Consider the following 57671-nt stretch of genomic DNA (forward strand, 5'->3'; position numbering starts at 1 on the left):
TCCGACCACATCGTCGCCTCCACCGGCGAACTGCAGAACCCGGGCGAGGTCCTTACCAATGCCCAGCGCGAGCGCCTGCGCCAGGCCCGCACCGCGAAAAAGCCGGTGATCATCGTCACGCAAGCCGAAGCCGAAGCCGCCGAAAAATCGCGCGCCACCACCTCCAAGACCTGGCATTTCAAGGCGAAGAACGTGCGCGACTTCGCTTTTGCGTCGAGCCGCAAGTTCATCTGGGATGCGCAAGGGATCAAGTCGGGCAACACCGACGTGATGGCGATGTCCTACTACCCGAAGGAAGGCAACCCGCTGTGGGAGCGCTACTCGACCCAGGCGATCATCCATACCATCGAGCAGTACAACAAGTATTCCTTCGACTACCCCTACCCGACCTCGATCTCGGTGAACGGCCCGGTGGGCGGCATGGAATACCCGATGATCACGTTTAACGGCCCGCGTCCGGTGAAGGACAAGAAGACCGGCGAGCTGACCTATTCGAAGCGCACCAAGTACGGCCTGATCGGCGTGATCATCCACGAGGTGGGCCACAACTACTTCCCGATGATCGTCAACTCGGACGAGCGCCAGTGGACCTGGATGGACGAAGGCCTGAATTCCTTCGTGCAGTCGCTGGCCCAGGAAGCCTGGGAAGAGAACTGGCCGGAAATGCGGGGCGAGCCGCGCACCATCACCGAATACATGCGCAGCCAGAACCAGGTCCCGATCATGACGAACTCGGAGTCGCTGCTCCAGTTCGGCAACAACGCCTATGCCAAGCCGGCCACGGCGCTCAACATCCTGCGCGAGACCATCCTCGGGCGCGAGCTGTTCGACTTCGCCTTCAAGGAATACGCCGAGCGCTGGAAGTTCAAGCGCCCGACCCCGGCCGACTTCTTCCGCACCATGGAAGACGCCTCCGGCACCGACCTCGACTGGTTCTGGCGCGGCTGGTTCTACACTACCGACGCGGTCGACATCAGCATCGACGGCATCAGCGAATACACGGTCAGCACCAAGGACCCGGAGATCGAGAAGGCCTGGGCCCGCGCCCGCAAGCAGGCCGAACCCATCTCGATCACCGACCAGCGCAACAAGGGCATGCCGCGCCGCGTCGATGCGCATCCCGAGCTGAAGGACTTCTATAACGAGAACGACGACTTCACCGTCACCAACAAGGACCGCAACAAGTTCGCCGAGACCGTCGAGGGCCTGGAAGACTGGGAAAAGGCGCTGCTCAAGGAAGGCAAGCACCTGTACCTGGTCGACTTCTCGAACAAGGGCGGCCTGGTCATGCCGTTGATCGTGGAAATCGAAACGAAGAGCGGCAAGAAATACATCGAGCGCATCCCGGCCGAAGTGTGGCGCTTCTCGCCGGCCAAGGTGACCAAGCTGTTCATCACGGACGAGCCGATCGTGAGCCTGGTGCAGGATCCGTACTGGGAAACCGCCGACATCAACACCAGCAACAACGCCTGGCCGGCCAAGCCGACGCCGTCGCGCCTGGAACTGTTCAAGACCGAGCGCGATCCGGCCACCGGCAACCTGATGCGCGACTTCAACACCAAGCTCAAGACGCCTGGCCAGAAGGAAGAAGCGCCGAAGTCCGAGTAACAGGCTGCACGCCTCGTTCACGCCACGGCAGGGCTGCATGCCCTGCCGTTTCTTTATCGATGACTATCCGATTTGCATGAAGATCACACACCTGCAGGCGGCCATTGCGGCCCTGGTTCTCGGCCTTGCCAACGCCCACGCCGCTCCGGCTTTCGACGACAAGTTCCGCCAACTGGATGAGCTGCTGCCCACGCCCACCGACACCCGCACCGCTTCCGGCGCGCCGGGCCACCGCTACTGGCAGCAGCGCGCCGACTACCGCCTGCGCGCCACGCTCGACGAAGCCAGGCGCTCGGTCAGCGGATCGGGCACGGTCACCTATACCAACAACTCGCCGGACACCCTGGGCTACCTGTGGGTGCAGCTGGACCAGAACATGTTCCGCAGCGACTCGGACAACCGCCGCATCGCTACCCTGCCCTCGCGCGACGCCTGGCTGGCAAAGGGGAACGACGGCGTCAAGTTCGACGCCCTGCGCTCAACGCTCGAACAACGCGGCTTCGATGGCGGCATCAAGATCACCAGCGTGCTAGGAACCGACGGCCGCGCCCTGCGCCACACGATCAACAAGACCATGATGCGGATCGACCTGCCGCAGCCGCTCAAACCCGGCGCGCGCGTCTCGTTCAGCCTGGCATGGACCATGAACCTCCCCGAGGCGAACGTCGTCGGCCGCCGCACCGGCTACGAGAAGTTTGACGACGGTAACGACATCTACCTCGCCGCCCAGTGGTTCCCGCGCATGGCGGCCTACTACGACATCAAGGGCTGGCAGAACAAGCAATACATGGGCGACGGCGAGTTCACGCTGGAGTTCGGCGACTACGACGTGCAGCTGACCGTCCCGGCCGACCATATCGTCGCCTCGACCGGCGAGCTGCAGAACCCGGATGCGGTGCTCAGCGCCGCCCAGCGCGAGCGCCTGCGCCAGGCGCGCAGTGCGAACAAGCCGGTCGTCATCGTCACGCAAGCGGAAGCCCAGGCCGCCGAGAAAGGCCGCTCGAAGGCGACCAGGACCTGGCACTTCAAGGCGAACAGCGTGCGCGACTTCGCCTTTGCCTCGAGCCGCAAGTTCATCTGGGACGCCCAGGGCATCAAGAGCGGCGGCAAGGACGTGCTGGCGATGTCCTACTACCCGAAGGAAGGCAACCCGCTGTGGGAGCGCTATTCGACGGCCGCCGTGATCCACACGCTCGAGCAGTACAACAAGTATTCCTTCGACTATCCGTACCCGACCGCGATTTCCGTGAACGGCTCGATCGGCGGCATGGAATACCCGATGATCTCGTTCAACGCCGGGCGCCCGGTGAAGGACAAGAAGACCGGGGAGCTCACCTACCCGAAGAGCACCAAATATGGATTGATCAGCGTGATCATCCACGAAGTGGGCCACAACTACTTCCCGATGATCGTCAACTCGGACGAGCGCCAGTGGACCTGGATGGACGAGGGCATGAACAGCTTCCTGCAATTCCTGGCCGAGCAAGCCTGGGAAGACGATTATCCTGCGCGCCGCGGCGAAGCGCGCAACATCGTCGACTACATGCGCAGCACCAACCAGGCGCCGGTCATGACCAATGCCGAATCGACCCTCCAGCGCGGCAACAACGCCTATGCCAAGCCGGCCACGGCGCTCAACATCCTGCGCGAGACCATCCTCGGGCGCGAGCTGTTCGACTTCGCCTTCAAGGAATACGCCGAGCGCTGGAAGTTCAAGCGCCCCACCCCGGCGGACTTCTTCCGCACCATGGAAGACGCCTCCGGTACTGACCTCGACTGGTTCTGGCGCGGCTGGTTCTACACCACCGACGCAGTCGATATCAGCATCGACGGCATCAGCGAATACACGGTCAGCACCAAGGACCCGGAAATCGAGAAGGCCTGGGCCCGCGCCCGCAAGCAGGCGGAACCCATCTCGATCACCGACCAGCGCAACAAGGGCATGCCGCGCCGCGTCGATGCGCACCCGGAACTGAAGGACTTCTATAACGAAAACGACGACTTCACCGTCACCAACAAGGACCGCAACAAGTTCGCCGAGACCGTCGAAGGCCTGGAAGACTGGGAGAAGGCGCTGCTCAAGGAAGGCAAGCACCTGTACCTGGTCGACTTCTCGAACAAGGGCGGCCTGGTCATGCCCCTGATCGTGGAAATCGAAACCAGGAGCGGCAAGAAGACCATCGAGCGCATCCCGGCCGAAGTGTGGCGCTTCTCGCCGGCCAAGGTGACCAGGCTGTTCATCACGGACGAGCCGATCGTGAGCCTGGTCCAGGACCCGTACTGGGAAACCGCGGACATCAACCAGGATAACAATGCCTGGCCGCGCAAGGCGACGCCGTCGCGCCTGGAACTGTTCAAGACCGAGCGCGATCCGGCGACCGGCAACCTGATGCGCGACTTCCGCACCCCGCTCAAGAAGCCGTCCGAGAAGCCGGCCGACAAGAAGGCCCTGCCATGATGCTGCGCCGTTTCAAGTGGCTGCTGGCCGCAATGCTGCTGTGCCTCAGTGCGGTCGCGGGCGCGCACCGCTTCCACACCGGCATCACCGAAATCTCCTTCAACCCGCGCACCGGCAGCACCGAGATCGTCCACACCTACATGGCGCACGACATCGATGCCCTGCTCCTGAACGCCTATGGGCGCCAGTTCGACCTGCTCGACCCGGACGACCAGGCCGTGCTGCGCAAGTATGTCGAGGCGCAGTTCGTGCTCAAGGGCGCCGACGGGGCGCGCCTGCCGCTGCGCTGGGTCGGCGTGAGCGCCAATGCACAAAGCGTCGTCATCTACCAGGAGCTTGAGAACGCGCCGCTGGCGAAGACCGCCTCGGTGCGCCAGGGCGTCCTGATTGATTTCCTGCCGGATCAAATGAACACCGTCAATTTCAACAATTTAGGTACAATCCACTCATTGACATTTTCACAATCCTCGCTCGAACAACCGGCCCCGACAATTCCCCGATGACCCTCCGCCCGCTCGCCGCCATCCTGGCCGCCCTGTTTGTCCAGACGTCGGCCGTGGCCGACGATTTCGTCCTGCAGCGCGTGCTGGTGGAAGGGGCGCGCGCCAACCAGATCGGCCTCTCCGACGCCGCCAGCTCGGGCAGCATCGGCGCCAGGGAACTCGAGAAACTGACCGTGTACCGGCCCGGCGAACTGCTGGAAGCCACGCCCGGCCTGATCGCCAGCCAGCACAGCGGCGAAGGCAAGGCCAACCAGTTCTACCTGCGCGGCTTCAACCTGGACCATGGCACCGACCTGGCCACCTGGGTCGACGGCATGCCGGTCAACCAGCGCAGCCATGCGCATGGCCAGGGCTGGACCGACCTGAATTTCCTGATTCCCGAAGTGGTCGCCCGCCTGGACTACCGCAAGGGTCCCTACTCGTCCGCGGAAGGCGATTTTTCCTCGGCCGGCAAGGCCTCGATCGCCTATGCCAACCGGCTGGTCGCGCCGCTGGCATCGATCACGCTCGGCCAGGACAACTATGCACGCACGGTCGTTGCGGCCTCGCCGGAGGCAGCAGGCGGCAGCCTGCTGTATGCGCTGGAGCTGTTGAAGAACGACGGCCCGTGGACCCGCCCCGACGGCTACCGCAAGATCAATGCCGTGCTGCGCTACAGCCGCGGCTATGCCAACAACGGTTGGCACGTGGCTGCGATGCATTACCGCGGCCACTGGAACGCCACCGACCAGATCCCCTTGCGTGCCGTCGCGAGCGGCCAGCTGGGGCGCTTCGATGCGCTCGACCTGAGCGATGGCGGGGAAGCGCAGCGCAGCAGCATTTCAGGCGCATGGCGCCGCACCACGCAGGAATCGGCGACCAGCGTGAGCGCCTACGTCATCCGCAACCGCCTCGACCTGTATTCGAACTTCACCTATTTCCTGAACGACCCGGTCAATGGCGACCAGTTCAGCCAGCCGGACCGGCGCGTGACCACGGGCCTGGACGCCAGCCACACCTGGCACGCGTATGCCAAGGGCGCGTTCAGCTCGGACATGACGGTCGGCCTGCAGGCGCAGAACGACAATATCTTCAACGGCCTGTACGACACCCGTGCGCGCCAGAGGCTGGCGACGACGCGCGAAGACCATATCACCGAAGGCAGCCTGGCCCTGTTCGTGGAGAACGCCACCAAATGGAGCGAGGCCCTGCGCACTGTGGTCGGGGTGCGCGCGAACGCCTACCGCTTCCGCGTCGATGGCGACCGTCCGGAAAATGCCGGACGGGCCAGCGATTCGCTGGCGACGCCATCGCTGAGCGTCGCCTATGGTCCCTGGAAGTCGACCGAGCTCTACTTCAACTACGGCCACGGCTTCCACAGCAACGACGCGCGCGGCACCGTGGCCAGCGTCGATCCGAAGACCCTCGATCCGGTGGACCGAACTCCCGGACTGGTGCGCTCGCGCGGCATGGAGCTGGGCCTGCGTACCGTGGCGATCCCGAAAATGGAAACCACGCTGTCGGTGTACAAGCTCGATTTCGATTCGGAGCTCACCTATATCGGCGACGCCGGCAATACCGAAGCGGGCGACCCGAGCCGCCGCCATGGCGTCGAGCTGTCCAACATCTACCGCATCAACAAATGGGTGTCGGCGAACCTCGACGCGGCGTATGCGCATGCGCGTTCGCGCGGCGGCAACCCGGCAGGGGACAGGATTCCCGGCGCCGTGGAGGGCGTGGCCCAGCTGGGCCTGAGCGTGGAGCGCGCAGGTCCCTGGTCGGGCGCACTGCGCCTGCGTTATTTCGGCCCGCGTCCGCTCATCGAAGACAACAGCGTGCGCTCGCAGGCCAGCGTCACGCTCAATGGCCGGGTGGGCTACCGGATCGGCAAGGACATGCGCCTGGAACTGGAAGGCTTCAACCTGGGCAACCGGCGCGACTCGGCCATCGATTATTACTACGTCTCGCGCCTCGCGGGCGAAACGGAAGGCCGGGACGACATCCATTTCCATCCGATCGAGCCGCGCTCCTTCCGGCTGACCTTCATCAAGAATTGGTAGGGGTCAGGCCGGGGGCGTGGAAAAATGCTACGCTAACCGGATGACGATACGTGAACTCCCCTACACCGCCCCGGCTGACCTGGCCGATGCCGTGCGCAGCGAAGGCTATGCCCTGCTGCGCCCCCAGGACGTGGCCCGCCTGGCAGGCTGCACCCTGGACCAGCTCGACGCACTCGTCCCGAGCTGGGACCGGCTGGAACTGGACAACTACCTGAAGGACGGTGGGCGCTATCGCCGCCGGCGGCACTCCTGCTTCATCGACGACGGCAGCCAGCTGGCGCAGACGCCGCACCGCGCGCACTGGCAGCCGGTCGAGTACAACGCCCTGCACGGCGGCATGCACCGCCTGTTCGAACCGATCGAACCCGCCACCCTCGCCGTGCCGGCCTGGGAGCGCCTGCTGCGCGCACTGGGCGAAGTCTGTTCGCAGGTCGCCGGCCGCCACGCCTGGCGCGTCGAAGCGCACCAGTTCCGCATCGATACCGCCGACGGCATCGGCCGCCCGACCCCCGAAGGCGCGCACCGCGACGGCGTCGATTTCGTCGCCGTCATCCTGATCGGACGCAGCGGCATCAAGGGTGGCGAAACGCGGGTGTTCGAGGCCGAAGGCTCGATGGGCAAGCGCTTTACCATGACCGAGCCCTGGACCCTGCTGCTGCTCGACGACGCGGCCGTGATCCACGAATCCACACCGATCCAGCCGCTGGGCGAGCATGGGCACCGCGACACGCTGGTGCTGACCTGGCGTGCAGGCGCCTTCCAGGGCGAGTTTGAATAAAAAAAACGCCCGCGAAGCTTGCGCTGGCGGGCGGCAATCCAATTTCCGGAGAAAACTGGAGGAGACGGTTTCAATATAACCCAGTTTTTTGTGCACCGCAATACGTACAACTACTGGACTCGTTGCCTTAAGGAAGGGCTAAGGAAGCGTTTCCATCAGCGGACCGTCGGCAGGGTTTGCTGCGCCGCGCAATCCCATCTAATAACGCAGGAAGGATTCGCCCAGCAACACGCTTCTCAAGCCGCCGGCATCTTCCGGCCGGTTGCGGGCAGCGGCCATTGCCGCCGCAGCCGGCGTGGGGGCATTCATCAACACCGGGCCGGGCTGGGAGATGCTCCCCCGGCTCGCCGCGCCTTCCGGCATGGCCCGCAGTGGCGGCGCCGACGAAGCCTGCTCGTGCGCCTGGGGGGCGGGCGCCGCCAGCGGCAAGCGGCCGTCCAGCAGGCGCGCCACGAAATGCTCACGCTCCTTGCCGTCCATCGGCGCCGGGCGCCCGTAGACGGGTGCGCCGGCCTCGCCCAACACATCCACCAGCGGCGCGGCGTCGTGCACGGCGATGCCGCTCGCCCGCACCGCCGACACCACGAAACGCAGCGCGTCCTTGCGCTTGCTGCCAATCTCCTGCGGCGCCAGGAAGGCGGAGCTGGCAAACAGGCTGCGCAGGACGGCTGCCTGGTCGCCGCCCGTGTCCTTCCACACCCGCGCCAGCTGCCGCACCAGCGCTGCCGGCGGGGCGGAGACGAACTCCCCGGCCAGTGCGCGCACGGCCTCCTGCTCGCTGCGCCCATCGATGCGCCGGCCCTGCATGGAGGCATGCCTGGCCACGGCCGCGCGCAGTGCGGCATGCCTGCCGAAGACGTGTGGGCGCACCGCCTCGCGCGCAATGGCGTCCACCTCGGCCGCGTCCAGGCCCCTGCCTTCATGGATGCCGAAATGGGCCAGCCAGAATGCGCAGAGCACTTCCTCCAGCTGGCGCGGGCTGGCGACTGCGCGCAGCACCGCTTGCGCACCTACCCGACCCGCGTCGCTACCGGGCAGGCGCAGCTGCGCGTCGAGATAAGGGGGCAAGGGCGGCGGCGCGAGCTGGCTGTCCACATAGGCCGACAAGCCCATCGCGCGTACGCGGGCCAGCTCGCCGGGTGCGGGGCCGTAGCCCAGCCGGTTGAGCAGGTGGAGCGCGGCCTGCTCGCCGATCGCCTGCTCGGCACGGACCGGGGCGCACAGCAAGCCCAGGGCCAGCAGTGCGGGCAGGGCAAAACGCGGCAGGCGTGGATGGCATCGCATGGAGAAGTTATATCCCTTCGGCGCGCAGGCCGCGAACGGGTTTCGTAAAATATTGTAAGCCGCCCCAACCGGCAGGGCGAACTCGGCGCATTACGCGCTCAAGACATTGCATTTTTGCTACACTTCAACGCTTAACCGAAAGCCTGCCAAACATATGCCTACCCTCCGCCACCTTCCCCCGGCCGCCCTGGTTTCCGTTGCAGGCGCCGCCCTGTGCTTTGCCGCCGCGCTGGCCGTGCCGAACCGCGCCACCGCCAAGGACGAGAAGCCCGCCGCGCCGACGCCGGCCCTGACCGTCACCACCACCCAGCCGTCCAGCGCTTCGCTGCCCCTGGGCTTGAATGCCAACGGCAGCGTCGCCGCCTGGCAGGAAGCGGTCATCGGCAGCGAGTCGAACGGCCTGCGCCTGCTGGAGGTGAAAGTGAACGTGGGCGACGTCGTGAACAAGGGCGACACCCTGGCCGTGTTTGCCAGCGAGACCGTGCGCGCCGACGTCGAACAGGCGCGTGCCGCCTTGCAGGAAGCGCAGGCCAATGCCGCCGAGGCCAAGGCCAATGCCGACCGCGCCCGCGCCCTGCGCAGCTCCGGCGCACTGAGCGAGCAGCAGATCACCCAGTACTTCACCGCCGAGCGCACCGCGGCCGCGCGCGTGAGCGCAGCGAAGGCCACGCTGGAGCAGCAGAACCTGCGCCTGCGGTTTGCCACCGTCACCGCGCCCGACAGCGGCATCATCTCGGCGCGCAGCGCCACGGTGGGCGCCGTGATCGGCGCCGGCACCGAACTGTTTCGCATGATCCGCCAGGGCCGCCTCGAGTGGCGCGCCGAAATCACCTCCGCCGACCTGGGCCGCATCAAGCCGGGCATGCGCGCGGCGGTGCGCGCCGCCAGCGGCTCCGAGATCAACGGCAAGGTGCGCGCCGTGGCGCCGACCGTCGATCCGCAGACCCGCCTGGCGCTGGTGTATGTCGACCTGCCGCCTTCCTTATCAGGCAACGCGCCGCTCAAGGCCGGCATGTTCGCCAGCGGCCGCTTCGAGCTGGGCAAATCGAACGCCCTGACCGTGCCGCAGCAGGCGGTCGCCGTGCGCGACGGCTTCAGCTATGTATTCCGCCTGAACCGCGACAGCCGCGTGAGCCAGCTGAAGGTCACCACCGGACGGCGCCTGGGCGACCGGGTCGAGATCGTGGGCGGCCTGGCGGCAGGCACGCCGATCGTGGTCAGCGGCGCCGGCTTCCTGAACGACGGCGACCTGGTCAGGAATGTCCCGGCGCCTGCGGCCCCGGCGCCGCGCCAGACCGCGGCACGCTGAACAAGGCACGACCATGAATTTTTCCGCCCTGTCGATCCGGAACCCGATTCCGGCCATCATGCTGTTCACCCTGCTCACGCTGGCGGGGCTGCTGGCCTTCAAGGCCAATAAGGTCCAGGACTTCCCGGACATCGAGCTGCCCATCGTGACCGTCGCCGCCACGCTGGAAGGCGCGGCGCCGGCCCAGCTGGAAACCGAGGTCGCGCGCAAGATCGAGGATTCGGTCGCCACCTTGCAAGGTGTGAAGAACATCTATACCAAGGTGCTCGACGGCGTGGCCACCGTCACCGTCGAATTCGTGCTCGAGAAAGACCTGGCCGAGGCGGTGAACGACGTGCGCGACGCGGTCGCGCGCGTGCGCTCCGACCTGCCGCCCGAGATGCGCGACCCGAGCGTGACCAAGGCCGCCACCTCGGGCCGCGTGATCGCCACCTTCACGGCGACCCCGAGCCCGACCGCGGGCAGCGCCATGGACGACCAGGAACTGAGCTGGTTCGTCGACAACGATGTTTCCAAGCGCCTGCTGAGCGTGCCGGGCTTGGGCGCGGTCAAGCGTGTCGGCGGCGTGACGCGCGAGGTCCGCGTGGAACTCGACGACGAGCGCATGGCGGCGCTGCAGGTCTCGGCGCTGGACGTATCGCGCCAGCTGCGCAACGTGCAGAGGGAAAGCCCTGGCGGACGCGGCGACGTGAACGGCGCCGAGCAATCGGTGCGCACCATCGCCACCGTGCAGTCGGCGCAGGCGCTGGGCGAGATGGACATCCCGCTGCCGGGCGGACGCCACGTGCGCCTGGACCAGGTGGCCACCGTCACCGATACGGTGGCCGAGCCGCGCTCGATCGCCGAGCAGGATGGCCGCAAGGTGGTGGGCTTCGAGATCTTCCGCACCCGCGGCGCGGGCGAGGTGGACGTGGCCGAGGGCGCGCGCGCGGCCATGGCCCAGCTGCAGAAAGAGCATCCGAACGTCGTGCTGCGCGAAGTGGTCGACAACGCCGAACCGGTCCAGGAAAACTTCGACGCCTCGATGGAAATGCTGTACGAAGGCGCCGTGCTGGCGGTGCTGGTGGTGTGGTGGTTCCTGCGCGACTGGCGCGCCACGCTGGTCGCCGCGGCAGCCCTGCCGCTGTCGGTGATTCCCGCCTTCCTCGGGCAGTACCTGTTCGGCTACACGCTGAACATGGTGACGCTGCTGTCGCTGGCGCTCGTCATCGGGGTGCTGGTCGACGATGCGATCGTCGAGATCGAGAATATTTCGCGCCACCTGCGCATGGGGAAATCACCCATGCAGGCGGCGCTGGAAGCGGCCGACGAGATCGGGATGGCGGTGATCGCCACCACCTTCTCGCTGGTGGCCGTGTTCCTGCCCACCGCGTTCATGAGCGGCATCGCCGGCAAGTTCTTCAAGCAGTTCGGCTGGACCGCGGTGATCGCCATCCTGGCCTCGCTGGTGGTGGCGCGCCTGCTCACGCCGATGATGGCGGCCTATATCCTCAAACCGGCCAAGCACATCGGCGAGGAAAAGGACGGCCGCATCATGAGCCTGTACATGCGCACCATGCAGTGGTGCCTGCGCAACCGGCTGGTGACCGCGATCGCCTCGGCGCTGTTCTTCGCCGGTTCGATCGCCCTGGTTCCCTTGCTGCCGACCGGCTTCGTGCCGCCGGCCGACCGCTCGCAGACCCTGGTGACCCTCGAACTGCCGCCCGGCTCGACACTTGCTGAAACTCATGTTCTAGCCGAACAGGCGCGCCTGGCGGCGATGCAGGTCCCCGGCGTGAAGAGCGTGTTCAGCTCGATCGGCGGCGGCTCCAGCGGCGACGCCTTTGCACCCGGCGCGGCAGCCGAAGCGCGCCGCGCCGTGCTGACCGTGACCACCGCCCACCGCGACGACCGCGACACCGGCTTATCAAGCATCGAGCGCGCGCTGCGCGAGAAGGTCGCCCAGATCCCGGGCGCCCGCTTCAATGTCGGCGCCAACGACACCGGCACCAAGATGCAGCTGGTGCTGCGCAGCGAGGACCCGGAAGCGCTGAGCGCCGCCGCGCGCCAGGCCGAGCGCGAACTGCGCACCCTCAAGGGCATCGGCAACGTCAGTTCCAGCGCTTCGCTGGTGCGCCCCGAGATCATCGTGCGTCCGGACTTCGCGCGCGCCGCCGACCTGGGCGTGACCGCGGCCGCGATCGGCGAGACGGTGCGGGTGGCCACGGCCGGCGACTACGACATCTCGCTGGCGAAGATGAACCTGGCCGAGCGCCAGGTGCCGATCCGCGTCAAGCTGCCCGACGCGGTGCGCGCCGACCTCGATGCGCTGGGACGCTTGAGCGTGCCGGGTGCGAACGGACCGGTGCTGCTGGCGAACGTCGCGACCATCACGATGGAAAGCGGCCCGGCCCAGATCGACCGCCTCAACCGCAGCCGCAACGTCACGCTCGACGTCGAGCTGCAGGGCCGCTCGCTGGGCGACGTGAACAAGGAGGCGCGCGCGCTGCCGGCCTTCCAGAAGCTGCCGCCATCGGTGCAGATCGCGGAGCTGGGCGACGCCCAGGAAATGGAAGCCCTGTTCGCCAGCTTCGGCGTGGCGATGCTGATCGGCGTGCTGTGCATCTATGGCGTGCTGGTCCTGCTGTTCAACGACTTCATGCAGCCGGTAACCATCCTGGCGGCGCTGCCGCTGTCGATCGGCGGCGCCTTCGTGGCGCTGCTCGTCACCAGCAGCGCGCTGTCGATGCCGAGCATGATCGGCCTGATCATGCTGATGGGGATCGTGACCAAGAACTCGATCCTGCTGGTGGACTACGCGATCCTGGCGCGCAAGGCGGGCCTGAACCGCTTCGACGCCCTGGTCGACGCCTGCCACAAGCGTTCGCGCCCCATCGTGATGACCACCATCGCCATGGGCGCGGGCATGCTGCCGCTGGCGCTGGGCCTGTCCGGCGACCCGAGCTTCCGCGCGCCGATGGCGATCGCGGTGATCGGCGGCCTGATTACCTCTACCCTGCTCAGCCTCCTGGTGGTGCCGGCGGTGTTCACCTATGTGGACGACTTCGAGCACCTGATGAAGCGCGGGATGGGCAAGTTGCGGCGCAAGCAGCAGGCGCCGGCAAAGGTGGCGGTGACGGAGCCGGTCAAGTAGATCTGGCATCGTATTGCGCAGGGTGGGGGGGTTCCGCCCACGCGATGGACCTTGGCCGAACGGTCATCCGATACGAGAGCGCAGACGCTTGCGAACACGGCACGGCCGGCAAAGCCGCCCACCCTGCGTAGAACCACAAACGAAAAAACCCGGCAGGCTTGGCGCCTGCCGGGTTTTTTTATCGACGACTCGAAAGATCAGTCGCGGTAGTAGCGGTACTCTTTGCGCTCGGTGCTGCTGCCGCCGAGCAGCTTGGCCAGCAGGAAGCCGACGCCGGCCGCGACCAGCAGGGCGGTGCCTGGATTGGTCTTCACGTACTCGGTGCTCTTGACCGAATAGGTCTGGTAGGTGTCGTTCAGCTGACCCTTGCGCTGGCCCAGGCTTTCACCCGCGCCGCTCAGCAGGCCGGTCAGGCGATCGACGCCTGCGTGCGCGGTGCCGACCAGGCGATCGACCAGCGGCTGCGCACCTTGTGCGACCGCGTCGATTTTCTCGTGCAGCTTGTCCGGCGAGACCGATGCCGAGACCGACGCCATGGCGCCCTTGATGCCGCCTGCCTGCGACTTGTCGGTGCTCGACGACTGGGCGCTTGCGCCGCCCATGCTGCCGCCGGTGCTGCCGGTGCTGCTGCCGCTGGTGCCCAGGGCGCTATTGGTGCTGCTCGAGCTGCTCAGGCTGCCGCTGCTGCCGGCTGCGCTCGACGACGAGCCGCTTTGCAGGCTGTTGCCCGACGAGCTCGATGGGCTCGACGACGAGGACGAGCCGCTCAGGCTGTTGCCCGATGGGCTGGACGACGAGGACGAACCGCCCAGGCCGCTGCTGCCCATGTTGCCCGACGCTTGAGAACCGCTCTGCTGGCTGCCGGCATTGCTGGTGCCGCCGATCGAGCCCGAGCTGCTGCCGGTGGCAGGCTTGGCGCTGCTTGGCGAAGCGTTGGCGCTGCCGAGGCTGCTGCCCGACGACGAGCTGCTCTGGCTGCTGCCCGACGACGAGCTGCTCTGGTTCGAACCAGGCGTCTGGTTCTTGTTAATGCTCGAACCCTCGCGGCTAGCGTCGCTGCCTTTTCCCTCGGTAGATTTCTGATTATCCATGATGTATCCCTCGTTTAAATGTAGACCAACGCGAAGTAGACCGAAACTCGACTATCACCACATTCTTCCTCGATTCCGCCTAAAACAGAACGAAGGGACGAGACTGGCGTGCGCTATATCAAACGGCACTTTGCACTTTTGCCCAGGATCACGATTTCATCTCAATGACCCAAAGCCAGCGCAAAAGTTCCATGTCTAGCGCCGACGTATTCGTCGTCGCTCGTGGGCGGTCGCTGTGGCGGTCCAAAATTGCGCGCAGTACCAACGCTGCGACACGATACAAAAAATACAATGGATCAGGTTCACGGACCGTGCGTTGACTAACAGAGTCGGGCCATCCATCCGGAAGCGTCAAATTCCATTGGTAGCGCGATGCAGGAAATTCGCTTGCACCGCAACCCATCTGCGTTAGAATACAAATGATAATCATTCTCAATTGAGAGGGAGCGTCCCCCTGCAGGCCGGCTTCCTCACACCGTGGAAAGGAAACCCTATGTGCGATCACCATGCTGCCCTCGCAGAGCCGGACGACTCCGGTGGTTCGCGCCGGCGCCGCGTCTGGGAACTGGCGCCCAACAGCCACTGCCCCCTCGTCGGCGTAGCCATTCCGCTGGACGCCTTACGCAAACTGGTGGAACGGGTAACGGGCGGCAAACTGCTGCATGACGACTACGACATCCACGTCGGCGCGGTGAGCGAATGCGGACTGCGCAACCGGGTGTCCGACGCCATCCAGAAGGAACTGGAGCGGCGCTATGCGCTGGACATCATCCGCTTCCGCGGCGCGAAGACGACGGAGGAAGTCGGCGCCTTGTGGGCCCAGGCAGTAGCAGCCGGAAACGTACCCGGTGCATTCTGGGCCGGCCTCACGCATCCACGCTGCACTGTCGAACTCGAACAGGCAATGTGCCGCGACATCCACATGCTGCAGCACCAGGCCGGCGCCTGCGTGCGCGCCGACATGAACAAATACAAGGCGGTGGTTGTCGAGAACGCGCGGCTGGCGCGTGAACTGGCCCGGGTGCAGGGACGCTGCCAGGCACTCCAGCAGGACAAGGCCGTGCAGGCCGAACGCCACGCGCATGCGCTCATGCAGTCGCGTGCGGCGGCCATCGCCAAGGATACCGATATCCACTGCCTGCGCACCGAACTGGCGCAGCTGCAGGCGGCCGTGCCGGCGTTGGAAACGCGCACGCGCCTGGCCAACCGGCTGGCGCAGGCCGAGGCGCGCGAAGAGGTGCTGCGCGCCCAGCTGGCGGCCTTGAAGGCGGCGCGCAGTGCCGCACACGAGGCCCCTGCCCTGGCCGCGGCCGGCCAGGCGCTGCAGGGCGCTGCCGCCGCGCCCGCGCCGGTGGAGGCGCCGATCCGCCTGGTCAACCGCAGCGTACTGTGCGTGGGCGGGCGCAGCGGCAGCGTGCCGGTCTACCGCAACGTCATCGAGCGTATCGGCGCCCAGTTCGCGCACCATGACGGCGGCCTGGAGGACAGCGCCGGCCAGCTCGACGCCAGCCTGGCCGCAGCCGACCTGGTGATCTGCCAGACCGGCTGCATCAGCCACCATGCCTACTGGCGCGTGAAGGACCACTGCAAGCGCACGGGCAAGCAGTGCGTGTTCATCGAGAACCCGAGCGTGTCGAGCCTGATACGCGGGCTGCAGGATGCAGGAGAAACGACGGACTAGGGGCGCAATGTCGCCGGATCAGGCGCATTGCCGGCGCCAAAGCAAAAAGGGCAGCCCGTATGGGCTGCCCTCTCTACTTTTTTTGGTGCCGCTTGCCGGAATCGAACTGGCGACCTTTTCATTACGAATGAACTGCTCTACCGACTGAGCTAAAGCGGCGAAACCTGTTGCTGAACCTTACCGGCGATAAAAACGCTGCCCAAAACGACGGGCCTCACCGGCGAAGCACCATATTCTAGCAAACAACTCGACAACTTTGCTAGTGGGTATCGTGCAACGCGGACTCTATTTACGCTTTACGTGGCGTACACCGTCACTGCGCGTGGTAGCTGGTGACCAGTTCCACCTCGGATTTCGATCCCAGGAACACCGGCACCCGCTGGTGCAGCTTGGTCGGCGGGATATCCATGATGCGGCCACGGCCGTCGGTGGCGGCGCCGCCGGCCTGCTCGACGATCATCGCCATCGGATTGGCTTCGTACATCAGGCGCAGCTTGCCCGGCGAGCCCGGGTCGCGCATGTCGGCCGGATACATGAAGATGCCGCCGCGGTTCAGGATGCGGTGCACGTCGGCCACCATCGAGGCGATCCAGCGCATGTTGAAGTCCTTGGCGCGCGGGCCGGTGCTGCCCGCCAGCATCTCGTCCACGTAGCGCTGCACGGGCGGGTGCCAGTGGCGCTTGTTCGACATGTTGATGGCGAATTCCTTGGTGGTTTCCGGGATGATCATGTCGCTCTGGGTCAGGACCCAGGAGCCCATTTCGCGATCGAGTGTGAAGCAGTGCACGCCGTTGCCGGTGGTCAGGACCAGCATGGTCTGCGGGCCGTAGACGGCGTAGCCGGCCGCGACCTGCTGTGTGCCCGGTTGCAGGAAGTCCTGCTCGGTCGGCTCGTTCATTCCTTCCGGGGCCTTGAGCACCGAGAAGATGGTGCCGATCGAGACGTTGACGTCGATGTTCGAGGAGCCGTCGAGCGGATCGAACAGCAGCAGGAATTCGCCCTTCGGATAGCGGCTCGGGATCTGGCGGATGGTTTCCATCTCTTCCGAGGCCATGGCTGCCAGGTGGCCGCCCCACTCGTTCGCCTCCAGCAGGATCTCGTTGGAGATCACGTCGAGCTTCTTCTGCACTTCGCCCTGGATGTTCTCGGTGTCGGCGCTGCCCAGCACTTCGCCGAGCGCGCCCTTGCTGACCGAATAGCTGATGCGTTTGCAGGCACGGGCGACGACCTCGATCAGGAGGCGCAGCTCGGCGTTGATGGTCTGGTGCTGGCGCTGCTCTTCGACCAGGTATTGCGTAAGACTGACGCGTTTCATGAACTTCCTTTGGTTTGGTTTTGAATTGTTGGTTTTGTCGGCGCGGGCGATTGGCGGCCCACGCCGCATGCATCAATTTGCCAGCGCCTTCGTGACGACTTCGCGCACGTCGTTCGACAGCCGCTGCTGCCCCGCCACCTGCTGCAGCGCGGTCTTCATGTGCACCTGCAGGCTCGGGGTGAAGCGGCGCCAGCGGTCCATGGCGCGGGCCAGGCGCGCGGCGACCTGCGGGTTCAGGCAGTCGAGCAGGGTCACGTGCTCGGCCCAGAACAGGTAGCCGCTGCCGTTCGGGGCGTGGAATTGCACCGCATTGTTCATGCAATAGTTGGCGACCAGGCTGCGCGCGCGGTTCGGGTTGCGCAGGTTGAAGGCCGGGTGGCGCATCAGTTCGCGCACCTTGGCGATGTCGGTGCTCGGGGCCGAGGCCTGCATGGCGAACCACTTGTCTACCACCAGCGCCTCGCCCTGGAATTCGTCGTAGAAGCGTTCCAGCTCGCTGTCCGCCTGCGGTGCACGTGCATGGATCAGGGTGGCCAGGGCGGCGGCGCGGTCGGTCATGTTGTCCGCCTCCGCACATTGGCGCGCGGCCAGGGCGATCGTTTCCTCGTCCGGCGCGGCGTTCAGGTAGGACAGCGCCAGGTTCTTCAGGGCGCGCTTGCCGGCGGACGCGGCGTCCGGGCTGTATGGCCCCGGCGTCAGGTTGGCTTGGTACTGGGCCAGCAGCTCGGTGCGCAGGCTGGCGCCGATGTTGGCGCGCATGAACTGGCGCGCCACGTGCACGGCCAGCGGGTCGACTTCCATCAGCTGCTCGGCGATCATGGTTTCCGACGGCAGCAGCAAGGCCTGCTCGCGGAAGGCCGGATCGAGCGTTTCGTCCGTCAGCATCTTGCGCATCGCTTCGATGAAGGTCTCATCCAGGCTGAGCTTGCCGTCGGCGGCCGTCTCGCCGGTGAGCTTGAGCAGGCGGCCCATGGCCAGGCGCTGGCCGGCTTCCCAGCGGTTGACCGGGTCGCTGTCGTGGTTGAACAGGTGCAGCAGGTCGGCGTCGGTATAGCCGCCCTGCAGGATCACCGGGGCCGAGAAGTCGCGCAGCACCGAAGGCACCGGTTGCTCGGCCACGCCGGTGAAGACGAAGGTCTGCTGCTCCGCCAGGAGTTCGAGCACGGCGGTGTTGCCCATGTCCTTGCCGTCGACGGTGAGCGGCATGTCGCGTCCTGCGCGATCGAGCAGGCCGACCGCGACCGGGATGTGGAAAGGCAGCTTGGTCGGCTGGCCGGGCGTGGGCGGGCAGCTCTGGAACAGCGTGAGCTCGTAGGTCTGCGCTGCTGCGTCATATCGGGTCTCGAAGCGCAGCTGCGGGGTGCCGGCCTGGCTGTACCAGCGCTCGAACTGGGTGAAATCGCGCCCGCCGGCATCGGCCATGGCCAGGCGGAAGTCGTCGCAGGTGACGGCCTGCTCGTCGTGGCGCGCGAAATACAGGTCCATGCCCTTGCGGAAGCCATCAACGCCCAGCAGGGTCTGGTACATGCGTACCACTTCTGCGCCCTTTTCGTAGACCGTCACAGTATAAAAATTGTTGATCTCGACGAAGGAATCCGGGCGCACCGGGTGCGCCATCGGGCCGGCGTCTTCGGGGAACTGGGCCTGGCGCAGCGTGCGCACCTGGTCGATGCGGGTGACGGCGCGGCCGGTATCGGTGCCGATCATGTCGGCGGTGAATTCCTGGTCGCGGAAGACGGTCAGGCCTTCTTTCAGCGACAGCTGGAACCAGTCGCGGCAGGTCACGCGGTTGCCGGTCCAGTTGTGGAAGTATTCGTGCGCCACCACCGCCTCGATGCCCTGGAAGTCGATGTCGGTGGCCACGCGCGGGTTGGCCAGCACGAACTTGGTGTTGAAGATGTTCAGGCCCTTGTTTTCCATCGCGCCCATGTTGAAGTCGCTGGTGGCGACGATCATGAAGCGGTCGAGGTCGAGTTCCAGTCCGTAGCGCTCTTCGTCCCAGCGGATGCTGTGCTTGAGCGACTGCATCGCGTAGTCGGTTTTATCCAGGTTGCCCTCTTCCACCCACACCTGCAGCAGCGCATCGCGGCCGTCCGCCAGGCGGAAGGTCTCTTCCTGGCATACCAGCTGGGCCGCCACCAGGGCGAACAGGTAGGACGGCTTCTTGAACGGGTCTTCCCATTTCGCGAAGTGGCGGCCGTCGGGAAGAATGCCCTCTTCCAGCAAATTGCCGTTGGACAGCAGTACCGGGTAGCGCTCCTTGTCGGCACGCAACATCACCGTGTACTTCGACATCACGTCCGGACGGTCCGGGAAATAGGTGATGCGGCGGAAACCCTCGGCCTCGCACTGGGTGAAGAAATTGCCGTTCGAGGTGTACAGGCCGCTCAGCGTCGTGTTCTGCTCGGGCACGCACACGGTTTCGATTTCCAGGACGGCTTCTTCGGGAGCGTTCGGGATCGTGAGCAGCGAGCCGTTGATTGCGTAGTCGCGCTCGGCCAGCGGTCGGCCGTTCAGGCGCAGCGCCACCAGTTCGATGTCCTCGCCGTACAGCTCGATTTCGCGCTGGGCGCTGTCGGGATTGCGGCGCATGCTCAGCCGGCTGGCCACGACGGTGCGCGTGGGATCGAGGTCGAATCCGAGTTCCACGGTATCCACGAGGTAGCTCGGCGGGGTGTAGTCACTCCGGTAGATCGTCTGGGGCGTATCGGTGCGCATAGGGGAGTCCGCAATAGACAGTGAGGTGAAGTGCTTATTTTACCAACAAGATTTTGCGGCGCCCGCACCATTTGGCGTATGTATCGGAATGTACGCTCAGTAACCGGGAGTAAATTATTCTGCGAGAATGCGGAACACATCCTAAGCTAGACGCTCGCAAAAGTCCGTATTGACCAGGGAGAGAGACATGAAACGCCTGATGACCGCCGCCGTGGCGGCCTGCGCGCTGCTGCTGGCCGGCTGCGCCACCACGATCCGCAGCGATGTGACCACTTTCCACCAGTGGCCCGCGCAGATCGAGGACAAGACCTACGTCTTCGAAGTGCCGCCCGTGCACGACGACACGCTGGAATGGCGCGCCTACCAGGACCTGGTGCGCGGCCAGCTCGCACGCCTGGGGTTCCGCGACGCCGACGGCGCCAGGCCGGCGCTGACCGTGTCGATGCGCTTTGCCACCACCGAGGTGCCGGTGCGCGTGATCGAGCCGATGATGTCGCCCTTCTACCAGCCGATGGTGCACCCGCTGCGCTATTCCTACCGCGGCCGCTACCGGGGCTTCCACAATCCGTACTGGGGCGGTATCTACAGCCCCTTCTACGATCCGTTCTGGACTCCGGCCTACCAGGTCTCGGTCGAGCACCAGTACCGCCGCGAACTGCGCGTCGGCATCAAGGCAGCAAGCGACGGCAAGCGCCTGTTCGACGTTACCGTGCACAACACCAGCCGCCAGATGTCGACGCCGGCGCTGATGCCGGCCCTGGTGCAGAGCGCCTTCGAAGGCTTTCCGGGGCCGTCGGGCGTGGCCAGGCGCGTGGAGTTGAAGCAGCAGAACGGCTGATTCCTGGTCCGTTTCAGAAGAATGGGGCCTTGCGGCCCCATTTTTTATTTGACAAACGCTTTGCCGTGTTTCGTAGGGTGGGCAAGTTCCTTGCCCACGCGGCCAGCTGGCATCACGTAAAGTAGGCCTCCGACGCAAGGGTGATCACCCCCACCAGCAGCACCGCCAGCACCAGCACGATCAGCAGCCGCCCGAACTTCGGCGCGCCATCCCCTTCCGGCTGCGGGCGTGGACGGTCTTCCCCGGTATCCCTCATGGCAGCAGCACCGTGGAGCCGGTCGTGCGGCGGCCCGCCAGGGCGTGGTGCGCGTCTGCGGCATCGGCCAGTGCGAAGCGCTGGTGCACGTCGATCTTCACCTTGCCGCTTTCCACCATGCCAAACAGCTCGAGCGCCATCGCTTCGAGCTCTTCGCGCCGGGACGCATAGGCGAACAGCGTCGGCCGCGTGATGTAGAGCGAGCCGCGCGACGCCAGCTCGGTCAGGGCAAACGGCGGCACCGGGCCGGAGGCATTGCCGAAGCTGACCATCAGGCCGCGCGGCTGCAGGCAGTCGAGCGAACGGATGAAGGTGTCCTTGCCGACCGAGTCGTACACCACCGGCACCTTGGCGCCATCGGTGATCTCGAGCACGCGCTGCACGATATCCTCCGTGTTGTAGTTGATGACGTGGGCCGCGCCATGGGCCCTGGCCAGCGCCGCTTTTTCTTCCGAGCCCACGGTGCCGATCAGGTTCACGCCGAGCGCGCGCGCCCATTGGCAGGCAATCAAGCCGACGCCGCCCGCGGCCGCATGGAACAGGATGGTCTGGCCCGGCTGCAATTTAAAAGTCGAGGTGAACAGGTACTGGACCGTCAGCCCCTGCAGCATCATGGCCGCGCCGGTCTCGAAGGAAATCGCATCGGGCAGGCGCACCAGCACATGGGCCGGCATGACGCGCGCCTGGCTGTAGGCCCCAAGCGGGCCGCCCGCATAGGCCACCCGGTCGCCCGGCGCCACGTGGGTGACGCCCTCGCCCACCGCCTCGACCACGCCGGCCGCTTCCTGGCCCAGGCCCGAGGGCAGCGCCTGCGGATACAGGCCGCTGCGGTAATAGGTGTCGATGAAATTCAGGCCGATCGCGTGGTGGCGCACCCGCGCCTCGCCCGGACCCGGCTCGCCGACGTCGACGTCGACATACTCCAGCACCTCGGGCCCGCCGGTGGCGGCCATGCGGATTGCTTTGACCAGCATGTGCATTCCTTTCAGGTTCAGCTGGTAGCGGCGCTCAGCTGCGACAGCACCAGGCGCGCGGTGGAGACATTGGTCGCGCACGGGATGTTGTGCACGTCGCAGGCGCGCACCAGGGCATTGATATCGGGTTCGTGGGGCTGCGGGGTCATCGGGTCGCGCAGGAAGATCACGCAGTCGATCCCGCCTTCGACCAGCATGGCGCCGATCTGCAGGTCGCCGCCCACCGGCCCCGAATGCTTGCGGTCGACCGCCAGTCCCAGCTCATTGGCCAGGCGCCCGCCGGTGGTGCCGGTGGCCGACAGCGTGCAGCCCTGCAAAAAGCCGAGGTATTCGCGCGCGAGCACGATCATGTCGTCCTTCTTCTTGTCGTGCGCGATCAGCGCCAGGCGTGGTTTCACCAATGGGTTCTCCGAAGGTTGGTTGCGAGGGTCATTTTTTGAGCGACAGCAGGTAGATCCCCACGAGCACGAGGCCGGTGCCCGCAAGCTGCACGCTGGTCACCGGCTCGCCCAGGATCAGCGCGCCGAGGAAGAGCGTGGAGACCGGGCCGATCATCCCGGCCTGCGAGGCGGTGGCGGCGCCGATGCGCTGCACCGCGGCCATGGTCATGAACACGGGAAAGATCGTACAGAATACCCCATTCACCAGCGACAGCCAGTATACCTCCGCCGGCTGCACCAGCAGGCTGGCCGGGCGCAGCAGGAAGAACTGGCCGATGCAGGCCACGCTCGAGACGCACATCGCGTACGCCACCAGGCGCAGCGAGCCGATGCGGCGCACCATCTCGCCGGTGCCGAGCAAATACAGGGCGTAGGCGACGGCCGAGCCCAGCACCAGGAGCGAGCCGAGGATGGTGCTGCCCGAGCCGCCGGCCAGGTCGTGCACGAACACCAGCACGATGCCGCAATAGGCCAGCCCCAGCGCCGCCCATTCCATGGCCCCAATGCGGCGCTTGAATACCACCACGTTGGCGAGCAGGACGAAGGTCGGCGTCAGGAACAGGATCAGCCGCTCGAGCCCGACCGAGATGTGCTGCAGTCCCAAAAAGTCGAGATAGCTCGACAGGTAATAGCCGAGCAGGCCCAGCCCGGCGATGCGCCAGCGGTCGCGGCTGCTCAGTGGCGGCTGGGTCCGCATTTTCCAGAGCGCGACGACAGCGAACACCGGAAACGAGAACAGCATCCTGAACGCGATCAAAGTCACCGCGTCGATGTGGTAGCGATACAGCAGTTTGGCGACCACGGCCTTCGTAGAAAACAGGATGGCGCCGCCGATGGCGATCGACAGGCCGGCAAGAAGGGCCGCACGTGGTAAAGGAGCAGCAGCATCGGCGGTGGTGCTTGGTTTCATCCGACGATTGTACGGTCGAACAGCCCTGCCTGCTGGAGGCAGGCTGGAGGGGACCGGAGAACGGCGCGGCCGGCAGGCTGTCGAACCTCGCACAGCAATCACAACGAGGAGAGATCGCATGCACACCCTGATGGCGAACCGGGGCACGCCCCGGAGCACCTGCCGCACCGAAGCTGCCTGCCGCGAAGCGGCGGCCGCTACCTGGCCGCCGCGCCGGCGCAAACGCGGCGGAGGTGCATGATGAGTCTCTTCGTCATCGACGAGCGCCAGGGCCCGCGGACCTGGCTGGTACTGGCCTGGCTGGTGCTGCTGGTAGGCGCCTGCTGGTCGTGGTTTACATTCCAGGGCATGCATCCGCCGCCGGGCGGCGCCCTGCGCGATTTCGCCGGCTCCGCCCCGGCGCCCCTGCAGGCCGGGCAGCTGGCGATGGTGTTCGTGATGTGGACCGGCCTGTGCGTGGGGCTGATGCTGCCTGCCGGCGCCGGCGCCGTGTTCGTGTATGCGCGCCTGGCCGAGGAATGCGAGGCGGTGCGCTGGCCGCGCCTGGCCGCCGCGCTGTATGCGGGCGGCTGCCTGCTGGCCTGGTGCGGCTTCGCGGCCCTGGTCACGCTCATCCACTGGACCTTGCACGACGCCGGCATGCTCGACGCCTCGCTGGCGGTGCGCCATCCGGCCGGCGCGGGCCTGGCCATGGTCGCCGCCGGCGTCTACCAGTGGACCCCGGCCAAGCACGATTGCCTCGACTATTGCCGCACGCCCCTGCCCGGCGTGCTGGCCGAGTGGCGCGGCGGCATGGCGGGGGCGCTGTGGCAGGGCGCCGAGCATGGCCGCATCTGCCTGGGCTGCTGCTGGCTGCTGCTCCTGCTGCCCCTGGGCGGCGGGCCGGGCGACCCGGGCGTGGTGGCGGCGGTGGGCCTGCTGCTGCTGTGCGAGCTGCGTCTGAAGGAAGGCACGCTGGCCGGCTGGGTGTCGGGCCTGGTGTTGGTGGCCTGGGGAACCTGGCGAATGTTCCCTTAAGAAATCCTTGGTGCGGCCGGCGGCGAATGCGTTTTCTTGCTGTTGTGCTGACGCCGCCAGACGATTTTGCAGAAGGGGCCTATGTTAGAATGTCGGCCACTCTTGCATACCGTCTAAGGATTTTTCGACATGGCTGGACACAGCAAATGGGCCAACATCAAGCATAAGAAAGCCGCTACCGACGCCAAGCGCGGCAAGATCTGGACGCGCCTGATCAAGGAGATCACCGTGGCCGCACGCATGGGCGGCAGCGACATTGCTTCCAACCCGCGCCTGCGCCTGGCGGTCGAGAAGGCCGCTGACGCCAACATGCCGAAGGATAACGTCAGCCGCGCCATCCAGCGCGGCTCGGGCGAGCTCGAAGGCGTGAACTACGAAGAAGTCCGCTACGAAGGCTACGGCATCGGCGGCGCGGCCATCATCGTCGACTGCATGACCGACAACCGCGTGCGCACCGTGGCCGAAGTGCGCCACGCCTTCAGCAAATTCGGCGGCAACATGGGCACCGAAGGCTCGGTCGCCTTCATGTTCCAGCACACCGGCCAGTTCCTGTTCGCGCCCGGCGTGGACGAGGACAAGCTGATGGAATCGGCCCTCGAGGCCGGCGCCGACGACGTGGTGCAGGATGACGAAGGCGGCTTCGAAGTGCTGTGCGACCCGTTCGCGTTCTCGAGCGTGAAGGAAGCGCTGGAAGCAGCCGGGTTCAAGGCCGAGGTGGCGGAAGTCATCATGAAGCCTGCCACCGAAACCGTCTTCACCGGCGACGACGCCATCAAGATGCAGAAACTCCTCGACGCGCTGGAAAACCTGGACGACGTCCAGGAAGTCTTCACCAACGCCGTCATCGAAGAATAAGCTGGAAACCAAGCTGGAAAAGCCCGTATGAAAATCCTCGTAGTCGGCTCTGGCGGCCGTGAACACGCCCTGTCCTGGAAACTGGCCCAATCGGAACGCGTCCAGACCGTCTTCGTCGCACCGGGCAATGGCGGCACTGCGCTCGACGCGCGCCTGGTGAACATCGACATCACCGACCCTGCGCTGCTCGCCGACTTCGTGGTGGCCGAAGGCATCGCCCTGACCCTGGTGGGGCCGGAAGCGCCGCTGGCCGCCGGCATCGTGAACCTGTTCCGCGCGCGCGGCCTGAAGATCTTCGGCCCGACCCGCGAGGCGGCGCAACTGGAAAGCTCGAAGGATTTCGCCAAGTCCTTCATGCAGCGCCACGGCATCCCGACCGCGACCTACCAGAGTTTTTCCGATGCGGCGGCAGCCCACGCCCATATCGCCGCCAATGGCGCCCCGATCGTGATCAAGGCCGATGGCCTGGCCGCCGGCAAGGGCGTGGTGGTGGCGATGTCGCTCGATGAAGCGCACGCTGCGGTCGACAACATGCTGTCCGATAACGCCTTCGGCGACGCCGGCGCGCGCATCGTGATCGAAGAATTCCTGGCCGGCGAAGAAGCCAGCTTCATCGTCATGTGCGACGGCAAGAACGTGCTGGCGCTGGCCACCAGCCAGGACCACAAGCGCCTGCTGGACGGCGACGGCGGCCCGAACACCGGCGGCATGGGCGCGTACTCCCCTGCCCCGATCGTCACGCCGTCGATGCATGCGCGCGTGATGCGCGAGATCATCAACCCGACCATCCAGGGCATGGCCAAGGACGGCATCGTCTTCACAGGCTTCCTGTACGCCGGCCTGATGATCGATGCCGATGGCAACCCGCGCACGCTGGAATTCAACTGCCGCATGGGCGACCCGGAGACCCAGCCGATCATGGCGCGCCTGAAGAGCGACCTGGTGCCGGTCCTGGAGCACGCCTGCAACGGCACCCTGGACGCGGTCGAACTGGAATGGGACCGCCGCACCGCGGTGGGCGTCGTACTGGCCGCTGCCGGCTACCCGGACAGCCCGCGCAAGGGCGACACCATCGTCGGCATCCCGGCCGAGACGCCGGAATGCGTGACTTTCCACGCCGGCACTACCCTGGTGGGCGGCAACCTGCAGTCGAATGGCGGCCGCGTGCTGTGCGTCGTCGGCCTGGGCGACAGCGTCAAGATGGCGCAGAAGCAGGCGTATGAGACGGTGGAGAAGATCCACTTCAATGGCGCGCAATTCCGCCGCGATATCGGCTGGCGCGGGGTGAAGTAAGGCGGTGCTGGTAGTTGTGCGAGGCGTTGGCAGCAGGCGCGCAACATTGGGTCCCCGCCTGCGCCGGGACGACGGTGTTAAGGCTGACAATGAACGCATCGCCAACACGATATGGGTCGATTCCCAAAACAAGGTCGCTCCGGCAAAGGCCGGAGCCCAAGCCAGCTCGCAGTCGGACACGGGCCCCCAGCCCCATAATCATAAGAACACCCCGCGCAGGTGTACAATCTGCCCCTTCCTTTTCCCCGACACCACTCCCAGCGCATGTCCACCCCCGATCCAATCGCCGTCAAAGCCTGGCTGCTCGGTCTCCAGTCCCGCATCGTGCAGGCCCTCGAAGACATCGACGGCAAGCCCTTCCTGCGCGATACCTGGGAACGCCCGGAAGGCGGCGGCGGGATCTCGCGCCTGGTCGAAGAAGGCAATGTGTTCGAGCGTGGCGGGGTGAACTTCTCGCACGTGACCGGCGCCAGCCTGCCGCCGTCGGCCGCGGCCGCGCGTCCGGAACTGGCGGGCCGCGCCTGGGAAGCGATGGGCGTGTCGCTGGTGCTGCACCCGCGTAATCCCCATGCGCCGACCGTGCACATGAACGTGCGCTTTTTCGAAGCGACTGCGCCCGGCAAGGAGCCGGTCTGGTGGTTCGGCGGGGGCATGGACCTGACGCCCTATTACGGCAATGCCGAGGACGCGCGCCACTTCCACCAGGTTTGCCACGATGCGCTGGCGCCGTATGGCGAAGGCCTGCATCCGCGCTTCAAGAAGTGGTGCGACGAGTATTTTTATCTGAAGCACCGGAAGGAGCCGCGCGGCGTGGGCGGCATCTTCTTCGACGACTTCAACGAAGCCGGTTTCGACGCGGCGTTCGGGATGGTGCAAAGCGTCGGCAACGGTTTCCTCGATGCCTACCTGCCGATCCTGCAGCGCCGCAAGGACCTGCCTTTCGGCGAGCGCGAACGCGACTTCCAGGCCTACCGTCGCGGGCGCTATGTCGAGTTCAACCTGGTGTGGGACCGCGGCACCCTGTTCGGCCTGCAGTCGGGCGGGCGCACCGAGGCGATCCTGATGTCGATGCCGCCGATCGTGAAATGGCGCTACGACTGGCACCCGGAACCGGGCAGCCCGGAAGCGCTGCTCTACAGCGACTTCCTCGTGCACCGGGACTGGCTGGCGCCGTGACGCATTGCGTCGCCCTGCTGGGCGGGAGTTTCGACCCGGTGCACGTCGGGCACGTGGCCCTGGGGGCACTGTTTGCCGAGCTGCTGCAACCGGACGAGCTGCGCATCCTGCCGGCCCGGCCGTGGCAAAAAGGCGCGCTGCAGGCCAGCGACGCCCAGCGCATTGCCATGCTCGAACTGGCCTTCGGCGGGCAAGTCTTTGCGGGATCGACAACCAGCGTGACGATCGACCTGCAGGAGATCGAACGCGGCAGCCCGACCTATACGGTCGACACCCTGCGCGGCCTGCGTACCGAATTGAACGACACCGTTGGACCGGCAGCATCGATCGTCTTCCTGATGGGAGCCGACCAGCTGCACAAGCTCGACACCTGGCGCAAATGGCATGAGCTGTTTGCGCTATGCAACCTCGGCGTGGCTGCACGCCCGGGTTACGACCTGGATCAGGATAGCTTGCCTCCAGCAGTAGCGCAGGAACTCTCGCAGCGTCTGGCGACGCCGGCGGAAGTGCGCCTTGCCCCATACGGCAAAGTCTGCCTGGCAGAAACACTGGCGGTAGATATTTCTGCCACACAGCTTAGAAACGCCCTGCGAACGGGCATGAGGACGAGCGCCGACATAAGCGCGCGCCTTACGCCGCAAGTGCTAGACTATATTCAACAACATAACTTATATAAAAGCTAATGGATATCAAGAAACTACAAACCCTCGTCGTTGACGCCCTCGAAGACGTCAAAGGACAGGAAATCGCCGTGTTCGACACGATGCACCTGACCAGCCTGTTCGACCGCATCGCAGTGGTCTCGGGCACCTCGAACCGCCAGACCAAGGCGCTGGCCGCTTCGGTGCGCGACAAGGTCAAGGCCGCCGGCGGCGACGTGGTCGGCATGGAAGGCGAGGACACCGGCGAATGGGTGCTGGTCGACCTGGGCGACATGATCGTCCACATCATGCAGCCGGCCATCCGCCAGTACTACCGCCTGGAAGAAATCTGGGGCGAAAAGCCGGTCAAGCTGGGCGCGGCCAAGCGCAAGTCGACGGCCGAGGCCGAAGCGGCCGAACCGAAGGCCAAGTCCAAGCACCTGGCGGCAACCCAGGAGCAGCCCGAAGTCAAGCCGATCCGCGAGCGCAAGCCAGCGGCGGCAAAGAAGGCCCCTGCTGCCACCGCCGCGGCCAAGAAGCCGGCCGCCAAGAAGGCCCCGGTCGGCAAGACCATCAAGGTCATGCCAAGCAAGACCGAGATCGCCGCCGTCGAAGCGACCAAGGCCAAGCCACCGAAGCGCGTGACCAAGGCAGCAGCACCGGCCGACGCTGCGCCGGTGAAAAAAGTGATCCGCCGCGTGAAGAAGGCAGAAGAGTAATCCCCAACTTCTGATTCCATGCAACTGATCATTGCTGCCGTCGGGCACAAGATGCCGGCCTGGATCGAATCCGGGTTCGGCGAGTACACGAAGCGCATGCCGCCCGAGCTGCGCATCGTGCTCAAGGAAATCAAGCCGGTCGAGCGCTCCGGCAGCAAGACTGCCGCCACGGCCATGGCGCTCGAACGCGAACGCATCGAGGCGGTGCTGCCCAAGGGCGTGCGCATCATCGCGCTGGATGAGCGCGGCAAGGACTTGACCAGCGTCGGGCTGTCGCAGATGCTGGAAACCTGGCAGCAGGATGGCCGCGACACCGCATTCCTGATCGGCGGCGCCGATGGCCTGGATCCGGAGCTGAAAGCGCGCGCCGAAGGCATGATCCGCATCTCGAGCATGACGCTGCCGCACGGAATCGTGCGGGTCATGCTTGCAGAACAGTTGTACCGTGCCTGGTCGATTACCCAGAACCATCCGTACCACCGCGTCTGACCTCGATGAAACTCACTGACAAGAAAATCTATCTCGCCTCCAAGAGCCCGCGCAGGCGTGAACTGCTGCGCCAGGTTGGCGTGGAATTCGAACTGCTGATGGTGCGCGGCGATCCGGCGCGCGGCCTCGACATCAGCGAGGACGTCCTGCCGGGCGAAGACCCGCGCACCTACGTCGCGCGGGTGGCCAAGGAAAAAGGCGCGTTCGCCTGGAATATCCTGCAGGTGCGGCGCCAGCCGCTGCGCCCCATCCTGACGGCCGACACCACCGTCACGCTCGACGGCGAGATCCTCGGCAAGCCGGCCGACAATGCCGAGGCGGTCGACATGCTCGAGCGCCTGTCGGGCCGCACCCACCAGGTGCTGACCTCGGTGGCGATCCACGCCGAGCGCGTCGCGGACCAGATCACGCAGGTCTCGGAAGTGCGCTTCGCCAAGCTCACTCCGCCCCAGATCAAGGCCTATTGCGCTACCGCCGAACCCTACGACAAGGCCGGCGGCTACGGCATCCAGGGCAGCGCCGCGCTGTTCGTCGAGCATATCGAGGGCAGCCATTCGGGCATCATGGGCCTGCCGCTGTTCGAGACGGCGATCCTGCTGCGCAAGGCGGGTTACCAGATCTGACCGGTTCGCCGGTGTGTGATTCGACGCGCTCCGTAGGTGGGCAAGTTCCTTGCCCACGCGTTCAAACAAGCCAAGGGGGGGCCGCAATGCACGCGTGATGGGAACGCGTGGGCGTTCGTCATTCCGGGCATTGCCCAGAATAACCCCGCCTACCCTGCGGGACAACGCTGATCCACCATCCCGGCCACCCACCCCACCGTGTATCATGGCACCCTGATCCATAGCGCGCGACTGGTCCCATGAACGAAGACATCCTCATCAACATCACTCCGCAGGAAACGCGCGTTGCGCTGGTCCTGCAGGGCGCGGTGCAGGAACTGCACATCGAACGCACCCTGACGCGCGGGCTGGCGGGAAATGTCTACCTGGGCAAGGTCGTACGCGTGCTGCCGGGCATGCAGTCGGCCTTCATCGACATCGGCCTGGAACGCGCCGCCTTTTTGCACGTGGCCGACATCTGGGAAGCCCGCAGCCACGAAGGCAGCACGAGCGCCCCGCCCACTCCCATCGAGAAACTGCTGTTCGACGGCCAGGTGCTGACCGTGCAGGTCATCAAGGACCCGATCGGCACCAAGGGCGCGCGCCTGTCCACCCAGATCTCGATCGCCGGGCGCATGCTGGTCTACCTGCCGCAGGACCAGCACATCGGCATCTCGCAGAAGATCGAGAAGGAAGCCGACCGCGACCAGCTGCGCACCCGCCTGCAGAACCTGCTGCCCAAGGACGAGAAGGGCGGCTACATCGTGCGCACCCAGGCCGAGGATGCCTCGGACGTGGACATCGCCGCCGACGTGGATTACCTGCGCAAGACCTGGGGTTCGATCGTGCAGGGCGCGCGCACCCGCCCGCCCACTTCCCTGCTCTACCAGGACCTGAACCTGGCCCAGCGCGTGCTGCGCGACTTCGTGCACGACGAGACCGCCACCATCCAGATCGACTCGCGCGAGAACTTCAACATGCTGGTCGAGTTCGCGCAAGTCTATACGCCCAGCGTGCTGGCGCGCCTGGCGCACTACACCGGCGAGCGCCCGCTGTTCGATTTATACGGCGTGGAAGAGGAAATCCTGCGCGCGCTGGGCCGCCGCGTGGACCTGAAAAGCGGCGGCTACCTGATCGTCGACCAGACCGAGGCGATGACGACCATCGACGTCAACACCGGCGGCTATGTCGGCGGACGCAATTTTGCCGACACCATCTTCAAGACCAACCTGGAAGCGGCGCATGCCATCGCGCGCCAGCTGCGCCTGCGCAACCTGGGCGGCATCATCATCCTCGACTTCATCGACATGGAAAACAACGAGCACCGCAACCAGGTGCTGGCCGAGTTGAAGAAGACGCTTGCGCGCGACCGCACCAAGGTGTCGGTGAGCGGCTTCTCGGCGCTGGGGCTGGTGGAGATGACGAGGAAGCGCACCCGCGAATCGCTGGCCCACATCCTGTGCGAGCCCTGCCCTGCCTGCAGCGGCAAGGGCCAGGTGAAAACTTCGCGCACGATCTGCTACGAGATCCTGCGCGAGCTGCTGCGCGAAGCCAAGCAGTTCAACCCGCGCGAATTCCGCATCGTTGCGGGGCAGGAAGTGATCGACCTGTTCCTGGAAGAAGAATCGCAGCACCTGGCGATGCTGGGCGACTTCATCGGCAAGCGCATTTCGCTGCAGGTGGAAAAAGGCTATCACCAGGAACAGTACGACGTCATCCTGATGTAGTCGGCCGGGGCGCCCGGGGCGCTGCCGCGGACGAGGCCGCTCAATGCGGCAGCGAAGCGAGGAAGTCGTTCAGCCGCGCCGGCGCCACCGGTTTGGTGAAATGCATGTCGAAACCGGCTTGCTTCGAGCGCGCCAGGTCGTCCTTCGCACCCCATCCCGATACGGCCACGATGGTGCTGCGCTCCAGGCCCGCGATCTTCCTGAGCCGGTGAGCCACTTCATAGCCCGACATGTCCGGCATGCCGATGTCGAGGAAGACCACCTCGGGCTGGAAACCCTGCGCCGCCTCCAGCGCCTGCCGGCCATCGTGCGCGACCTGCAGCACGTGGCCCTGGATCTCGAGCAGCGACGCCAGGGTCAGCGCCGCATCCACGTTGTCGTCCGTGACCAGGATGCGCAAGGGTCTTCCGGTCGTGGCGGCGCCTGCCGCCGCCACTACCGGGGCGCCGGCCGCATCGCGCGCGTCGATCGGCAGCCTGACCACGAAGGTACTGCCCTTGCCGGCGCCGGCGCTGCTGGCCGCCACCGTGCCTTCGTGCAGGGCGACGAGCTGGCGCACCAGCGACAGCCCGATGCCCAGGCCGCCCTGCGCATGCTGCATGTTGCGCCCGACCTGGCTGAACATCTCGAACACCGATTCCAGCGCTTCCGGCGGAATGCCGATGCCGTTATCGGTCACCGACACCAGGGCCTGGTCGCCCTCGCGCCCGACACTCAGGGTGATCTGGCCGCCCGGCGGCGTGTACTTGGCCGCATTCGTCAACAGGTTGCCGACCACCTGGGCGATGCGGGTGGGGTCGGCATGGACCGGCAGCGGCGCATCGTGCAGCTGCATGGTGAGGGCATGGCGGCCCTTCTCGATCAGGGGCAGGCTGGTTTCCACGGCATTGGCAACGATCGACTTCAGCTCGACCGCCTGCTTGCGGATGTCGACCTTGCCGTTGGTGACGCGGGCGATATCGAGCAGGTCGTTGATCAGGTGCGACAACTGCCTGACCTGGCGCTCGATGATGCCGCGCACGTTGGCGACGGTGTCCAGGCTGTCGGCGCGCATGCGCATGATTTCCAGGCCGGTCAGGATCGGCGCCAGCGGGTTGCGCAGTTCGTGCGCCAGGACCGCCAGGAATTCGCTCAGGTTGCGGTTGGATTTCGCGACTTCGTCGAACAGGCTGCGCTGCTTGGTCTCGGCCTGGCGCAGCGCCGCTTCCGTACGCTTGAAGGCGTCGATATTGGTGACGACGGACACCTGGCCGCTGGGAACGTTGTTGCTGTTCTTCAGGGGGATCGCGGCAACTTGCGTCCAGATCTCTGCGCCGTCATCCCTCGTGTACAGCGCCTCGATGCCGGGCACTACCCGTTCGCCGCGCAGTGCGCGCGCGCCGGGGAAGTCCTGGCGCGCATACGGGCGTCCGTCCTCGTGGAACGCCCGCCATTGGTCGAGGCGCGCCGCATCCAGCGAAGGCAACTTTCCAGTGGGGAGGTACTGGTGCATTTCGTGGTTCGACAGCAGCAGCTTGCCGTCCTGGTCGGCCACCGCCACGCCCACCGGGAGCGCTTCGAACACCGTGGAGAGCATGGTGCGCGTGTCGTGCAGGGCCTGCTCCGCCTCCTTGCGGTCGCTGATATCGAGGACATTGCCGACGAACCCCAGGAAGTCCCCCGACGGGGAAAAGCGCGGACGCCCCGTATCGATGACCCAGCGGTAGCTGCCGTCGACATGCAGCACGCGGTGCTCGAGGCTGAATTCGGCCTGGCGGGCGTTGGCATCCCGGAAGGCCCGGCTTGCCGCGTCGCGGTCGTCCGGATGGATGGCCCGGGTCCAGCCCATGCCCAGTCCCTGCTGCTCGGTTTGCCCGGTGAACGCATACCAGCCGCGCGACAGGAAGGAGCAGTGCCCATCCAGCTCGGTGACCCACAGCATTGCCGGCGCCGCGTCGGCCAGGTCGAGGAAGCGCGCTTCGCTTTGCCTGAGCGCGCGCGCGGACTGGTGGCGTTGCAGCACGACCGTGGCCTGGTTGGCGGCCACGCCCAGCAGCAGGCGCTCGTTCTCGGACGGGAAACCAGGGCGCCGGGAAGCGACGGCGATCATGCCGATCTCGCCCGAGATGCCGAAGCGGACCAGGCTCGCTTGCAGGGGCTGCCCGCCGGCTGGATGGGCAATGGTCGCCGGCGCAATGGGCTCTTGCGGCGCCGCCATCGCGCGCACTGCAGGCAGGAACAGCGCCTCGGCACCGTGTTCCCGGCTGCGCATGGTATCGATCTCGGCGCAGTCGCCATGTCCGCATAAGCGGATATACGCCATGTCCAGGTCCAGCATTTTCAGCAGGACGCCGGCCAGGCTCTCGATCACGCCGGCGGGAGCAAGCTCGCCCCAGATCGCCGGCAGGGTCGTCATGGCAACGAGGTCGCGCGTGGTCTGGCGCAGGCGCTCGAGCTCCGGTTCGTCCTTGCCTGCGGTCTGCATACGGTTCAATGCGCCCTAGGCCGTCGCCGTGTCCGGCAGCGCGGCGGCCTTGCGCGCTTCCAGTTCGGCGAGCATCTGTTCAGCCGGAACGAAGAACGGGTTTTCCTGCAGGATGCCGCCGATGATCACCATCGGGTGGGTGCGCAGGATATCCATCACGACGCCGGCGTCGAACTCGGCCAGGTCGTAGGTGCAGACGACCGGATCGTGCTGCGCCGGAAGCGCCTGGTTCAGGCGGGCTTCGTATTCGACGATGTCGTCGACGCCGGGCCGGTCTTCGAGCGCCCAGGACATGCTGGCGATATTGCGCGATATTTTCCCGGGAGGGTTGTTTTCCGGCGCCAGCAGTGCCAGCAAGGTCTCGATCATGCGATGCTGGTCGAAATGCCCATCCGTCAGGTAGGTCTCGTCCCAGGTCCGCACTTCCAGCTGCCCCTGCGCTTGCGCCGCGGCGGTATCGATGCCGGCCCGCTCCAGGCGCGCCATGTGATCCGCGTGCAGCTCCCGGCCCACGATGTGGAAGGCGCGGTCGCCATGCTCGAAGCCCTCCTGGATGAAAGGCAGGAGCACCCGGTATTCTTCTTCCCTGGTGTGGAAGAAGGCGCAGGCATGGCAGGAATGCGTGAGGGTGGAACCGGCCAGCTTGACTGGCTTGCGATCGCTAGACATAGGAATGAAAAAAATGGAACGGAGGGAGTATGCCACGCCGGCGCTGTTAACTCACCAACAATGAAGCAAGCGCAGTTGACGATTATGCAAACAGCTGGATCAGGCGCGGCAGAACCCGTAATGCGCCAGGGTGCGCCGCAGGTTGGCGTCGAACTCGGCGTAGTCCATGGCCTTTTCCACGAATTCGCAGGCGCCGAGCATGCGGCTGCGCATGCGCTCCGTTTCATTGCGGGTGTTCGACAGGACGATCACGGGTATGCCGGACATGGACGGCTTGGACGAGATCTCTTTCAGGACCTCGAAGCCGTCGAGCTTGGGCAGCTTCAGGTCCAGCAGGACGACATCGAAGTCCTGCGTCCGGCCCAGTTCGCGCAAGGCTTCTTCGCCGTCCGAGGCCACCACGATCTCGTGCTGTTCGCCGCAGTTTCGCAGTACACGCCGCGTCAGTTCGACGTCGAGCGGCATGTCATCGACAATCAGGGCTTTTTTCACCATCTTGAGATTCTACCCTACCGGCATGATTGTGTCCTTTACCACATATTGATGTCACACCTAGCGCTGCCAGGCCGGTCTTGCCCGGCTGCCGGCACGGCCTGGACGCGCCTGGCGCACTGCCGCTGTTGGCTGTGCTTGACTTGGCGTGCCAATCGCCGTAGGGTCGAGGGGCGGTACCAGATATCCCTGTTCAAGTTTTGCGGTTGATCAGCTAGCTCATCCACATGCGTACACAACTTTCCGGCCGCAACAGTTCCGCGCGAGGCCAGCGCCGCCCTGCCGGGCAGGACGAGGGCGACCACGACGAATCAGCCACGGCCGCGCTCGAAGCGGCGGTGCTCCAGCTGACCCAGGACCAGATGCTGGTCAACCAGGCCCTGGTCGAGAAGATCCTTTCCTGCGAAAGCGCCGAGCAGGCCTTGCGCGTCTCCGAGCAAAAATTGAACGACTTGCTGGCCCACCAGGTCGCCAACCTCGAAGCCGAGCGCAAGCGTATTTCCGGTGAGATCCACGATAGCCTCGCCCAGAATTTGCTGGCGCTGCGCATCGATATCGCCATGCTGTTCCAGCATACCGCCGTCCGCCATGGCCGCCTGCACGACCTGGCCAGCGCCGCGCTCGACAATGTCGACACCACCCTGCGCACGGTCAAGCAGCTGATGGGCGACCTGCGCCCGGCCGGCCTCGACCTGGGACTGCAGGCAACGCTCGAGCTCGAAGTGCGCAAGTTCATCCGCGCCAGCGGCATCGCCTGCCAGCTCGAGTCCGACGCGGTCGCCAACCTGGCGCTGGATGAAGAGACCGTGCTGACGGCCTGCCGCGTCCTGCAGGAATGCCTGAACAATGTGTTTCGCCATTCGCTTGCCAGCCGCGTCAGCGTGCTGCTGGGGGTGCACGGGGACATGCTCGACATGGTGGTGTCGGACAACGGCATCGGTTTCGATCCGAAGGCGCCGCGCAAGTCCCGCTGCTACGGCCTGCCGGCGCTCGACCAGCGCCTGGCGGCCCACGGGGGCAGCCTGTCGATCGCCAGCGACCGTACCCACGGCACAGCGGTGACCATGCACCTGCCCATCCATCGCCCTCCCGACGATGTTTCCGCCACACCGGCGATCGGATAGAATCATGTTCTGAAAACAACTCAATCAACGGGACCGGGCGATGGCATTTTTCAAGCGCCAGGCCATAGCAGCTCTTGTCTGACATCATGCCGATACCAACCGAGCTGCTTGCCACGATCATGGAACGCCTGACACCGGACGGTGCACCAGCAAGCACGGCAAGCGCGGCCGGCGTCTGGGTCCGCATGTTCGCGCGTTTCGATCCCCTGCTCGGCCCCATGAGCACCCAGCTGCTGTTCGCACGCACGCTTGCGCTCAACGAAGCGGCATTTCCCTGGCTGCCGCAGGCGGCCACGCCGGAACAGCAACGTCAGGCCTACACCCTGTTCGCCAGCGCCCTCGACGGCCGGCAGGCGGACGAGTTGCTGGCGGTGAACCGCGCCTTGCTCGAGAGCTTCACCAGCCAGTTGGGCGAACTGATCGGCGTGCGGCTGGCGAGCCAGTTCCTGGCGTCGGCCTTTGCGCCGGACGACGCCACTTAAGAATCCTTAGGAGAATGCGGTAATGACCGACCAGATTGACCTGCAGGCCCTGCCGACGGGTGTGCCCGGACTGGACACCATCCTCGGCGGCGGCCTGCCCCAGCTATCGTTCAACATCATCGGTGGCACCCCGGGCAGCGGCAAGACAACCTTTGCCCAACAGATCATGTTCGGATTGGCCGGCCCCGAGCGCAAGGCGCTGTTCTTCACCGCCATGGGCGAGCCGCCCCTCAAGATGCTGCGCTACCAGCAGCAGTTCGGCTTTTTCGATTTCGACAAGGTCGGCAAATCGGTCAACTACATCAGCCTCGCTCCCCAGGTCGAGCTGGGCAACTACGACCTGGTGCTGGCCCAGATCCTGGAAGAAGTGCGCGTGCACCAGCCCGCCCTGGTCTTCATCGATTCCTTCCGCTCCTTCATCGAGGGCGCCCGCGGCGGCGATCAGGATACGGCGGTATTGCAAAAATTCGTCCAGCACCTGGTCGCACACATGACCACCTGGCAGGCGACCAGTTTCCTGATCGGCGAATACACCTCCGGGGAAACGCACCAGAATCCGATCTTCACGGTGGCCGACGGCATCTTCTGGCTCAACCAGATCGTGCAGCGCAATGCCATGTCGCGCAAGATCCAGATCATCAAGATCCGCGGCCAGAAGCAGCGTCCCGGCCTGCATTCCTTCCGTATCGACGACACCGGCATCGAGGTCTTTCCGCGCGTGCTGCCCGCTCCCGAGCCGGTCGGCGCCGAGCCGCCGGTGCGGGTGCCGCCGCGGCGCCTGTCCTCGGGCGTGCCGGTGCTGGACGAGATGCTGGGCGGCGGTATTCCCGAAGGCTATTCCACCCTGGTCGTAGGACCGACCGGCTCGGGCAAGACCATGCTGGCGACCGAATTCCTGGCCGCCGGCGCAGCCAATGGCGAGACCGGCGTGATCGCCCTGTTCGAACGCAGCCCGAGCCAGATGATGAACATCAAGCTCGACGACCTGGTCCGCAGCGGCAAGGTCGGGCTCAAGAGCGTGCGCGCCATCGACCTGTCCACCGATGAAATGCTGCACGAGCTGAGCACCATGATCGACGAGCTCGGCGCCACCCGCGTGGTGCTCGATTCGCTGTCGGGTTTCGAGATGGCCATGGCGCCCGAAGACCGCGAGGATTTCCGCGATTCGCTCTACCGCATGACCACCGTGCTCGGCGCCAAGGGCGTCACCATCCTGATGACCAGCGAACTGGAAGACCGCTACCAGGACCTGCGCTTTTCTCCCTACGGCAGCGGGGTACTGGTCGATGTCGTCGTCATGCAGCGCTATGTGGAATCGCAGTGCGAGATGCATACCCTGATCGGGGTGGTCAAGGTACGCGGCAGCAAGCATAGCCGGCAGATCCGCCTGTTCGAGATCACCGACGAAGGGATCGTCATCGGCGACAAGGCGGCGCCCTACGATGGCGTCTTGTCCGGCAGTCCGCAGCGGCGCCAGACGTGAACCCGGCGCCGCCCGTCTTCAGCGGGCGGCTGACGGGAAGAACAGCTGCTCGCCTTCCGGCCTGAAGGCGGCGATGCGCGCCTGGCCCTCGCCCGACGTGATCCAGTCCGACAAGGCCTTGGCGCCCTTGTAATTGACGCCGGGGTGCTTAACCGGATTGACGGCGATGATCCCGTAGGGATTGAACATGCGCTTGTCGCCCTCAACCAGCACGGCCAGGCCGGTTTTCGCGCGGTAGGCGCCGTAGGTGGCGCGGTCGGTCAAGGTGTAGGCGCGCATTTCGGCGGCCATGTTGAGCACCTCGCCCATGCCCAGGCCCGCCGAGACATAGCTGGCGCCGGCCGGCTTGACGGCGGCGGCCTGCCAGTAGCCCTTCTCCATCACGTCGGTGCCGGAATTGTCCCCGCGCGACACGAAGCGCACGCCGCTGGCGGCGATCTTGCGGAAGGCGGCGATCACATCCTTGCCGCCCTTGACCCCGGCCGGGTCGCTCGCCGGGCCGACGACGATGAAGTCGTTGTACATCACGTCGCGCCGGTCCACGCCCCAGCCTTCGGCCACGAACTTGTCCTCCAGCGCCCGTGCATGCACCAGGGTCAGGTCGACGTCGCCATTCTTCGCCAGTTCCAGCGCCTTGCCGGTGCCGACCGCAATCACATGCACCTTGATGCCCGTTTTCGCCTCGAAGGCCGGCAGCAGCGCCTTGAGCAGGCCCGAGTTCTCGGTGCTGGTGGTGGTCGACAGCCGGAGCACATCCTGGGCGTGCGCCAGCGGCATGCCGAGGGTGGCCGATAACAGCAAGGTAATGAGGTCGCGGCGTTGCATGGTTTCTCCTGGTGGTCAACGAAGTTCGAGGCGCCCGTCGCGCAGCTTCAGGCGAAAGATGCCGGGCAGCCCGATCAGGTCGCGGTCGTGGCAGGCCATCACCACGCTGCTGCCGGCATCGAGCAGGGTCGGGATCAGGCCGATGACCTGCTCGCGCGCCGGGCCGTCGAGGTTGGCGGTGGGTTCGTCCAGCAGCAGCAGCCGGGGCTGCAGCACGCGTGCCCGCGCCAGCGCCACGCGCTGCTTCTCGCCGCCGGACAGGCGGCTCGGGGCCGTGTCGCGCAGGTGGGCCACGCCGGCCCAGTCCATCGCCTCCTCGACCGCGGCGGCGATGCTGCGGCGGTCGTCGCCGCGCGCCACCAGCCCGTAGGCGATGTTGTGGGCCACGCTGGTCGAGAACATGATCGGGTGCTGGTGCACGAAGACGATGGCGCGGCGCAGCTGACGGGGATATGGATGGAGGGGCATCTTGCCGCCATCGAATTCGACGGTACAGGCCTCGCAGCGCTCCAGGCCCGCCAGGGTGCGCAGCAGCGTGGACTTGCCGGCGCCGTTCACGCCGGTGAGCACATAAGCGCTGGCGGCCTGGATGCTGAGGGTGTCGATCTCGAACAGGGTGCGCTCGCCATGGCGCTTGTGCAGCCCGTGCACGCTCAGGAGCGCCGTCACAGCCTGCCCCCGGCCGCATGGGCTTCGCCCTGCAGCAGCACCAGCGCGCCGTTCATCACCAGCGCCAGCGCCACCAGCACGATGCCCAGCGCGATGCCCTGGGCAAAATCGCCCTTGCTGGTCTCGAGCGCAATGGCCGTGGTGATGGTGCGGGTCTGGCCTTCGATGTTCCCGCCCACCATCAGCGCGCAGCCGACTTCCGAGATCACGCGCCCGAAGCCGCTGATGACGGCCGCCATCACGCCATAGCGCGCCTCGTGCAGCACGGTGAGCATGGTGCGCCAGCGCGAGGCGCCCAAAGCCACGGCGGTTTCGGCATAGCGCGGATCGGCCGCCTGCACCGCCGCCAGCGTAAAGGCCAGCAGCACCGGCAGGCCGATGATCATCTGGCCCAGGATCACGCCCTGCTGGGTGAACAGCCATTCCAGGCCGCCCATCGGCCCGCGGCGCGACAGCAGCAGGTAGAGCAGCAGGCCGATCAGGACGGTCGGCAGCGACAGCGCGGCCTGGGCCAGCCAGATCGCCAGGCGGCGGCCCGGGAAGCGGTGCAGCGCGATCACATAACCGAGGAAGATGGCGGGCGGCGCGGCCAACAGCAGGCCGAGCACGCTGGTCTTGAGCGAGACCCAGACGATATGCCACAAGGCCGCGTCGCCCGAGAAGAGCAGCGCGAACGCATGCGAGGTCGCGTCCAGCACGTTTACACCGTCCGGGGTGCGTTCAGGGGTTCCAGCAGGTCGGGCTCGAAAACCAGCCGCTCATGCCCGGCCAATAACAGGAAGTGCTTGCCGGAGCAGCGCGCCAGCAGCGACATGCCGACCTTTTGCGCCACCATGTGGCCCATCTGGGTGGTGCCCGAGCGCGACAGCAGGAAGGGAATGCCCATCTGGGCGCCCTTGATCACCATCTCGGACGTCAGGCGCCCGGTGGTATAGAACACCTTGTCGCCGCCCTGCAGCCCATCGAGCCACATCAGGCCGGCGATGGCGTCCACCGCGTTGTGGCGGCCGACGTCTTCGACAAAATACAGCAACTCGCCGTCGTGGGAAAACAGCGCGCAGCCATGCACCGAGCCGGCCTGCTTGTAGATCGATTGCTGGGTGCGGATGGCCTCGACGATGCGGTAGACCACCGATTGCTTCAAGCGCGCATCGACGGGCAGCGCGATCTGGTCGACTTCGTCCATCAGGCCGCCGAACACCGAGCCCTGGCCGCAGCCGGTGGTGACGACCTTCTTCGCGGTGCGCTCCTCGACATCGGCGATGCCGCTGCGGGTGCTGACCGCCACCGCATCGACCGCCCAGTCGACCTGGATCGAGACGATGTCCTCGATCGCCCGCACCAGGCGCTGGTTGCGCAGGTAGCCCAGGGTCAGCGCTTCCGGCGCCCCGCCCAGGGTCATCAGGGTGACGATCTCGCGCTTGTCCACGTACACCGTCAGCGGACGTTCCGCCGGAATGGCGATGTTTGAAGGCCGGCCGCGCTCGTCCAGCGCGGCCACCTCGTGCGTGAGGGGGGCGCTGGCGTTTGACAGTTCAGGTCGGTAGCGTGGCTGGTCGGTGTGGTTCATCTTGCCAATTGTGCCATGCCGGCCAGGATTTGGCCGCCACCATAGCTGCCCTGCTCGGCCACCTCCCCGCCCGGCGTGACCCGGATCGCACAGTACTTGAACTCGGGGATCTTGCCGAACGGGTCGAGCGCTGCATTGGTGAGGCGATTGATGGCCGCCTCGTAGTAGCAGAAGGGCACGAAGATCGCCCCCACCGGCGAGCTGTCGTCGGCCCGCGCATACAGCACCACTTCGCCGCGGCGCGAGGCGATCGTGATGGGCTGGCCCGGCGCGATACCCATGCGCTCCATGTCCAGCGGGTGCACCAGCGCCACCGGATCGGGTTCGATCGCGTCGAGCACCGTGGCGCGGCGGGTCATGCTGCCGGTGTGCCAGTGTTCCAGCTGGCGGCCCGTGATCAGGACCAGCGGGTAGTCGGCGTCCGGACGCTCGTCGGCCGGGATGATATCGGCCGGCACGAAGCGCGCCCTGCCCCCTTCGCGCGGGAAGATCTCGGTAAACACCACCGGCTGGCCGACGTCGCCCTCGTTCATGCAAGGGTAGACCACGGCGCCATTGCGTTCCAGGCGTTCCCAGGTAATGCCGCCGATGCTGGCCATGGTGTGGCGCATCTCGTCGAACACTTCCGAGACGTGGCCATAATTCCAGCCCAGGCCGAGGCGCTGCGCCATCTGCTGGATGATCCACAGGTCCTGCTTGGCGTCGCCCGGCGGGTCGATGGCCTGGCGGCCCAGCTGCACGAGGCGGTCGGTATTGGTGAAGGTGCCGGTCTTTTCAGGGAAGGCGGATGCCGGCAGGATCACGTCGGCCAAATACGCCGTCTCGGTCAGGAAGATGTCCTGCACCACCAGGTGTTCGAGTGCCGCCAGCGCGGCGCGCGCGTGGTTGGCGTCCGGGTCGGACATGGCCGGGTTCTCGCCCATGATGTACATGCCGCGGATATCACCATGATCGATCGCGTCCATGATCTCGACCACGGTCAGGCCCGGCTTCGGGTCGAGCGTGGCGCCCCAGGCGGCCTCGAAACGCGCCCGGGCCACGGGATTGTCGACGCGCTGGTAATCCGGCAGCATCATCGGGATCAGGCCGGCGTCGGACGCGCCCTGCACGTTGTTCTGGCCGCGCAGCGGATGCAGGCCGGTGCCCGGACGGCCGATCTGGCCGGTCATCAGGCTCAGGGCGATCAGGCAGCGCGCGTTGTCGGTGCCGTGCACGTGCTGCGACACGCCCATGCCCCACAGGATCATCGATCCCTTCGAGGTGGCGTACAGGCGCGCCACGTAGCGGATGGTCTCGGCATCGATGCCGCAGATCGGCGCCATCGCTTCCGGGCTGTATTCAGCCACATTGGCCTCCAGCTGGTCGTAGCCGATGGTGCGGCTGGCAATGAAAGCTTCGTCGACCAGCTTTTCGTTGACGATCACGTGCATCATCGCGTTGAGCAGGGCCACGTCGGTATCGGGCTTGAACTGCAGGTAGCGGTGCGCATGGCGCGCCAGCTCGGAGCGGCGCGGATCGAGCACCACCAGCTTGGCGCCCAGTTTCACCGCATTCTTGATCCAGGTAGCGGCCACCGGGTGGTTCACGGTCGGGTTGGCGCCGATGATCACGATGACTTCGGCGCGGGTCACGTCCATCACCGGGTTCGACACGGCGCCCGAGCCGATGCCTTCCAGCAGGGCCGACACCGAGGAGGCGTGGCACAGGCGGGTGCAGTGGTCGACGTTGTTGGTGCCGAAGCCCGTGCGCACCAGCTTCTGGAACAGATAGGCTTCTTCATTGCTGCCCTTGGCCGAGCCGAAGCCGGCCAGCGCGTTGCCGCCATGCGTGTCGCGAATGGCCGCGAGCTTGCCGCCGGCCAGCGCCAGCGCTTCTTCCCAGCTCGCTTCACGGAAGACTTCGAGTACGCGGTCCGGGTCCATCGTGAAGTCGCCGGTTTTCGGCATGCCCTCGCGGCGGATCAGGGGTTTGGTGAGGCGGTGCGGGTGGTGCGCATAATCGAAGCCGTAGCGGCCCTTGACGCACAGGCGCCCCAGGTTGGCCGGGCCATTACGCCCTTCCACGAACAGGATCTTGTTGTCCTTGACGTTATAGGTCAGCTGGCAGCCCACGCCGCAGTAAGGGCAGACCGAATCGACCTGCTTGTCCGGGATGTTCAGGGCCACTTCGCGCGCCGGCATCAGGGCGCCGGTCGGGCAGGCCTGCACGCATTCGCCGCAGGCCACGCAGGTCGAGGCGCCCAGCGCGTCGTCCTGGTCGAACACGATCTTCGTATCCTGCCCGCGGAAGGCCAGGCCGATCACGTCGTTGACCTGCTCGTCGCGGCAGGCGCGCACGCAGCGGGTGCACTGGATGCAGGCGTCGAGGTTGACGGTAATCGCGGCGTGGGTGGCGTCGATCCGAGGCTGGGCGCGGGTGCCGGCGAAGCGCGGCTTGCCCACGCCAAGCTTGTCGGCCCACATATCGACTTCGTTCTTGCGGGTGTATTCGGCCTCGGGCATGTCGGACATGAGCAGCTCGAGCACCATCTTCTGGGCGGCCACAGCACGCGGGCTGTCCGTGCGCACCTTCATGCCGGCGGCGGGTGCGCGGCAGCACGATGGCGCCAGTACGCGCTCGCCGTCGATCTCGACCATGCAGGAGCGGCAGTTGCCGACGGCTTCATAGCCTTCCTTGTAGCACAGGCGCGGGATCTCGACGCCTTCGCGCGCCGCGACTTCGATCAGCGACTCGTAGGGCAGCGCCGCCACCTGGCGGCCATTGAGTTCGAATGTAACGGTAGGGGTGTTCGCGTTCATGGCGGTTTACCTTTGAGCCAGCTCGTGCGGGAAGTATTTGATGACGCAGTCGAAGGGATTCGGCGCGGCCTGGCCCAGGCCGCAGATCGACGCGTCGCGCATCACCTGCGACAGTTCGCCCAGCAGCGGCACGTCCCAGACGGGCTTGTTGATGATGTCGAGCGCCTTGGCGGTACCGTTGCGGCAGGGCGTGCACTGGCCGCAGGACTCGTCCTTGAAGAAGGCCAGCGTATTGCGCGCGGCGGCCGTGGCGCTGTCGTGGCTGGAGAGCACCACCACCGCGGCCGAGCCGATGAAACAGCCATACGGCTGCAGCGTGTCGAAGTCGAGCGGAATATCCCCCATCGAGGCCGGCAGGATGCCGCCGGAAGCCCCGCCCGGCAGGTAGGCATAGAAAGCGTGGCCGTCCTGCATGCCGCCGCAGTATTCCTCGATCAGCTCGACGATCGTGATGCCGGCCGGGGCCAGTTTTACGCCCGGCTGCTTGACGCGGCCCGAGACCGAGAACGAGCGCAGGCCGCGGCGGCCGTTGCGCCCGAAGCCGACGAACCAGTCGGCGCCGCGCTCGAGGATCTCGCGCACCCAGTGCAGCGACTCGAAGTTGTGCTCCAGCGTCGGGCGGCCGAACAGGCCGACCTGCGCCACATAGGGCGGGCGCAGGCGCGGCATGCCGCGCTTGCCTTCGATCGATTCGATCATGGCCGATTCTTCGCCGCAGATATAGGCGCCGGCGCCGCGGCGCAGGATGATCGGGGGCATGCCCTGCACCGGCGGGTCCGCGCGCAGCTGTTCCAGCTCGGCCTCGAGCATGGCGCGGCAGCCGTGGTATTCGTCGCGCAGGTAGATGTAGATGGCGTCGATGCCGACCGCCCAGGCGGCGATCAGGGCGCCTTCCAGGAAGCGGTGCGGGTCGCCTTCGAGATAGACCCGGTCCTTGAAGGTGCCCGGTTCGCCTTCGTCGATGTTGATCGCCATGAGACGCGGGCCCGCTTCGTTACGCACGATGCGCCACTTGCGTCCCAGCGGGAAGCCGGCGCCGCCCAGGCCGCGCAGGCCGGAGGCTTCCAGCGTCCCGATGACTTGCTCGACCTCGTGCTGCCCGGCGACGCAGGCGCGCAGCAGCCCATAGCCGCCGCCCTCGCGGTAGGCGGCATAGTCGACGTGGCCGCCGAACGCTTCGCGCGTTTCGCCGCGCGCCACCTTGGCCACCAGCTTTTCCACGCTCGCATGCGGCACCGCATGCTGTCCCACGGTCGCCGCCGGCGCCTGCTCGCAGCGCCCGATGCAGGGCGCCGCCAGCACGCGCACTTCGCGGCCCAGCAAGGCAGGCAGCTTCTCCAGCAGCGCCGTGGCGCCCGCCATCTCGCAGGACAGGCCGGCGCACACGCGCACGGTCAAGGCGGCAGGGGCGGCCTCGCCCTCCTTCACCAGGTCGAAGTGGTGGTAGAAGCTGGCCACCTCGTAGACCTCGGTCTGCGCCAGGCGCATCTCTTGCGCCAGCGCGGCCAAATGCGGACTCGACAGGCAGCCGTAGGCGTCCTGGATCTTGTGCAGGTGCTCGATCAGGAGGTCGGCCTGGCGCGACTCGGCGCCGAGCAGGGCCTGGACTTCGGCGAGGGCTTGCGGATCGACGCGGCGGCCCTTCGGGGCTTCGCGCTTGCGCTGGCGGCTGGCGCCGGAGATGGCGATCGGGATGATGGGGTGGTTCATGGGTGTCCCAATTATTCGATGTTGCGTTATCTTGTACTGAATACAGCCCGGCTATTCGAAGGCTGCTTGAACGCGTGGGCAAGGAACTTGCCCACCCTACGAGCTGCCGCAATTCGTAGGGCGGGCAAATTTTGCCCGCGCGTTCAAATCACGCCTGAGCTGGCGTCAATTAAAACATCGCCGACGCCTTCTGCAGCGTCACCCAGATGCCGAACATCAGCGGAATGCCGACCGCCATCCAGGCGAATGCCGTCATGGCCGGGTTGCCGGCGGTGGCGGCCGTGCCGCCGCCGCCGCGGGTGCCGCTGGTGGCGGTCACTTCCTTCTCGCGCGCCAGCTTCTTCTCGGCCGCCAGTTCGTCGTCGGTCATGAAATGGCGGTTGTCCAGCGGACGGATCATCGCATTGAGCCCGATGCCGACCACGACCAGCCCGGCCAGCACGTACATCGTCACGTCATAGGCTTGCGCCTTCGGCACGCCGTTGGCGATCTGGTACTCGCGGATGTAGTTGATCAGGAGCGGACCGACCACGCCGGCGGCGGCCCAGGCAGTCAACAGGCGACCGTGGATCGCGCCGACCATCTGGGTGCCGAACAGGTCGGCCAGGTAGGCCGGCACGGTGGCGAAGCCGCCGCCGTACATCGACAGGATGATGCAGGTGCAGGCGACGAACAGCGCCAGCTGGCCGGCGTGACCCGCCGAAGGGATGGTCACATACAGGATCGCCCCGAGGATCAGGAAGACGAAGTAGGTCGCCTTGCGGCCGATGTAGTCGGAGCACGACGCCCAGCCGAAGCGGCCGACGATGTTGAACAGCGACAGCAGGCCGGTGAAGCCGGCGGCAATCGCCGCGATCTGGCTCTTCTGGGCCGCGTCGAGGTCATTGATGCCGAGGTCCAGGCCGATCAGGCGGCCGCCGAAGACTTCCTGCAGCAGCGGCGAGGCCATGCCCAGGATGCCGATGCCGGCCGAGACGTTCAGGAACAGCACGCCCCAGATCAGCCAGAACTGCGGGATGCCCCAGACGCGGCTGGCGTGCACGTGGCGCGTGGTGATCATGGTATTGCCGTTCGCGGCCGGCGGGGTCCAGCCTTCCGGCTTCCAGCCGGTGGCAGGCACGCGGTAGGTCATCGCGCCGGCGACCATGAAGACGAAATAGATCGCGGCCAGGGCCAGGAAGGTTTCCCAGACGCCGACCGAGGTCGGGGTGGCGAAGTATTTCATGAGCCTGTCGGCCAGCGGTGCGCCGATCACGGCGCCGCCGCCGAAGCCCATGATGGCCATGCCGGTCGCCATGCCGCGGCGGTCCGGGAACCATTTGATCAGCGTCGACACGGGCGAGATATAACCCAGGCCCAGGCCGATGCCGCCGATCACGCCCGAGCCGAGCCACATCAGCCAGATCTGGTGGGTGTACACACCCAGCGCCGAAATCACCAGGCCGCCGCACCAGCACAGCGCCGACACCAGGCCGGCCTTGCGCGGGCCCGCATGCTCGAGCCAGCCGCCGAACAGCCAGGCCGCCAGGCCCAGGAAGACGAAGAACAGCGTGTACATCCAGCCCAGCATCGAGATCTTCCAGTCGCAGGTTGTCGCGAACACCTGCGCCATGAAGCTCATCTCGGCCGGGCAGGCCAGCGACTCGCTGATGCCGAGCGCCTTGGACAGCGGTAGCCAGAACACGGAAAAGCCATAAGCCATGCCGATGCACAGGTGGATTGCGAGCGCAGCCGGCGGAACCAGCCAGCGATTGAAGCCCGGCCCCGCGATCGTGTGCTCCTTATCAAGAAAACCGAATAACGCCATGTTGTCTCCAGATTATTATAGGAATGGGAATATGCTTTTAAAAGCATATTAATTCATCAAATTTTGTTATTTCCGCGAGACTAACATGATGTTTTCTGGGTAGAAATAGGCTATTTTGAGCATATGCTTAACATCCACATCCGCCCGCATTGGGAAATCAGCATCAAGGGGGAAGCCCCGCTCGACACGGGCGACCTGCTCGGCCTGCTGCTGTCGATCCAGGACACCGGTTCGATCGCCCAGGCGGCCAAGTCGGTGAAGCTGTCCTACCGCTACGCCTGGGGCTTGCTGCGCGCGGCCGAGGAACTGTTCGGCCAGCAGCTGCTCCAGACCGGCCGCGGACGCGGCACGGTGCTCACGCCGCTGGCGCAAAAGCTGGTCTGGGCCGACCGCCGCATCGCCGCGCGCCTGTCGCCGACCCTGCAGAGCCTGGCCTCGGAACTCGAAGCGGAGCTGGTGCGCATCACGGCCGGGCGCCTGCGCGCATTGCGGCTCGACGCCAGCCACGGCTTCGCGGTCGCGGCCCTGATGGACTGCGTCGACCGCGACGCCCTGCCGATCGATTCGCGCTACCGCACCAGCACCGATGCGGTGGTGGCGCTGTCGCGGCGCGAGTGCGACCTGGCGGGCTTCCACATCCCGATCGGCCGCTTCCAGGCCCAGACCGCCGCCTGGTATCTGCGCTGGCTCGATCCGAACCAGCACTGCCTGCTGCGGGTGGCCGGCCGCGAACAGGGCTTGATCACGGCGCGCGGCAACCCGCTCGGCCTGCGCGGCCTGGCCGACCTGGCCGCGCCGGGCGTACGTTTCGTGAACCGCCAGGCCGGCTCCGGCACCCGCATGCTGCTCGAGATGATGCTGGCGGCCGAGGGCTTGCCGGTCGAGTCCATCCAGGGCTTCCACAGCGCCGAGTTCACCCACTCGGCGGTGGCCGCGTATATCGCCAGCGGCATGGCCGACGCCGGCGTCGGCATGCGCGCGGCAAGCGCCCAGTTCAAGCTCGATTTCATCCCGCTGGAGCGCGAGGTGTATTACTTCGCGGTGCGCCGCGACGCGCTGGACGAGCCGGCCATGGGGCAGCTGCTGGCGCTGATGCGGGCGCCGTCGTATCACGCCCTGGTGGCGGCGCTGCCGGGGTACGACGCGCAGGGGACGGGAGAAGTGGTGGCGATCGGGGAGGCGTTCGGCCTGGCGTGACACGCACCAGACTTCGGGGTCAGGTCTGACATTCGGACACGAGCCCAGCCTTACCGCAGTTGAGTCCGTCTCCGAATGTCAGACCTGACCCCGGTTTTTTGACCTTACCGCAGTTGAGTCCGTGTCTGAATGTCAGACCTGACCCCGGTTTTTTTGACCCAGCCTTACCGCAGTTGAGTCCGTGTCCGAATGTCAGACCTGACCCCGGTTTTTGACCTGACCCCGGTTTTTTGACCCATGGGACGGGGAAGTGGTGGCGATCGGGAAGGCGTTCGGCCCGGGCGTGAGCGACGCGGCTTGCCTCGGTGCGGGCGAGCGGGTTATAAAGCAGCCGCCATGATCGATCCCGCCACCCTCCCCGCGCGCATCAGCGCCATCGTCGGCCATCACGCCGACCGCACGCCGCAGGCGCCGGCCCTGGTCGAAGCCGGCCGCACCTGGTCCTACGCCGACCTGCAGCAGGAAATCGGCCGCTACGCCGCCCTTCTGGGAAGCCTCGGCATCCGCCCGGGAGACCGGGTCATGCTGGTGAGCGAAAACTGCGTCGCGCAAGTCGCCCTGCTGTTCGCCATCGCCAGCCTGGATGCCTGGAGCGTCAACGTCAATGCGCGCCTGAGCCAAGGCGAGCTGGATGCGATCCGCCTGCATGCCGGAGCGCGCCGCGTGCTCTACACAAGCAGCGTGTCGCCGGAAGCGTTGGTCCATGCCGAGCGCAACAAGGCCCAGTCCTGTGGCGGCATCATGGCCGGCCCGCTAGCCCCCGACTCCCTGCCAGAGCCGGTGCGCACCGACGGCGCCCAGGTCGCCGCGGTGGTCTACACCACCGGCACCACCGGCCAGCCCAAGGGCGTCATGCTGACCCATGCGAACCTGCTGTTCGTGGCCGCCACCTCGAGCGCGCTGCGTGGCCTGGCGCCGGGCGACCACGCCAGCGGCGTGCTGCCGATCTCCCACGTGTATGGCCTCGCCTCGGTGATGCTGGGCACCCTGCATGCGGGCGCCTGCCTGCACCTGGCGCCGCGCTTTTCGGCCGAGGCGCTGCTGGCCCAGGTCCGGGACGGGAGCCTGACGATCCTGCAGGGCGTGCCGGCGATGTATGCGCGCCTGCTGGCGCTGGCTGGCGCGGCGCCGATCCGCTCGCGCCTGCGCTTTTGCTATGCCGGCGGCTCGCCGCTGGATCCGGCGCTCAAGCGCGCTGTCGAGCGCCTGTTCGGCCTGCCGCTGCACAATGGCTACGGCCTGACAGAGACTGCGCCGACCGTGTGCCAGACCCGCCTGGACGCGCCGCGCGGCGACGTCTCGGTCGGCCATCCGATCCCCGGCGTTGAGGTGCGCATCGATGACCATACGAGTGAGCTGCTGGTGCGCGGGCCGAATGTCATGGCCGGCTACTACCGCGACCCGGCAGCAAGTGCAGCCGCGCTGCGCCCCGGCGGCTGGCTGGCCACCGGCGACGTGGCGACGATGGGCGAGGACGGCGCGCTCTTCATCGTGGGGCGCCTGAAGGAAGTGATCATCCGCTCGGGCTTCAATGTCCATCCGCTCGAAGTCGAGGCGGCGCTCAACAGCCATCCGGGCGTGCTGCAGTCGGCGGTCGTGGGGCGGGCGCTGCCCGGCGGCGAGGAAGAAGTGGTGGCCTTCGTGGAAAAGGCCGGCGCGAGCGCCGTCGATGCGGCGCTGCTGGGGCAATGGCTGGCGCTGCGGCTGGCGCCCTACAAACGGCCGTCACGCATCGTGTTCATGGATGCGCTGCCCGCCGCGCCCAGCGGGAAGATCCTGAAAAGCCGGCTGCCCGCCTGACGCTCAGCGGCGCCGCTTCTTCCAGTTGTAGTCGGGACCGGTGACGTCCACGCCGGGATGGCCCACCAGGTCCGGGTGTTCGGACGCCATGGTGATGAAGCGCAGGTTCTCGCCCTCGCGCTGGCGCCGGCGCAGGGTTTCCATCTGCTGCATCGCGTCGACCATCTGCGCTGTCTCGAACAATTTCTCGTGCGGCGTGCATGTGTCGTCTTCGACGACCGTCCAGTAGACCATATACATTGCTTCCTCCTATATGCGAATTGTCGCCCAGACGAGCTGCCGCATGGCGCACAGCTTTGTATTCCCAGATATCAGCAGTAGTTTCCTGATCGCAGAAGTTAGCCTTACAAACCGAGAAATTGCGCTCAAAAAGTAGGACTGGTCCGAAAAGCCGCCTATATGTGCGCTATTTCACACAACTCGCGCTATTGCCCAATTAGGCTGGTGCCTGTCTTCACAAACGCGGGTCAGAACATGAACACACAGATACATTCCCAACCAGCAGGGTCGGCATCCGCCACCCCCGAGCTGGCGCTCTGGGGCGGACTGGAATGCACGGTCAACCGTGTACGCGACAATTACTTCAGCCAGATGGAACGCAATGGCCATGCAGACCGCCTGCAGGACATCGAGCGTTTCGCCTCGCTCGGTATCAGGGCGATCCGCTATCCGGTGCTCTGGGAACGCACTGCCCCCGACGGCATCGAATCGGCCGACTGGTCCTGGTCCGACGAACGGCTGCCGGCGCTGCAGCAACTGGGCGTCACCCCGATCGTCGGCCTGATCCACCACGGCAGCGGCCCGCGGCATACCAGCCTGGTCGATCCCGCCTTTCCCGAAAAGCTCGCCGAGTACGCCGGCGCGGTAGCCCGGCGCTACCCCTGGGTCGAGTACTACACCCCGGTCAACGAACCTTTGACCACGGCGCGCTTTTCCGGACTGGCAGGCGTCTGGTACCCGCACGGCGACGACGAAGCCACCTTCGTGCGCGCCCTGCTCAACCAGTGCCGCGCGGTCGTGCTCTGCATGCGTGCGATCCGCGCCGTCAACCCGGATGCGAAGCTGGTCCAGACCGACGACCTCTCCAAGACCTATGGTACCCCGGAGATGGAAGAGATCGCGACCTTCTTCAACGACCGCCGCTGGCTGGCCTGGGACCTGCTGTGCGGGATGGTCGACGAGCAGCACGCGCTGTGGAGCTATCTGCTCGACTCGCAGGCCACGGCCGACGAGCTGCTCTGGTTCCGCGACAACCCCTGCCCGCCCGACATCATGGGTGTGAACTATTACGCCACCAGCGAGCGCTGGCTCGACCATCGTCCGGAGCGCTATCCCGAGAACCGCCGCCACGTCTACCGCGGCATCTCCCACGCCGACATCGAGACCCCGCGCGCGCTGGCCACGCCCACGCCCGGCATCGCGCCGCTGCTCATGGAAACCTGGGAACGCTACCGCCTGCCGATCGCCATCACCGAAGCCCACATCGACGCCAACCGCGAAGACCAGCTGCGCTGGCTGGTAGAGATCTGGAACGCCGCGCGCAAGGCGCGCCAGCAGGGTGCGGACATCCGCGCCGTGACGGTCTGGGCGCTGCTCGGTTCCTACGACTGGAACTGCCTGGTGACCGAATGCCGCGGCTATTACGAGCCGGGTCCCTTCGACGTGCGCGGCCCCGAACCGCGCCCCACGGCCCTTGCCATCCTGATGCGCGAGCTGGCTACCAGCCGTCCCCTGTCGAGCCCCGTGCTGCAGGGCGAAGGCTGGTGGCGCAGGCCGGGACGCTTCTTCTGCAAACCGGTGGCGACCCGCACCGCGGTGGCCGACATCGCGATCCGCAGCCAGTTCAAGTCGCACGTCGTGCAGCCGATCCTGATCACCGGCGCGACCGGCACCCTGGGTTCGGCCTTTGCCCGCATCTGCGACAAGCGCAACCTGGCCTACCACGTGCTCACGCGCCAGGAGATGGACATCACCGACCCGCAATCGGTGGAGGCGGCCATCACGCGCTTCAAACCCTGGGCCATCGTCAACGCGGGCGGCTATGTGCGGGTGGACGACGCCGAAGGCGACGCGGAGCGCTGCATGCGCGAGAACACGCTCGGGCCGACCGTGCTGGCCCTGGCCTGCATCCGCCACCAGCTGCGCTTCATGACCTATTCGACCGACCTGGTGTTCGACGGCGCCAAGGGCGCTCCGTATGTCGAGTCGGACGCCGTCAATCCGCTGGGCGTCTACGGCCGCAGCAAGATGGAAGCCGAGCAGCGCGTGCTGGACGCCGACCCGCAGGCCCTGGTGATCCGCACCAGCGCCTTCTTCGGCCCCTGGGACAGGCACAACTTCGTGACCCAGGCGCTCAATGCGCTCGAAGCCGGCCAGCCCTTCCAGGCCGCGGGCGACATGGTGGTCTCGCCGACCTATGTGCCGGACCTGGTGAATGTCTCGCTCGACCTCCTGATCGACCGCGAGCGCGGCGTGTGGCACCTGACCAATGCCGAAGCGCTGAGCTGGGCCGACCTGGCGCGGCGCGCCTGCGATGCGGCAGGGGTGGATGCGTCCGGCCTGGAAGTGGTGTCGTCCGGGGAGTGCGGCTTCGCCGCGCGCCGGCCGGGCTTCAGCGCGCTGTCGAGCGAGCGCTCGCTGCTGCTGCCGTCGCTGGACGACGCGCTAAGGCGCTACCTGGAGGCGATGCAGGACCGGGCGCATGGCCGGGATGCGGAGCGTCCGGGGGAGGCGGCGCATTACGCAAGTTAAGCGTAACAGCAACTGCAACGTCAACTGGGGTCCCGGCGCAGGCCGGACCCCTAGTTTCGTACCGCAGCCTGAAACTCAAGCGCTGGCGCCATCCGCAGCCACGAATTGCAAGCGGTACAAATTCGCATACATCCCATTCGCATCGAGCAGCTCGGCATGCGTGCCCTGCTCGACGATCCGCCCGTGCTCCATCACCACGATGCGGTCGGCCCGTTCAATGGTCGACAGGCGGTGCGCGATCACGATGGTGGTACGGCCAGCCATCAGGGTTTCCAGCGCGGCCTGCACGGCGCGTTCGGACTCGTTGTCCAGCGCAGACGTTGCCTCGTCCAGGATCAGGATCGGCGCATCCTTGTAGATCGCGCGCGCGATCGCCACGCGCTGGCGCTGGCCGCCCGACAGGCGCATGCCGTTCTCGCCGATGCGCGTGTCCACCCCCTCTTCCAGCTTGGCCACCACGTCCACCAGGTGCGCCGCTTTGACCGCCGCGGCGAGACGCTCGTAGTCGATGGTCTCGAAGCCGTAGGCGATGTTCGCCGCCAGCGTGTCGTCGAACAGCACCACGTTCTGGCTCACCATCGCCAGCTGGCTGCGCAGGCTGGCCAGGCGGATGTCCTGGTAGGGCACGCCGTCGATCGTCAGGCGCCCGGCTTGCGGATCGTAGAAGCGCGTGACCAGGTTCACGAAGGTCGACTTGCCGCCGCCCGAGATGCCCACCAGCGCCACGGTCTGCCCCGGCTTGACCTCGAGCGTGACGTCGCTCAGCGCCAGGTTCATCGCGTTCGGATAGCGGAAGGAGACGTTCTCGAAACGCAGGTGGCCCTGGGCGCGCCCCATCTCGCGGGTGCCGGTGTCGACTTCGGCCGGCGCATCGATCAGGCCGAACACCGTCTCGGCCGCGGCGATCCCGCGCTGCATCGGGCCGTTGACTTCGGCCAGCGATTTCAGCGGCGTGAGCAGCATCAGCATCATCGTGACGAACTGGACGAACTGGCCCTGGGTCATGTCGGCCTGGATCGCCAGCACGATCACCAGCGACAGCGCCATCGCGGTGGCGATCTGGGTAATCGGGGTGGTGGCGGCAAAGGCCACCGTCATGCGCTGCGAGAAGCCGCGCAGGGCTTCGCTGCGCGCATGGAAGCGCGCGCGCTCGTAGCGCTCGCCCGAGAACACGCGGATCACCTGGTGCCCGCGCGTTGCCTCCTCGACCACCTGGGTCATCTCGGCGGTCACGCGCTGGTTGTCGCGGTTCAGACGGCGCAGGCGCCCGGTGGTGGTGCGCACGATCACGGCGGTCAGCGGGATCACGACGATCGCCACCAGGGTCAGTTTCCAGTTCAGGTAGAGCAGCGTGGCGAGCAGGCCGATCACGACCAGGGTGTCGCGCACGCAGGCCACGAACACCGACTGCAGCATGTCGACCACCTGGCGCACGTCGCCCACCACCGTGTTGATGATCTTGCCGGTCGACTCTTCGTGGAAGCGCGCCACCGGCAGGCGCAGCACGCGGTCGAACACCATCGCGCGCAGGTCGTTGAGCACGCGGCTGGTGACCCAGTTGTTCAGGTAGGCCGTGGAAAAGGTGCCGATGCCGCGCAGGATGAAGATCGAGACCAGCACGCCGGGGATCCACCACAGGCTGAACGGCACCTTCTCCTTGAAGCCCAGGTCGATCAGGAGCTGCAGCGCCCAGCCCAGCAGCGGCTGGGTGGCGGCCGTCAGCGCCATCGACAGCAGCGCCAGCCAGGAGCGCGTCTGGTAAGGCTTGACGATCGCCAGCAGGCGTTTGACGATCTCTTTATTTTCCACGCTGTGTATCCATTCCGTTGTCCGATTCGTTGTTCACATTCAGGCAGAAGCCCATCAGCAGGAACACCATGAGCGCATAGAACATGCTGCCTTTCAAAGACCAGAAGATCACTTCGGTCAGGCCGAAGCTGAAGTAGCTGAGCACCACCAGCATGCCGGCCAGGGCCGGCGCAAACTGCGGCTTCGCCCTGTGCGCTTCGCGCCCGAGCACGCGCGCAAAGAAAGCGAAGGGCGTGGCCAGGATGCCGATCCAGGCCAGCAGGCCGAACACGCCGCCGGTGGCCAGCGCCTGCAGCGCGTCGTTGTGCAGGTGCTCGGCCGGCAGGATCACCGACTGGATCTTGCCCTCCGCCGCCAGCTGGCGCAGCCCGGCGCGCACCTGCTCCGGGTCGCGCCCGAACAGCGGGCGCTCTTCGATCAGGTAGCCGGCGGCCTTCCACAATTCCAGGCGCACGCCGACATTGGTAAAAGCGCTGCCGCCGTCCAGCCAGGTGCGCACGTCGTCGACGCCCTGCCCAACCCGCGCCTGCACGCCGGTCGCGGGAATGAAGAAGGTGGAGGCGAACAGGGCGAAGCTGCCGACCAGCAGCAGGCGCACGCGCCGGCTGCGCAGCAGGTGTGCATAGGTGAGGAACAGCACCGCGGCCAGCGCCAGCGCGATCCAGCCGCCGCGGGTGCCGGTCATGACGGTGCCCGCAAGCCCGGCCACCGCGCCCAGCGCCGGCAGGATGGCCTTGCGGGTGCTGTGACGGTAGTCGATGGCCGCGGCCAGCGCCACCAGGGCCAGGCACAGCGCGATGTCGCCAAACGTGATGGCGTTGAGCCAGCCGCCGGGGCGGTCGATCCCGAGCACGATGCGCTGGTAGCCGACGAAAGGCAGCGCGCAGACGGCGCCTGCCACCACGCCCCACCACAGCGCGGCGCGCCGAGGGCGCGCCAGCACGACGAGCGCTGCTGCGCTCAGACCGAACAGCATGCGCGAAGGATTGTCGAGGTATTCCAGCCGCGTTTCCGGCCGCGCCAGCACGAAGGCCAGCGCCAGCAGCAGGTTCAGGCCGAAGGCGGCCACCACCCAGCGGATGTCGCGCCAGTGCGGCGCCAGCGCGCGCCAGGCCTGGCGCGGCACGAACAGCGCGGCGAGCAGGAACACGAGGCTGGAAAAGCCGATGCCGGACGGGGTGATGAGGCTGAGGAAGGGGAACAGGAAAACCAGGAGACCGATCCAGCGCTGCATCGGCACCCCGATTTTCGTCTGATTATTGTTCATTCATGTTCTAGTGGGATATTCTTGCGGACCCTGAGCGCCCCATTCATAGACTAGCCATGCAGCAAACGACGCAGCAAGCCCGGACCATCTCGGTCGTCATTACCACCTACAACCGCCCGGACGCCCTGGCGGCGGTGGTGGAAGCCTGTTTCTTGCAGGACGACAAGAATTTTGAAATCATTATCGCTGATGACGGCTCCACTGCCAACACGCGGGAAACCCTCGACCGCCTGCGCGCTCGCTCGCCCGTCCCCCTGAAACACGTGTGGCAGCCGGACGAGGGCTTTCGCGCCGCCATGGCGCGCAACCGCGGCACGCTGGCGGCAACCGGCGACTATATCATTTTCCTCGACGGCGATTGCATCCCCCAGCGCGACTTCGTCTCGCGCCATCGCGCACTTGCGCGGCCGGGCTTCCTGGTGTCGGGCAGCCGCATCCTGCTCAGCCACGCGCTGACCCAAAAGGCGCTGGCGGACCACATCGACCTGCCGGCGATGGGATTGATCGACAAGCTGCGCTACCGCCTGCGCGGCGACATGAACAAGGTGCTGCAGCTGCTGTTCCGGCTGCCCGACGCCGGCCGCGAGCGCCGCAGCTTCAGCTGGCGCCGCATCAAGAGCTGCAACCTGGCGGTGTGGCGCGCGGACCTGGACAAGGTGAACGGCTTCGACGAGAGTTTTGTCGGCTGGGGCCACGAGGATTCCGACCTGGTGGTGCGCCTGTTCCACGCCGGCGTGCTGCGCAAGGACGGGGCCTTTGCGACCGAGGTGCTGCACCTGTGGCACCGCGAGGCCAAGCGCGACGAGGAGTCCAGCAACCGCAAGGTGGTGCTGGCCCGGGCCGCCGACAAGACCACGCAGGCGGTGCGCGGGCTGCGCGAACATGCGGGCGAGCCCCAGT

47 protein-coding genes and 1 tRNA gene (2 of these 48 running past the window's edge) are annotated in these 57671 nt (G+C 66.3%); 26 read left to right on the plus strand and 22 right to left on the minus strand.

The features are described 5' to 3' along the window. From AC3XQU_RS01000 to AC3XQU_RS01020, 5 genes are all read left to right on the plus strand, one after another. On the plus strand, nucleotides 1-1608 hold the 3' portion of the coding sequence (locus AC3XQU_RS01000; protein WP_489872261.1) for a M1 family metallopeptidase. Its footprint begins 768 nt before the window's first position; the window shows 1608 of its 2376 coding nt (coding positions 769-2376); its start codon lies off the left edge, out of view; it ends in the stop codon at nucleotides 1606-1608. A gap of 76 nt (nucleotides 1609-1684) precedes the next feature. Further along, nucleotides 1685-4066: a M1 family metallopeptidase gene (locus AC3XQU_RS01005; protein ID WP_489872262.1), complete on the plus strand. Its 2382-nt coding sequence runs from the start codon at nucleotides 1685-1687 to the stop codon at nucleotides 4064-4066. Beyond that, complete coding sequence (locus AC3XQU_RS01010) at nucleotides 4063-4569, plus strand: DUF6702 family protein (protein ID WP_489872263.1); 507 nt, start codon at nucleotides 4063-4065, stop codon at nucleotides 4567-4569. The genes AC3XQU_RS01005 and AC3XQU_RS01010 overlap by 4 nt, the downstream gene beginning before the upstream one ends. Further along, a complete protein-coding gene (locus AC3XQU_RS01015; RefSeq protein ID WP_489872264.1) occupies nucleotides 4566-6608 on the plus strand; it encodes a TonB-dependent receptor in 2043 nt (680 codons plus the stop codon). The genes AC3XQU_RS01010 and AC3XQU_RS01015 overlap by 4 nt, the downstream gene beginning before the upstream one ends. A 40-nt stretch (nucleotides 6609-6648) precedes the next feature. Continuing rightward, the gene (locus AC3XQU_RS01020) at nucleotides 6649-7386 is read left to right on the plus strand and encodes a 2OG-Fe dioxygenase family protein (protein WP_489872265.1); all 738 of its coding nucleotides are present in this window, start codon (nucleotides 6649-6651) and stop codon (nucleotides 7384-7386) included. A gap of 198 nt (nucleotides 7387-7584) precedes the next feature. Here AC3XQU_RS01020 and AC3XQU_RS01025 read toward each other — a convergent pair whose 3' ends face one another. Next, on the minus strand, nucleotides 7585-8670 hold the full coding sequence (locus tag AC3XQU_RS01025) for a DUF1800 family protein (protein ID WP_489872266.1): 1086 nt from the start codon (nucleotides 8668-8670) through the stop codon (nucleotides 7585-7587). Between the two features lie 154 nt (nucleotides 8671-8824). Here AC3XQU_RS01025 and AC3XQU_RS01030 point away from each other — a divergent pair, with 154 nt between their 5' ends. Together AC3XQU_RS01030 and AC3XQU_RS01035 are read left to right on the plus strand one after the other, a co-directional pair. Then, entirely contained in the window at nucleotides 8825-9979 is a 1155-nt protein-coding gene (locus AC3XQU_RS01030) for an efflux RND transporter periplasmic adaptor subunit (protein WP_489872267.1), read from the plus strand. Between the two features lie 13 nt (nucleotides 9980-9992). After that, complete coding sequence (locus AC3XQU_RS01035) at nucleotides 9993-13112, plus strand: efflux RND transporter permease subunit (protein WP_489872268.1); 3120 nt, start codon at nucleotides 9993-9995, stop codon at nucleotides 13110-13112. Between the two features lie 197 nt (nucleotides 13113-13309). Here the strand turns inward: AC3XQU_RS01035 and AC3XQU_RS01040 are convergent, their stop codons facing one another. Beyond that, on the minus strand, nucleotides 13310-14203 hold the full coding sequence (locus AC3XQU_RS01040) for a hypothetical protein (RefSeq protein WP_489872269.1): 894 nt from the start codon (nucleotides 14201-14203) through the stop codon (nucleotides 13310-13312). 493 nt (nucleotides 14204-14696) lie between these two features. Between AC3XQU_RS01040 and AC3XQU_RS01045 the strand changes: the two genes are divergently transcribed. Beyond that, entirely contained in the window at nucleotides 14697-15884 is a 1188-nt protein-coding gene (locus AC3XQU_RS01045) for a DUF2325 domain-containing protein (protein ID WP_489872270.1), read from the plus strand. Between the two features lie 83 nt (nucleotides 15885-15967). On the opposite strand, the gene AC3XQU_RS01050 is transcribed toward AC3XQU_RS01045, so the two are convergent. From AC3XQU_RS01050 to pepN, 3 genes are all read right to left on the minus strand, one after another. Then, a tRNA-Thr gene (locus tag AC3XQU_RS01050) sits at nucleotides 15968-16043 on the minus strand. Nucleotides 16044-16197: 154 nt separating this feature from the next. Further along, the gene (locus AC3XQU_RS01055) at nucleotides 16198-17199 is read right to left on the minus strand and encodes a class 1 fructose-bisphosphatase (RefSeq protein WP_489872271.1); all 1002 of its coding nucleotides are present in this window, start codon (nucleotides 17197-17199) and stop codon (nucleotides 16198-16200) included. A 72-nt stretch (nucleotides 17200-17271) separates the two neighbouring features. Beyond that, nucleotides 17272-19917 carry an aminopeptidase N gene (pepN, locus tag AC3XQU_RS01060; RefSeq protein ID WP_489872272.1) on the minus strand — a complete coding sequence of 882 codons (2646 nt, stop codon included), beginning with the start codon at nucleotides 19915-19917 and terminating at the stop codon, nucleotides 17272-17274. Nucleotides 19918-20104: 187 nt separating this feature from the next. Between pepN and AC3XQU_RS01065 the strand changes: the two genes are divergently transcribed. Then, nucleotides 20105-20755, plus strand: coding sequence for a DUF4136 domain-containing protein (locus tag AC3XQU_RS01065; RefSeq protein WP_489872273.1), 651 nt, complete (start codon nucleotides 20105-20107; stop codon nucleotides 20753-20755). Nucleotides 20756-20867: 112 nt separating this feature from the next. On the opposite strand, the gene AC3XQU_RS01070 is transcribed toward AC3XQU_RS01065, so the two are convergent. The 4 genes from AC3XQU_RS01070 to AC3XQU_RS01085 are packed head-to-tail and all read right to left on the minus strand — an operon-like array spanning nucleotide 20868 to nucleotide 23335. Next, nucleotides 20868-21011, minus strand: a complete 144-nt coding sequence (locus AC3XQU_RS01070) for a hypothetical protein (protein ID WP_489872274.1) — start codon at nucleotides 21009-21011, stop codon at nucleotides 20868-20870. Then, the gene (locus tag AC3XQU_RS01075) at nucleotides 21008-21982 is read right to left on the minus strand and encodes a quinone oxidoreductase family protein (RefSeq protein ID WP_489872724.1); all 975 of its coding nucleotides are present in this window, start codon (nucleotides 21980-21982) and stop codon (nucleotides 21008-21010) included. Before AC3XQU_RS01075 ends, AC3XQU_RS01070 begins: the two co-directional genes overlap by 4 nt. Before the next feature lie 20 nt (nucleotides 21983-22002). Continuing rightward, a complete protein-coding gene (locus AC3XQU_RS01080) occupies nucleotides 22003-22383 on the minus strand; it encodes a methylglyoxal synthase (RefSeq protein ID WP_489872725.1) in 381 nt (126 codons plus the stop codon). 31 nt (nucleotides 22384-22414) lie between these two features. Beyond that, the gene (locus AC3XQU_RS01085) at nucleotides 22415-23335 is read right to left on the minus strand and encodes a DMT family transporter (protein ID WP_489872275.1); all 921 of its coding nucleotides are present in this window, start codon (nucleotides 23333-23335) and stop codon (nucleotides 22415-22417) included. 118 nt (nucleotides 23336-23453) lie between these two features. Here AC3XQU_RS01085 and AC3XQU_RS01090 point away from each other — a divergent pair, with 118 nt between their 5' ends. From AC3XQU_RS01090 to rng, 10 genes are all read left to right on the plus strand, one after another. Further along, complete coding sequence (locus AC3XQU_RS01090; protein WP_489872276.1) at nucleotides 23454-23576, plus strand: hypothetical protein; 123 nt, start codon at nucleotides 23454-23456, stop codon at nucleotides 23574-23576. Next, a complete protein-coding gene (locus AC3XQU_RS01095; RefSeq protein ID WP_489872277.1) occupies nucleotides 23573-24352 on the plus strand; it encodes a copper chaperone in 780 nt (259 codons plus the stop codon). Before AC3XQU_RS01090 ends, AC3XQU_RS01095 begins: the two co-directional genes overlap by 4 nt. Before the next feature lie 129 nt (nucleotides 24353-24481). Next, on the plus strand, nucleotides 24482-25207 hold the full coding sequence (locus AC3XQU_RS01100; protein WP_489872278.1) for a YebC/PmpR family DNA-binding transcriptional regulator: 726 nt from the start codon (nucleotides 24482-24484) through the stop codon (nucleotides 25205-25207). Nucleotides 25208-25234: 27 nt separating this feature from the next. Next, nucleotides 25235-26500 (plus strand): phosphoribosylamine--glycine ligase, encoded by a 1266-nt coding sequence (gene purD, locus AC3XQU_RS01105; protein WP_489872279.1) that lies wholly within the window; start codon nucleotides 25235-25237, stop codon nucleotides 26498-26500. Between the two features lie 264 nt (nucleotides 26501-26764). Continuing rightward, on the plus strand, nucleotides 26765-27676 hold the full coding sequence (gene hemF / locus AC3XQU_RS01110) for an oxygen-dependent coproporphyrinogen oxidase (RefSeq protein WP_489872280.1): 912 nt from the start codon (nucleotides 26765-26767) through the stop codon (nucleotides 27674-27676). Beyond that, nucleotides 27673-28359: a nicotinate (nicotinamide) nucleotide adenylyltransferase gene (gene nadD, locus AC3XQU_RS01115; RefSeq protein WP_489872281.1), complete on the plus strand. Its 687-nt coding sequence runs from the start codon at nucleotides 27673-27675 to the stop codon at nucleotides 28357-28359. The genes hemF and nadD overlap by 4 nt, the downstream gene beginning before the upstream one ends. Beyond that, complete coding sequence (gene rsfS, locus AC3XQU_RS01120) at nucleotides 28359-29036, plus strand: ribosome silencing factor (RefSeq protein WP_489872282.1); 678 nt, start codon at nucleotides 28359-28361, stop codon at nucleotides 29034-29036. The genes nadD and rsfS overlap by 1 nt, the downstream gene beginning before the upstream one ends. An 18-nt stretch (nucleotides 29037-29054) precedes the next feature. Next, entirely contained in the window at nucleotides 29055-29525 is a 471-nt protein-coding gene (gene rlmH, locus AC3XQU_RS01125; RefSeq protein WP_489872283.1) for a 23S rRNA (pseudouridine(1915)-N(3))-methyltransferase RlmH, read from the plus strand. A gap of 5 nt (nucleotides 29526-29530) precedes the next feature. After that, nucleotides 29531-30148, plus strand: a complete 618-nt coding sequence (locus AC3XQU_RS01130; RefSeq protein ID WP_489872284.1) for a Maf family protein — start codon at nucleotides 29531-29533, stop codon at nucleotides 30146-30148. 239 nt (nucleotides 30149-30387) lie between these two features. Then, nucleotides 30388-31854 carry a ribonuclease G gene (gene rng / locus AC3XQU_RS01135; protein ID WP_489872285.1) on the plus strand — a complete coding sequence of 489 codons (1467 nt, stop codon included), beginning with the start codon at nucleotides 30388-30390 and terminating at the stop codon, nucleotides 31852-31854. Between the two features lie 40 nt (nucleotides 31855-31894). Here the strand turns inward: rng and AC3XQU_RS01140 are convergent, their stop codons facing one another. The 3 genes from AC3XQU_RS01140 to AC3XQU_RS01150 form a co-directional block, all read right to left on the minus strand. Continuing rightward, nucleotides 31895-34318, minus strand: a complete 2424-nt coding sequence (locus tag AC3XQU_RS01140) for a hybrid sensor histidine kinase/response regulator (protein ID WP_489872286.1) — start codon at nucleotides 34316-34318, stop codon at nucleotides 31895-31897. Between the two features lie 15 nt (nucleotides 34319-34333). Next, entirely contained in the window at nucleotides 34334-34987 is a 654-nt protein-coding gene (locus AC3XQU_RS01145) for an MEDS domain-containing protein (RefSeq protein ID WP_489872287.1), read from the minus strand. A gap of 99 nt (nucleotides 34988-35086) precedes the next feature. After that, a complete protein-coding gene (locus AC3XQU_RS01150) occupies nucleotides 35087-35482 on the minus strand; it encodes a response regulator (RefSeq protein ID WP_489872288.1) in 396 nt (131 codons plus the stop codon). Between the two features lie 224 nt (nucleotides 35483-35706). On the opposite strand from AC3XQU_RS01150, the gene AC3XQU_RS01155 reads away from it, so the two are divergent. From AC3XQU_RS01155 to AC3XQU_RS01165, 3 genes are all read left to right on the plus strand, one after another. Then, complete coding sequence (locus AC3XQU_RS01155; protein ID WP_489872289.1) at nucleotides 35707-36603, plus strand: sensor histidine kinase; 897 nt, start codon at nucleotides 35707-35709, stop codon at nucleotides 36601-36603. An 86-nt stretch (nucleotides 36604-36689) separates the two neighbouring features. Then, on the plus strand, nucleotides 36690-37085 hold the full coding sequence (locus AC3XQU_RS01160) for a hypothetical protein (RefSeq protein WP_489872290.1): 396 nt from the start codon (nucleotides 36690-36692) through the stop codon (nucleotides 37083-37085). Between the two features lie 22 nt (nucleotides 37086-37107). Then, nucleotides 37108-38568, plus strand: coding sequence for a DUF7125 family protein (locus AC3XQU_RS01165; RefSeq protein WP_489872291.1), 1461 nt, complete (start codon nucleotides 37108-37110; stop codon nucleotides 38566-38568). A gap of 18 nt (nucleotides 38569-38586) precedes the next feature. Here the strand turns inward: AC3XQU_RS01165 and AC3XQU_RS01170 are convergent, their stop codons facing one another. The 7 genes from AC3XQU_RS01170 to AC3XQU_RS01200 form a co-directional block, all read right to left on the minus strand. Further along, a complete protein-coding gene (locus AC3XQU_RS01170) occupies nucleotides 38587-39393 on the minus strand; it encodes an ABC transporter substrate-binding protein (protein WP_489872292.1) in 807 nt (268 codons plus the stop codon). 15 nt (nucleotides 39394-39408) lie between these two features. Then, entirely contained in the window at nucleotides 39409-40062 is a 654-nt protein-coding gene (locus AC3XQU_RS01175) for an energy-coupling factor ABC transporter ATP-binding protein (protein ID WP_489872293.1), read from the minus strand. Next, nucleotides 40059-40760 carry an ABC transporter permease gene (locus tag AC3XQU_RS01180; protein WP_489872294.1) on the minus strand — a complete coding sequence of 234 codons (702 nt, stop codon included), beginning with the start codon at nucleotides 40758-40760 and terminating at the stop codon, nucleotides 40059-40061. Before AC3XQU_RS01180 ends, AC3XQU_RS01175 begins: the two co-directional genes overlap by 4 nt. A gap of 2 nt (nucleotides 40761-40762) precedes the next feature. Further along, nucleotides 40763-41632, minus strand: a complete 870-nt coding sequence (locus AC3XQU_RS01185) for a formate dehydrogenase accessory sulfurtransferase FdhD (protein ID WP_489872295.1) — start codon at nucleotides 41630-41632, stop codon at nucleotides 40763-40765. Then, nucleotides 41629-44430: a formate dehydrogenase subunit alpha gene (gene fdhF, locus AC3XQU_RS01190; protein ID WP_489872296.1), complete on the minus strand. Its 2802-nt coding sequence runs from the start codon at nucleotides 44428-44430 to the stop codon at nucleotides 41629-41631. The genes AC3XQU_RS01185 and fdhF overlap by 4 nt, the downstream gene beginning before the upstream one ends. Before the next feature lie 6 nt (nucleotides 44431-44436). Beyond that, complete coding sequence (locus AC3XQU_RS01195; protein ID WP_489872297.1) at nucleotides 44437-46140, minus strand: NAD(P)H-dependent oxidoreductase subunit E; 1704 nt, start codon at nucleotides 46138-46140, stop codon at nucleotides 44437-44439. A 169-nt stretch (nucleotides 46141-46309) separates the two neighbouring features. Further along, nucleotides 46310-47947: an OFA family MFS transporter gene (locus AC3XQU_RS01200; protein WP_489872298.1), complete on the minus strand. Its 1638-nt coding sequence runs from the start codon at nucleotides 47945-47947 to the stop codon at nucleotides 46310-46312. A gap of 123 nt (nucleotides 47948-48070) precedes the next feature. Here AC3XQU_RS01200 and AC3XQU_RS01205 point away from each other — a divergent pair, with 123 nt between their 5' ends. Further along, nucleotides 48071-49144 carry a substrate-binding domain-containing protein gene (locus tag AC3XQU_RS01205; protein WP_489872299.1) on the plus strand — a complete coding sequence of 358 codons (1074 nt, stop codon included), beginning with the start codon at nucleotides 48071-48073 and terminating at the stop codon, nucleotides 49142-49144. A gap of 336 nt (nucleotides 49145-49480) precedes the next feature. Further along, nucleotides 49481-50944: a class I adenylate-forming enzyme family protein gene (locus tag AC3XQU_RS01210; RefSeq protein ID WP_489872300.1), complete on the plus strand. Its 1464-nt coding sequence runs from the start codon at nucleotides 49481-49483 to the stop codon at nucleotides 50942-50944. Between the two features lie 3 nt (nucleotides 50945-50947). On the opposite strand, the gene AC3XQU_RS01215 is transcribed toward AC3XQU_RS01210, so the two are convergent. Further along, nucleotides 50948-51184, minus strand: a complete 237-nt coding sequence (locus AC3XQU_RS01215) for a hypothetical protein (RefSeq protein WP_489872301.1) — start codon at nucleotides 51182-51184, stop codon at nucleotides 50948-50950. 234 nt (nucleotides 51185-51418) lie between these two features. Here AC3XQU_RS01215 and rfbD point away from each other — a divergent pair, with 234 nt between their 5' ends. Further along, nucleotides 51419-53695, plus strand: a complete 2277-nt coding sequence (rfbD, locus tag AC3XQU_RS01220; protein ID WP_489872302.1) for a dTDP-4-dehydrorhamnose reductase — start codon at nucleotides 51419-51421, stop codon at nucleotides 53693-53695. 75 nt (nucleotides 53696-53770) lie between these two features. Here the strand turns inward: rfbD and msbA are convergent, their stop codons facing one another. Together msbA and AC3XQU_RS01230 are read right to left on the minus strand one after the other, a co-directional pair. Beyond that, nucleotides 53771-55504, minus strand: a complete 1734-nt coding sequence (gene msbA / locus AC3XQU_RS01225) for a lipid A export permease/ATP-binding protein MsbA (protein ID WP_489872303.1) — start codon at nucleotides 55502-55504, stop codon at nucleotides 53771-53773. Further along, nucleotides 55494-56771, minus strand: coding sequence for an O-antigen ligase family protein (locus tag AC3XQU_RS01230; RefSeq protein WP_489872304.1), 1278 nt, complete (start codon nucleotides 56769-56771; stop codon nucleotides 55494-55496). The genes msbA and AC3XQU_RS01230 overlap by 11 nt, the downstream gene beginning before the upstream one ends. Before the next feature lie 56 nt (nucleotides 56772-56827). Here AC3XQU_RS01230 and AC3XQU_RS01235 point away from each other — a divergent pair, with 56 nt between their 5' ends. After that, nucleotides 56828-57671 carry the 5' portion of a glycosyltransferase family 2 protein gene (locus tag AC3XQU_RS01235; protein ID WP_489872305.1) on the plus strand. The gene runs 29 nt beyond the window's last position, so 844 of the gene's 873 nt are visible here — the first part of the coding sequence; the start codon lies at nucleotides 56828-56830; its stop codon lies beyond the right edge, outside the window.

This window comes from Telluria sp. AZSoR62, from assembly GCF_058111565.1.

Excerpts from the sequence above, each read along its gene's own strand:
- rng (WP_489872285.1), top strand. The coding sequence starts at position 30,388 with ATGAACGAAGACATCCTCATCAACATCACTCCGCAGGAAACGCGCGTT.
- AC3XQU_RS01015 (WP_489872264.1), top strand. The coding sequence starts at position 4,566 with ATGACCCTCCGCCCGCTCGCCGCCATCCTGGCCGCCCTGTTTGTCCAG.
- AC3XQU_RS01150 (WP_489872288.1), bottom strand. The coding sequence starts at position 35,482 with ATGGTGAAAAAAGCCCTGATTGTCGATGACATGCCGCTCGACGTCGAA.
- AC3XQU_RS01100 (WP_489872278.1), top strand. The coding sequence starts at position 24,482 with ATGGCTGGACACAGCAAATGGGCCAACATCAAGCATAAGAAAGCCGCT.
- AC3XQU_RS01200 (WP_489872298.1), bottom strand. The coding sequence starts at position 47,947 with ATGGCGTTATTCGGTTTTCTTGATAAGGAGCACACGATCGCGGGGCCG.
- purD (WP_489872279.1), top strand. The coding sequence starts at position 25,235 with ATGAAAATCCTCGTAGTCGGCTCTGGCGGCCGTGAACACGCCCTGTCC.
- AC3XQU_RS01095 (WP_489872277.1), top strand. The coding sequence starts at position 23,573 with ATGATGAGTCTCTTCGTCATCGACGAGCGCCAGGGCCCGCGGACCTGG.
- AC3XQU_RS01005 (WP_489872262.1), top strand. The coding sequence starts at position 1,685 with ATGAAGATCACACACCTGCAGGCGGCCATTGCGGCCCTGGTTCTCGGC.
- AC3XQU_RS01010 (WP_489872263.1), top strand. The coding sequence starts at position 4,063 with ATGATGCTGCGCCGTTTCAAGTGGCTGCTGGCCGCAATGCTGCTGTGC.
- fdhF (WP_489872296.1), bottom strand. The coding sequence starts at position 44,430 with ATGAACGCGAACACCCCTACCGTTACATTCGAACTCAATGGCCGCCAG.
- AC3XQU_RS01045 (WP_489872270.1), top strand. The coding sequence starts at position 14,697 with ATGTGCGATCACCATGCTGCCCTCGCAGAGCCGGACGACTCCGGTGGT.
- AC3XQU_RS01085 (WP_489872275.1), bottom strand. The coding sequence starts at position 23,335 with ATGAAACCAAGCACCACCGCCGATGCTGCTGCTCCTTTACCACGTGCG.
- AC3XQU_RS01035 (WP_489872268.1), top strand. The coding sequence starts at position 9,993 with ATGAATTTTTCCGCCCTGTCGATCCGGAACCCGATTCCGGCCATCATG.
- AC3XQU_RS01070 (WP_489872274.1), bottom strand. The coding sequence starts at position 21,011 with ATGAGGGATACCGGGGAAGACCGTCCACGCCCGCAGCCGGAAGGGGAT.
- AC3XQU_RS01145 (WP_489872287.1), bottom strand. The coding sequence starts at position 34,987 with ATGTCTAGCGATCGCAAGCCAGTCAAGCTGGCCGGTTCCACCCTCACG.
- AC3XQU_RS01155 (WP_489872289.1), top strand. The coding sequence starts at position 35,707 with ATGCGTACACAACTTTCCGGCCGCAACAGTTCCGCGCGAGGCCAGCGC.
- AC3XQU_RS01020 (WP_489872265.1), top strand. The coding sequence starts at position 6,649 with ATGACGATACGTGAACTCCCCTACACCGCCCCGGCTGACCTGGCCGAT.
- AC3XQU_RS01065 (WP_489872273.1), top strand. The coding sequence starts at position 20,105 with ATGAAACGCCTGATGACCGCCGCCGTGGCGGCCTGCGCGCTGCTGCTG.
- AC3XQU_RS01160 (WP_489872290.1), top strand. The coding sequence starts at position 36,690 with ATGCCGATACCAACCGAGCTGCTTGCCACGATCATGGAACGCCTGACA.
- AC3XQU_RS01185 (WP_489872295.1), bottom strand. The coding sequence starts at position 41,632 with ATGAACCACACCGACCAGCCACGCTACCGACCTGAACTGTCAAACGCC.
- AC3XQU_RS01030 (WP_489872267.1), top strand. The coding sequence starts at position 8,825 with ATGCCTACCCTCCGCCACCTTCCCCCGGCCGCCCTGGTTTCCGTTGCA.
- AC3XQU_RS01140 (WP_489872286.1), bottom strand. The coding sequence starts at position 34,318 with ATGCAGACCGCAGGCAAGGACGAACCGGAGCTCGAGCGCCTGCGCCAG.
- rsfS (WP_489872282.1), top strand. The coding sequence starts at position 28,359 with ATGGATATCAAGAAACTACAAACCCTCGTCGTTGACGCCCTCGAAGAC.
- AC3XQU_RS01215 (WP_489872301.1), bottom strand. The coding sequence starts at position 51,184 with ATGTATATGGTCTACTGGACGGTCGTCGAAGACGACACATGCACGCCG.
- AC3XQU_RS01170 (WP_489872292.1), bottom strand. The coding sequence starts at position 39,393 with ATGCAACGCCGCGACCTCATTACCTTGCTGTTATCGGCCACCCTCGGC.
- AC3XQU_RS01130 (WP_489872284.1), top strand. The coding sequence starts at position 29,531 with ATGAAACTCACTGACAAGAAAATCTATCTCGCCTCCAAGAGCCCGCGC.
- hemF (WP_489872280.1), top strand. The coding sequence starts at position 26,765 with ATGTCCACCCCCGATCCAATCGCCGTCAAAGCCTGGCTGCTCGGTCTC.
- AC3XQU_RS01165 (WP_489872291.1), top strand. The coding sequence starts at position 37,108 with ATGACCGACCAGATTGACCTGCAGGCCCTGCCGACGGGTGTGCCCGGA.
- AC3XQU_RS01195 (WP_489872297.1), bottom strand. The coding sequence starts at position 46,140 with ATGAACCACCCCATCATCCCGATCGCCATCTCCGGCGCCAGCCGCCAG.
- AC3XQU_RS01055 (WP_489872271.1), bottom strand. The coding sequence starts at position 17,199 with ATGAAACGCGTCAGTCTTACGCAATACCTGGTCGAAGAGCAGCGCCAG.
- pepN (WP_489872272.1), bottom strand. The coding sequence starts at position 19,917 with ATGCGCACCGATACGCCCCAGACGATCTACCGGAGTGACTACACCCCG.
- AC3XQU_RS01205 (WP_489872299.1), top strand. The coding sequence starts at position 48,071 with ATGCTTAACATCCACATCCGCCCGCATTGGGAAATCAGCATCAAGGGG.
- AC3XQU_RS01090 (WP_489872276.1), top strand. The coding sequence starts at position 23,454 with ATGCACACCCTGATGGCGAACCGGGGCACGCCCCGGAGCACCTGCCGC.
- AC3XQU_RS01040 (WP_489872269.1), bottom strand. The coding sequence starts at position 14,203 with ATGGATAATCAGAAATCTACCGAGGGAAAAGGCAGCGACGCTAGCCGC.
- AC3XQU_RS01210 (WP_489872300.1), top strand. The coding sequence starts at position 49,481 with ATGATCGATCCCGCCACCCTCCCCGCGCGCATCAGCGCCATCGTCGGC.
- rfbD (WP_489872302.1), top strand. The coding sequence starts at position 51,419 with ATGAACACACAGATACATTCCCAACCAGCAGGGTCGGCATCCGCCACC.
- AC3XQU_RS01025 (WP_489872266.1), bottom strand. The coding sequence starts at position 8,670 with ATGCGATGCCATCCACGCCTGCCGCGTTTTGCCCTGCCCGCACTGCTG.
- rlmH (WP_489872283.1), top strand. The coding sequence starts at position 29,055 with ATGCAACTGATCATTGCTGCCGTCGGGCACAAGATGCCGGCCTGGATC.
- AC3XQU_RS01230 (WP_489872304.1), bottom strand. The coding sequence starts at position 56,771 with ATGAACAATAATCAGACGAAAATCGGGGTGCCGATGCAGCGCTGGATC.